Below are 57,671 nucleotides of genomic sequence, written 5' to 3' on the forward strand. Positions count from 1 at the left end.
TAGCCGCCTCAAGCAGTTTCGCCGCGTGGCCACGCGCTATGACAAGTTGGATGCCCATTTTCTGGCCTTTGTTCATCTTGCCGCAACCGTACTCTGGCTGCGTGACTGTTAACACTTCCTAGTGCTACTACTCATAATCGTTCTGCTGACATTGGAAGCGGAAGTGGAAAAGCAGATTATCGGGTTTCAGCGAGGAACCGGGGCTACACTACTGGCAAGTCTGATAAATGCATCCTTGTTGGGTATTTTTGGCAACAGCCTGTACCTCTGGCACGCCGAGCGGAAGATGAGAAAACTAATCGCGCTTGACCTTCCGCGGGAAGTACTACTTGAGCGTCTGCGCCGGGCTGGCGGCACCAGTTGGCGGGCCATATTGGTAGTGTTATGCTTAGTGGCGCTTATGCTATGGGCCTATGCGTGGCTAAGTCAGCGCCCGGAACTGGCCGGCAGTAAATAATGGATAGAGCCTATATAGCGTAAAACCCTACTTTTACTCGCGTTCCACTACCTCCACGACCACCAGCTATGAACAGCATGATTCAGTTCGTCGCCAACCATGACGACCTCAGCACCGACAAAGGCTTCCAGTTCAAATTCTACTGCGACAAATGCCGCAACGGCCACATGTCGCGCTTTCTGCCCAACAAAATCGGTATTGCCGGGGAGCTGATGCGGGCGGCCGGCAGCCTGTTCGGCGGGCACTTTTACGATGCCGGTACGGCCGCCTACCACGTGCAGCGCGCCATTGGCGGCAAGGCCCACGATGACGCCCTGGAGACGGCCGTGCAGGAAGGCAAAACCTACTTCAAGCAGTGTACCCGCTGCGGCCACTGGGTGTGCCCCGATGTGTGCTGGAACCACACGGCCGGCCTCTGCGAAGACTGCGCCCCCGACGAGCACGAGGAGCTGGCCGCCCAGCAGCGCCAGGCCGCCCGCGAGCAAATCCAGACCAAAACCCGCGCCCAGGACTACACCCAGAACCTCGACTTTCTGGGCACCGCCACCATCACGCAATGCGGCAGCTGCCAGGCCAAACTAAACGCCGGCGAAAAATTCTGCCCCGAATGCGGTAAGCCCAGTGCCGCCGCCCAGCCCCGGGGCAAGTTCTGCGGCGACTGTGGCGCGGCCGTGAAGCCCGAGCAACGCTTCTGCGCCGAGTGCGGTGGCAAACAGTAGGCGAGCCTTATGTAAGAACGTCATGCAGAGGCCGGAGGCCGAAGCATCTCGCGTGCTGACGTTGAGTGACTAATTCCAACATCAGCACGCGAGATGCTTCGGCCTCCGGCCTCTGCATGACGTATGGTGTTCCTGCGGTCCTGGCTACTTCGTGCTGTAAGTTACCCCGATGGTGACGTTGGTATTGTCGCGGGGCTTGCCTTCGGGGATGCGGTTTTCGAAGGTGTAGGCGTAGGTGCCGGTAATGGCGAAGCGCGGGATGAAGCGCAGGGCCAGGGTGGAGAGCTGGCTGACGCGGTAATCCGAAAAATCCCGGAGGTTGGGCTGGTAGAAGGTGGTGGCGCTGAGCGTGAACACGCGGTAGGAGTAGGCCACTTTCAGGCGGGTAGAGTTGCGCGACACGGTGCGGGAGCTGCCGTCTTGGAAATACGTAGCCTCCCGGATAAGCAAATTGCTCACGGCCACCTCCCGCCCCAGCGAATCCTGGTAAAACGCCCAGCCCGGCCCCGCGCCCAGCTGGTAGCGGCTGTCAATACCGCGCAGGTTGCTCCGCTCGTAGCCCCCGATACCATAAAAGCGGAAGTGGCCCTTCCAGTAATAAGGTGTGGCGTTGAGCAGCCACTCCCGCTCCCGCAGCCGCCGCTCCTGCTTGCCAAACGTGAAGCTGCCCGTCACGGGTGCCCCGAAGTGCAGCCCCCGCAGCAGCGTAACGGAGTGAGAGGTAGCAAACAGCGTCCGGTTGACGCCCCCCGACGTGTACTGCCCCGACAGCTGCCCACCGTAGCGGATGATGGTGGTGTCGGCCTTCTGCGCCCGGGCCGGGCGGGCCGCACCACCAAGCAGCAACAGCAACAAAAAGAGGAAGAATACGCGCATAACTACCCGAACAGCGAAAGGGCCGTTTCGGGGCAAAGGTAGCCCGGCCATTGAAAACAGGCGGGCGCCCCTGCTCATCCTATCCTCACGGGGAGGGCCTACCTTTGACGCGCGGGTCCTTACTGGGCCCGCCGTTCACCCGAGTGTTTACCCCGTTCCCGCCTGCATGCTGCTACCCGATTCGCTCCGCCTCCAACTCAAAGCCTGGTACGATGCCATTGCCAGCCACCACATCAAGCGCGACCTGCTGAACGCGTTGCCGTTTTGGGTAGGCGCGGTGGTCACGGGGCTGGTGGCGGTGCTCTACGCCAAGCTGTTTGGCTGGGCCGAAGCGGGGACCCGCGCCATTTACCACTACTCGCCGTGGGCATTTCTGGCCGTTACGCCGCTGTGCTTTCTGGTGGGCTGGTGGTTGGTGCAGCGGTATGCGCCCTACTCGCGGGGTAGCGGTATTCCGCAGGTCAGCGCCGCTATTGATCTGACCAACCCCCGCCACCGCTACAAGGTAAGTCGGCTGCTGAGTTTGCGCATCATTCTCGTCAAAATCCTGTCGAGCCTGGTGATGGTGGTGGGCGGGGCCGTTATCGGGCGGGAGGGGCCGACCATCCAGATTGCGGCTTCCATCTTCAAGAAAATCAACGACTGGCTGCCCGCGTGGTATCCCAAGGTGTCGCGGCGCAACATGGTGGTGACGGGAGCAGCGGCCGGGTTGGCTTCGGCCTTCAACACGCCGCTGGGCGGTATCGTGTTTGCCATTGAGGAGCTCACCAAAACCCACTTTAACTACTTCAAATCGGCCCTGCTTACGGGCGTTATCATTGCCGGTCTCACGGCGCTCAATCTACTGGGGCCTTACCTGTACCTGGGCTATCCGCCGCTCGACCACCTGCCCATCTGGATAATCTTCGTGGTGATGCTGGTGGCGGTGCTCACCGGGTTTGCTTCCAGCGGGTCGGCCGAGGTGATTCTATGGGTAATGCGCCAGAAGGCCCGGCTCACCGGCCCCGTACAACGAGCTTTGTACCCGGTAGCCTGCGGCCTGCTGATTGCTGGCATGGGCGTGGCTTTTGGGGAACAGGTATTTGGCTCGGGCAAGGAAATCATGGTGCGCACCCTGTTTACGCCCGATAAGCATGTGGCTTGGTATTTGCCGCTGCTGCGCATCATCGGGCCCATTATTTCCTTCACGTCGGGGGCGGCCGGGGGCGTGTTTGCCCCGGCGCTCAGTGCCGGCGCCAGCATCGGAGCGTTGCTGGCCGAGTGGATGTATCTGCCCGACACGGCCACCAACCTGCTGGTGCTCTGTGGTATGACGGGCTTCTTGACGGGCATCACCCGGAGCCCGTTCACCTCGTCCATCCTGGTGATTGAAATGACCAACAGCCACAACATCATCTTCTACCTGATGCTCACGGCACTGCTGGCCAACCTGGTCTCCAACCTCGTCACCCGCCATTCCTTCTACGACCAGCTCAAAGTGCAGTACATCCAGGAAATCCACCGCACGGAGGAGCAGGCGGGGGCTTGAACGATGAATTTTTTTAGCATACCTTGTACATCAAGACCTGTCTTATATAAAGCGCAAAAGATGAGACTGTTTGCAAAATAATAAAGCGTTGATGAAGAAAATAAAAAGTATACTGTTTTTTGTGTGTCTGATATTTTTGATGAGTACTGTCAAAGTATATTCTCAAGATCGAATTGATGTACAGGATTTGATAGATCAACAAATCACATCTCAAATTTTTCAAAAATTTGTTAATGAAATTAATGAGCAGCCAGAAATAGCTAGATTTGATGATGTTTATTATTATATATTTAAATATAAGGGATTAGATTTTCTATTTGATAATTCTGATGCAGTCAAATGTGTATTTTTATACTCCGAATCTGTTGACAATCATAGGCAATTTCAATCTAAACTTCCCCTAGGTCTCACATTTAGTGATACAAGAAAGGATGTGGAGAAAAAGTTAGGACCTCCTGATAGGAATGATGGTAACGGAGTAATTAATTTTTACAGTGTGTGGAATAGGTATGGAATAACTATAACTTACAAAGATGTAAGTCAAGATAATATGATGAATAGAGTAAATCATATCGCTTTGAATAAAAGATGATGAATTTTATTTAAATATAAAATATAAAAAAGCCGCAAATGTTATTTGCGGCTTTTTTATACATAACCAAATTCAAATTATTTCCGACGAGCCATTACTTTCTCCACGGCGGCCACAATGGCGTGCTCGTTGAGGCCGTATTTCTCCATCAGCTGATCGGGGGTGCCGGACTCGCCGAAGGAGTCGTTGACGGCAACCATTTCCAGAGGCAGGGGCTCCTCGCGGGCCAGCAGCTGGGCAATGGAGTCGCCGAGGCCGCCGTGCATCTGGTGCTCCTCGGCCGTTACTACGCAGCGCGTTTTGCGGGCCGATTCCAGAATCAGCTGGGCATCCAGGGGCTTGATGGTGTGGATATTGATGATTTCGGCGTTGATGCCTTTCTCCGCCAGCAGCTTGCCAGCCAGGATGGCCTTCCATACCAAGTGGCCGGTGGCGAAGATACTCACGTCGGCACCCTCGTTCAGCACGATACCCTTGCCTACTTCAAACGGCTGGTCGGCGGGGGTGAAGTTGGGCACCACGGGCCGGCCGAAGCGCAGGTACACGGGCCCCTCGTAATCGGCAATGGCAATGGTGGCGGCTTTGGTCTGGTTGTAGTCGCAGGGGTTGATAACCGTCATGTGGGGCAGCATCTTCATCATGCCGATGTCCTCCAGAATCTGGTGGGTAGCCCCATCTTCGCCCAGGGTGAGGCCGGCGTGGGAGGCGCAGATCTTCACGTTTTTGCCCGAGTAGGCAATGCTCTGGCGTATCTGGTCGTACACGCGGCCGGTGCTGAAGTTGGCGAAGGTGCCCGTGAAGGGAATCTTGCCGCCAATGGTGAGGCCGGCGGCCAGGCCCATCATGTTGGCCTCGGCAATGCCCACCTGAAAAAACCGCTCGGGGTTGTCCTTGATGAAGGCGTCCATCTTGAGCGAGCCGATGAGGTCGGCGCAGAGGGCTACTACGTTGGGGTTGGTGCGGCCCAACTCCTGCAAGCCAGCGCCAAAGCCGCTGCGGGTATCCTTCGATTCGGTGTAGGGAAAGTCTTTCATGAAGTATGGTAGGGAAATGGGTTGCGTTGGGTAAAATATCTCTGTCATCCTGAGCAGAGCGAAGGACCTTCCTCCATTCTACTCACAGGCTGAGGCAAAGCTCAAAGTTCCGCATAGTTGAGTGTTAACCATTGCGAATTACGGGTGGCAATCAGCGTGTTCTTCTTAGCCCGCGTCCAGCCTTTGATTTCCTTCTCGCGGGCAATGGCATCGTCCACGTGCTCGAAGAATTCATAGTAGACGAGGTTGTAACAAAAGTAGCGCCCGGCGAATGTGTTGGGGTTACCCCGGTTTTCAAAGTGTTCCTCAATTCTGCGCCGCACGTCATTGGTCACGCCCGTGTACACCGTTGATTTGGCCGGGTTAGTAACGATATACACGTAGTAGCAGTGGGTTGCCATGGATAGTTAGCGCATTGACTTAGGGCTTTGAGTGTATAAACGGAAGGTCCTTCATTCCGCTACGCTGCATTCAGGATGACAAATTACCTCCCGTCGCTCCCGCCAATGCAAGCCCGCCGGCAGCTCCGCCGCGCTGAACTCCAGGTGAATCACGCGACGGGGCTGGTTGCTGGTGCTGCGGTTGGAGGCGTGCAGGGTAAGCGGCTGCATGAGCATCAAGCCACCGGCCGGTACGGCGTAGGTAACGGCATGGGGAGTAAAAACCGGGTGCTGGTCATTGGGAATAACCCCGTGGCGGTGGGAGCCGGGCACCACGCGCAGGGCCCCATTCGTGGCGTCACAGTCGTCGAGGTGCAGTCGTAGAGTGATGATGCTTTCCAGGATTTCGCGGGGCGGCAGCACCGTGGTTTCTCCCGCTTTGGTGGTCCAGGGGCCGTAGCCGGGCAGGTCGAGGCGCGTATCCACGGCCACCATCACATCCTGGTGCCAGGCCACCAGCCAGTTGGAGCCAGCCGGTTTGTCGAAGTAAATAGCCTTCACCAAGTGCGGCGTCTGCCCCGGAAACAGCTCCGCCAGTACCGCCCGCAGCTGGGGCGTGAGCAACTGGGGCCACAGTTGCGGCACTTCGCCCAGCAGATTCCGAATGGCAAACACATCCTGACTGCGCCGGAAATTAGCCGAGCCAGCCTCTACCGATTCAATAGTGCGCAACAGCCCATCCGTTTCCTCCGGGGAAAAAATATTGGGCAGGATGGCGTAGCCGCCGGTGCGGAGTTGGGCGGCTGCAGTTTTGGTCACAGACGACGTTGACAGGTGCGGCATCACTAAAATTTGACTCTGTCTCGTTTACAGTAACCCCGGCCGCCCTGATTGATGCAGCCATCATACAACTTGCGCCCAATAATGGGCGAGTAAGTTGTGTCACCATTCGCCACAATCATGCGAACTTGCGGAGAGATAGTGTTTACTATTTCCACCGTCTTATCCGCTTTGCGGCACTTTGGGCAGACATAGTGGCCAAATGCATTCTTCTGAAGCGTAAGTGGGAAGTGTAGTTGGACAATCGTATCCGTTGCGGCTACTGAACCAATGTATAGTGTGTCGCGGCCAAGGCCTGATTCCAAAAATAAATCTGCAGGGGCTGCTGAGATGGGAAAGACGTAGCCTGGTCGGGTGCGGGTATTGCCTTTATACCGTTGTCCAGTAGTAGTTACCGCCCACACGTCACCAGTTGAACCCCAAGGGGAAGGGGCAAAAGTTACCCTTACCGTAATATCAGGATAGGTCTTGGGGACTGAGCCAGTCAGCAACAGCAGGAGAGGCAGGTGTTTTCTTTTCATCGGCCAAAAATGCTCACCGACGAGGTTTGACCCGGCCGGATGGTGAAGGTGCGCACGTCGGTGAACTGGCTGCCGGTGGCTGTTTTGGTGCGGAACACGAGGCGGTAGGCCCCGGGCTGCATCGGCAGGTTTACTTTGCTGCTGGTTTCGGGTAGGTTGTGCACCCACGTCTGCTGCTCGTCCTGGCCGAGATGGTAGATGCTGCCGTAGCCCTTCAAATCCGACACGATGTTGAGGATGCCAGGAGCCTCGTAGGTAATAATGGTTTCCTGGCCCTGCTTCACCGTGATGCGCCGCAACTGCCGGGGCAACGTCAGCAGCTCCACCTCATAGTTGCCGGCCAGCAGCTTCTGCCGCGCCCCGAAGGGCAGGGCCACCACCGTAGCCGGGTTGCCCTGGGCCCGCACCACCGCCTGCACCGTGCCGTAGGGGTTGGGCGAGGAAGCGGGGTTCTGCAGCCAAAGGGTACCTTGAGGCGTTTTGTACGTGAGTACGTTGGCCCGGCCCGGCCGGATGGGCAGGTTGGTCTGCCGCACCGGAGGCACTGTGTTAATCACCAGGTCGTAGCTCTGCAGCGCGTCGATGTCGAGCACGTCGGGTTTGCCTTGGGCGTCGCGGAAGTGCACATAGTTGTATTCCGGCAGGTCCGTCACGTTGTTCACGAACGTCAGGTTCACATTCGATTCCACGGGGCGGCCCTGCTCGTCGGTGAGGTTTACGCTGACGGTGGTTTTGGCTAGCGTCTGGGCCACTACATCGTTGAGGATGGTGCGAAAGGTCTTCACATCAGCCGCGTTGTAGTACTGGCCCAGGCATTCCAGCTGCTTACCAAACTCCCGCTCGGCCCCGATGCCAATCACAAACGGTTTCAGAAACACCCGCTTCCGTTGCAGGGCTACGGCCGTAGCGCACGGGTCGCCCTTACAGGATTCCAGCCCGTCGGTAATCAGTATGAGCACGTTACGGGCCGTTTTGTCCATCGGAAAATCTCCGGCCGACTGCAGCAGCGAGTAGGTGATGGGCGTATTTCCCTTGGGCTCAATCGTTTTGAGCCGGGCTTTGATGGCCGCCGCGTTTTTGGGCGCGAAGGCCACTTCCAGCCGCGAATCCTCGCAGTTATTCTCCTTGTTTTCGTGCTGGTGCCCGTAGGCCCGCAGCGCCAGCTCCAAGTTGGGGTAGGCGTTGAGCGAGTCCACCATTTTCGACAGCAGCCGCTTGGCCACGTCCCAGCGCTGCTCGCCTTCCCAGGGCGCCCGCATCGAGCCGGATGCATCCAGCACGAACAGAATGCGCGTGGTTTTGGGCTGGGCCGGTGCTGCGTTCTGGGCACGACTTACCCTGGAGGCCAGCAGCCCCGCAAGCAAGCACATAACCAGAATCAGATGACGCATGAGGTGAACCTCACCCCCCGGCCCCCTCTCCTCGGGGAGAGGGGGAGCCAAGCGGGCTTTTATTGAGTTTACTGACGTTGCCGTTTCAGACTGGACGTAAACGGCTTTCAACCGATCAGCGAAATCAATCTGTAATCAGCGAGAATCTGTGATTTAGTAGTCGCCGGCTTTTTCTACGGCCAGCTGCTGGAGGGCAATTTCCAGCTGCTCGTCGTTGGGGGCCACGCCGTGCCACTTGTGCGAGCCCATCATAAAGTCCACGCCGAAGCCCATTTGGGTATCCATCAGCACCATCACGGGGCGGCCGTTGCGGAGCAGGCCCTGCGCTTCCTCAATGGAGGCCAGCAGCTTCTCAATATCGTTGCCGTCGGTTTCCAGCACCTGCCAGTTGAAGGCTTCAAACTTGGCGCACAGGTCGCCGAGGCCGCCGATTTTCTCGGTGGGGCCGTCAATCTGCTGGCCGTTGCGGTCCACGAAGGCAATGAGGTTGTTGACTTTATGGTGGGGGGCATACAGGGCTGCTTCCCACACCTGGCCTTCCTGCAGCTCACCGTCGCCCATCAGCACGTACACCGTGCGGTCATCGTTGTTGAGCTTTTTGGCCTGGGCGGCACCGGTGGCCACGCTCAGGCCCTGGCCCAGGGAGCCCGAGGCCACCCGGATGCCGGGCAGGTGCTCATGGGTGGCGGGGTGGCCCTGGAGGCGGGAGTTCAGCTTGCGGAACGTGGCCAGCTCGCTTACCGGGAAGTAGCCCGAGCGGGCCAGCACCGAGTAGAATACCGGGGAAATATGACCGTTGGAGAGAAAGAACAAATCCTGGCCGATGCCGTCCATATCGAAGGACTCGGGCGTGTGCTTCATCACCTTGAAGTACAGGGCAACCAGCAAATCGGTGCAGCCGAGGGAGCCGCCGGGGTGACCCGAATTCACGGCGTGCACCATGCGCACGATGTCGCGCCGCACCTGAGCGGCAATCTGTTTCAGCTCGGCTACCGATTTGGTAGCTGCGGGCGCGTGGGTTTCGGATGAGGCGGCGAATGACGTGTCCTGCGACATGGGTTCGGGTTGAGAATGGATTAGGTGAGGCAAAGGTAATTACCCCACCCCAACCCCTCCCCATAAGGGAGGGGCTCTGGCTCTAAAAACTAGCGGTTAGAAAAGCTGCTAGAACTAGAGTTCCTCCCTTATGGGGAGGGGTTGGGGGTGGGGTACAAAAAAGCCCCGCCGGAGGGGCGAGGCTTTCAGAAGAAAACTACAACAGCTGAGCCGCGTGGTTTTTGGTATCGACTTTGGTAATGACTTTCTCGATCAGGCCCTGTTCATTGATGAGGAAGGTGTAGCGCATGGTGCCCATGTACTTGCGGCCGTACATCGATTTTTCCTGCCACACCCCGTAGTCCTGCACGATTTTTTTGTCCTCATCTACCAGCAGGGGAAAGGGCAGTTCGTGCTTGGTGGCAAACTTCTGGTGCGACTTCTCCGAGTCGATGCTCACGCCCAGCACCTGCACGCCAGCGGCCTGGAGCTGCGCGTAGTTGTCACGGAGGTTGCAGGCCTGAGCCGTGCAGCCGCTGGTGTCGTCCTTGGGGTAGAAGTAGAGGGCCACTTTGCGGCCCGCGTAGTCCTGGAGGCGGTGGAGGGTGCCGTTCTGGTCTTTGGCTTCGAAGGCCGGGGCCTGCTCGCCTGCTTGAGGTACTGCCATGGCGCGAAGATAGGAGGGTTTTTCGGTGTCGGCAGGGGTAAAACTCGATTTATCTGTCATCCTGAGCGGAGCGAAGGATCTTGTCACGCACGAACTATTGGCGTAGGGGGGCTGCATACGGAATAGGGTCCTTCGCTCCGCTCAGGATGACAGACAGTTCACTTCTGCACTACTTATGGCTTGCCGGCCACGGGTTGGGGCGTAAAGATCAAGTCATCCACTGGAAAACCCAGTTCCCGGCCCTTGGCTACCAGCTTATCACGCAGGTTGCGCTCCATATGGGGCTTGCGGCTCAGCAGCCACAGCTTTTCCCTACCTGGTTCGCCCACCAGCGCGTATTGGTAGTCAGACTGATCCAGGTCAAGAATCCAGTAGTCCCCCTCAAAAGGCCAGAAAAACTGCACCTTGAGTTTCGCGTTGGTAGCGTCCACGGCCCGGGCTACGGCGGTGGCAGCTTCGGCGGGGCCATTGAGGCTTTCCTTGTGGCAGGTGTTGCGGACGCTCACCTTACCATCGGGACGCAGCTTGTATTCGGCCGTTACGTGCTGACAGCCTTTCTCAAAACGGGTGGGCAGGCGGGCTACCTCGTACCACAAGCCGGCGTAGCGGTGTAAGTCAACGTGCGGTATGGTTGGTAGCTCGGGGTGAGTTTTGCGGCGCGTGTAGGCATAAGCCGCCATACCGGTGGCCAGTACGGCGGCAGCGGCACCAAGCAACACAGGCTGGCGGCGTTTGAGCAGATTTTTAGGCATAGTGTTGAGGTTGGAAGTAGCCGCTGTATACGCAAACCATGTCGGTTCAGCCATTCATTTAAACTGTCATTCCGAGTACCGCGAGGAATGTGAGTTACTCCAATAGATGGAAAACCCAGATTACTCGCGGTGCTCGGAATGACAATGTAAGCGCCGTTACAGCTGGGTACGGGTTACCAATTTTTGGAGGGTTTTCTCCCCACAGTCGGGCTATTTGGATGGGGTATTACATACGCTTCTGTTGTGGAAGCGAGGTGGATCAACCAGATTACCCAGTGGCTTACCCTACTGCATGTTACGAACCAAGTGCTACCCGACACGCCGGCTACACTCCCGCAGAATAAAAAGATTATGGCCAGTTAAAGTGGAACTACTCTACTACCAGTGTAATACCTTATCTGGCTGAAACGCATCGAAACTCAGCATAAGCACGTCTTCGCAGGAGTTCACGAAACTTGTGTCTCCACACGTTTTCTAAACCCAATCTGGATGGTAACGCGCAGGTAACGGGGGCAGCCAGTTCACCGCGGTAACGGTTCAGGAAAAGAATGAATAAGCAGGCCTTCCCCTTGTTGAGACCTGCTCCTCGAGCGCGCTCCGCTACGACTGCACGAGCACTTCCGTGTGCAGCAACGTGGCCAATGTGGTAGCAATCCGCAAGGCGTTTTCCTGTTTCGTATTGCAGCGACAATGCCCACCGACGACTTTTCCACCCGCAACAATACCTGCCACACTCGTTCTGTAGCAACTAAGCCAACCCCCACAGGCTCTTGATCTAAGGGTAGTGAGTGCCTCTTTGCCACGTACCGAACTTTGACCTGAACAATGCGTGGCAACGGTTGCCAAGGCCCGAAACGCAAGCCGGCGACCCATGTATACCGCCGGTAGCGCCGGGCCGACAAATCCAGGGTAAATCCTTCGTATTGCGTCAAAACTGACGACAACACCGCAATGCTAAGCAAAGTAGCAACTACCATAGCACCCGAAACCGCCTCGGGAAAAACATACAGAATTCCTAGACAGCAGAGGGGCCAGCATAAGAGCGTTGCCACAATGCCTTTATGCCAATGCTCCGCTAGAAAAGGCCGTTGTAGTAAACCGTCATAGTCGGTGCTATTCATAGTGAATCAATATGCAAAAGGGGGGATTATTCCGCGAATTGGTCATATTAGTCACGAAAATAAGTATTTACACACCCCTCAAAAACCTGCTCTACAGCACCAGATTAATCACCTTCTCATTCCCGGCCTGGTCCGTCAGGCGCAGGGTGGCGGGGCCGCGCAGGGGTGGGCCTAGTGTGTCGTTGCGCTCCGAGTAAATAGTGGCGTTCTTGTGCTCAAAGCGCAGCAGGCGGAACTGTCCGTTTACTTCCAACTTGTAGCTGGCCAGGCCCGAAAGGTCGTCGCCGACCTTGAACACCACGCCGCCGGGGCCGCGGCTGATGAGGCGGGCCGAGGGCGGGATGGTATCGGTGAGGAGCTTGAACTGGCCGAAGGTTTTGATGGGCGCCGTGATGCTGCTCCCGTCGGGGCTCCACTTGCCGCCCACGTAGGCCCGGCCGCCCTTGGCCGTTACGCTGTAAATGGCCGTGCGGCGCGGGTCGAGGGCTGGGGTTGCGGGCTTGAGCGTGAGGGCCAGGGTTTCGTAGAGAGGGGTGCGAGGCAGGTGCACCGTCCAGAGGCCCTGCTTGTAGCTGGTTTGTATGTACAGGGTGTCAAACAGCGTCTTCGGGCCGAAACCCAGCGCTAGGTTGGCCGTGCTGAACCCGTATTCCTTGCCTGAGGGAATGAGGGCTTGGCGGTCAAACCGTTTGGTAATGCGCCCGAACTGCAAGGAGTCGGGGCGGCCGGCGCGCAGGTCGTAGAGGTACACGTTCTGGCTCTGCTCGGTGTAGCTGGGCCGGAGCGTGAGGCGGCGAGTGCCTTTGAACAGTGTGAGGTTGCCGCCCACGGCTGCCGTATCAGGGTCGGCGGCGGTGGCCACCAGCAGGTTGCGACTTATATCGTAGCGCAGGGCCTGAGTTTTAACGGCTGCCGAGCGGGTTTTGTGGTAGGTGTCGGCTACGCCGCGCAGCACAAAGCGTAGGGGTGTGAGGTTGCCGTAGGAGTCGCTCAGGCGCACTTCTACACTGTACACTTGGCCCGGCTCCACGCGCAGCTTGCCCTTGCCGGGCCCGGTGGTGTACATGCTCAGGTCGTTGCCATCATCCACGAACAGCTTCTCCAGCTGCCGGCCCTGGATGGCGCGCCACTCATAATCCAGGTGGCGGTTGATTTGCCGGGAGCCTTCCGGAAATGGAATGTCATCAATTACGTGCTGATAGTGCGGCTTGTCGTTCACCAGCACCTCCACTTTCTGAATTCCATTCTTGTTCCACACCTGGTCGAACCTATCGAAGCCCTGCATCAGCAGACCCACGCTGCCGTTGGCCGCAATGGTATCGGCCCACACGTACCCGCCGCCGTTGGGCAGGGCTGGGGCTTTCGGGATGAAGATAGCCTTGCCGAACTTGCCCTGCACCCGGGCGTCAATGCTCAGGGCCTCCACGCCAAACGCCAGCAGCGTAGGCGCTACGTGATCCTGAATTTCGGGGAAGCCGCCCCACTGCAACGGGTTTAGCTGCGCGTCCTGGGCGGTGCGTACCTCCCAGTGCAGGTGGGGGCCCGCTGAGCCGCCGGTATTGCCCGAAAGTGCGACTACCTCGCCGCGCTTTACCGGAAACTGGTCGGGCTTAAAAAACAGCTCCAGGTCGTAGGTCTGCTTCTCGTACTGGCGGCGGCGCAACTCCTCCGCCACGGGCCCCTTAAAGCTGTTGAGGTGGCCGTATACGGTGGTGAGGCCGTTGGGGTGGGTGATGTAAAGCACGTTGCCGTAGCCGTAGCTGCTCTGCTTCATGCGGGAAATGTAGCCGTCGGCGGAGGCGTGTACGGGCAAATCCACGCGCCCATCGGTTTTGATATCGAGGCCGCCGTGGAAGTGGTTGGGCCGCAGCTCGCCCATGCTGCCGGCCAGGAAGTTCTGCTGGCCGGGCTTAATCGGGAACAGAAAGTAACCCTGGGGCACGGTTGGGCGGGCCGGTGAGGCCGGAGCCGAATTGGGCTGGGGCTGTTGGGCCGAGTCGGGCTCCTGGCCTCCGCAGGCGGCGGGCTGCAGCCCCAGCAGCACTAGCGGCAGCGCCACCCCTAGCAGGTGGCGCTGCCGGGTAAACAAGAAATCAGGCATGCTAAGGAAAGGAATTCAGCAGCGGAGAAAAAGAAAGGAATGCCGCAGCAACGCCCGGGCCAGGTATTAGCGTACCCCGGGCGGGAAAAAGCTCCGGCAAATAGCGGAGCAAGCAAGAAAGGGGCCGGGACTTACTTCACGCTCAAATCAAACATCTTGTCTTCCCCGATAAAGCCCACCAGCTGGTCGTTGAGCTGCACGGGTCCCACGCCGCTGGGCGTACCGGTAAAAATTAGGTCGCCCATTTTCAGGGTGATGAACTGGGAGATGTAGCTGATGATTTTCGAGAAGTCGTGCAGCATGAGGCTGGAGTTGCCCTGCTGGCGTACCTCCCCGTTCACTTCCAGCCGAAAGTCAATGTTTTTCAGGTCCGGAAAATCGGCTACTGGTTTGAACTCCTGGGAAATTGGGGCCGAGCCGTCGAAGCCTTTGGCCAGCTCCCAGGGCAGGCCCTTGCTCTTGAGTTGGCTTTGCAGGTCGCGGGCCGTAAAGTCGATGCCCAGGCCAATGGCATCGAAATACGTGGGGGCAAACTTCTCTTCGATGTTCTTACCATTCTTGCAGATGCGCAGCACCAGCTCCACCTCGTAGTGAATATCCTGGGAAAAATCGGGGAGGAAGAAAGGCTGGTTGCGCTGCAGCAGGGCCGTGTCGGGCTTGGCGAAAATGACGGGCGCGGTAGGAGTTTCGTTCTGAAGTTCGGCAATATGGTCGGCGTAATTACGGCCGATGCAGAGGATTTTCATGCTCAGGGAGTTGAAGGCGTAATGGCGGCCCGGAGAGGGCCAAAAAAGCGCACGGCCGGCACTAAAGGCGGGCAGCCGGTCAAAAATAGCGTTTAATTCGTGGGCCGGAAACCTTCACGGAGTTCCTTTTTGCGGCCGCAAGCTGCTGCGCAAACATTTTGCCCACCGCCGCACGTATAGTAACCCGGATAGCCCCGAACTCACCAGCTGTCCGGCTGCCCTACTGCTTTTCTTTCTCTCAACTGCCTACTCTCATGCTCAAGAAAATAGCCCTTGCCAGCTGCCTGTTTGTGGCCGCTGGCTGCGCCACGGTTCCCATCACTGGTCGTCGGCAGCTCAGCCTGGTTTCCGATACGGAAATGAACGCAATGGCCGCCACCGAGTACCAGAAGGTGCTGTCCAGCAGCCGGGTAGTGAACAGTGGTGAGCAGGCAGCCATGGTTAAGCGCGTGGGTCTGCGCATTCAGCAGGCCGTGGAGCAGTATTTCAGCCAGCGCGGCCAGCAGGCGCAGCTGGAGGGCTACCAGTGGGAGTTCAACCTGCTTGATGATAAGCAGGAAAACGCCTGGTGTATGCCCGGCGGCAAGGTGGCTGTGTACACCGGCATCTTACCCATTACGGAAGACGAAACCGGCCTGGCTGTAGTAATGGGCCACGAAATTGCCCACGCCGTAGCCCGCCATAGCTCCGAGCGCATGAGCCAGCAGATGGCGGCTCAAGGCTTGGGTAGCGTTGCTTCGGCAGCGGTAGGGCAAACCCCCACGGTTACCCAAAACGTGTTTCTGCAGGCCGTGGGCGTGGGCTCCTCGCTGGGTTTGCTGAAATACGGCCGCAGCCAGGAGTCGGAAGCCGACCACCTGGGCTTGATTTTCATGGCCATGGCTGGCTACAACCCCGACACGGCCATGCAGTTCTGGCAGCGCATGGATGCCCGCGAGAATTCCGCTTCGCCACCCGAGTTTCTTTCCACTCACCCCTCCAACGGAACCCGCATTGCGGGGATACAGAAGGAGTTGCCGGAAGCCCGTACCTATTATAAGCCTCGCTAAGCCAGGCTGGCTGAACCTATTCAAATGAATCGTATCCTGCGTTTTGCTCTTTCCCCGCTACCACTTGCCTTGCTGGTGCTGGGGGGTATGAGTGCCTGTGAAACTACCAAAAGAGGCTTCCCCGAAGTGAGCACACCTACTACCGATACCGACGAAATGCGTCGCAAGCGGGAGGTAGTCAGCAAGCAGGTGGCCGAAGTAGCTGAGGGTAAAATCCGGTACATTGTACCCCGGGAGCAGCTTTCAGCCGCCTTCACGCGGGAGTTTGGTGATGGCACAGCCATTGATAAGACCGTCATTCGCAAGGTGCAGGAAACGCCCAAGGATAAGGCCGTGTACTACATTGTAGGAATGGGCCTACGCAACGGCATGTACCGGGCCATGGCCCTGCCCCTACAAACTTCCTCTGATAACAGCCTGTACCTGCCCTCCAACTCGGCCCGCTACATTATTACCGGGGTAGGCTGCACCTTCTGCTTTTTCAACTTCGAGAAAAACGAAATTGTGGGTACTACCTGCGAGGAAAATACCGGTGGTAGCCGCTGCGACCTGCGCGTGGAGTCCAACAACACTTTCTTTGTGCGCAAATAGCCATGCTCAGTCGTAAATGGGTACTGCGCCTTTCGCTCACGGCCCTGGCTTTGCTGGTAACAACCGACCGGAAACGGCCGAAACCTACCGCTAGCAAGTCAGAGGAAGAAGAGAAGTAGGAAAGTTAGTTCGGCGCGTTGGGGCTGTTTGCCGTATGCTATAGGCTAACACTTTTACCTGTAGCACCATGTACAACGACCCCACCGCCAACAGCACCCAACTGGTACGCTACCACCTACACTTGTCTCCCGCTCTGGAAGAAGCCCAGCTCATTGCCGCGCGTACCCTGCTCACCGAGCAGGGCTTCGTCGTGGATCAACTCACTTCCGATGAGGCGGTAGTGGCCTCCGCACAAGGAGCAGACCCCGATTGGGGACCGGTGCGGGAAGGGTTCCGCCAATTCGGCGGCACCATTGCCCACATTAGTACAGCCGAATAAAGCTGTGCTGGCCCAAAGCCAAACAGGCCCCGCCACAGTGGCGGGGCCTGTTTGGCTTTGGGCTGTAGGCCGGCTACGCCAAGCCTTCCTGTACCAGCTCCACGAACCGTGCGATGCGGTTTACCAGGAGGTCAGGGTTCACTTTTTCCAGGGGGTGCGGAGTATTCATGATAATTTCGAAAGTGCCCCGGGGCAGATGGTCGGCGAAGGAACGGGAGGCATCTACGCCGGCGGTTTTGTCCAGCTCGCCCACTAGCACCTGCACGGGTACTTCCAGCTCGGATAAGTTGCGCGCGTGCAACAGGGGAGCGTCGCCGAGGCTGCGGAGCAGGGTAGCAGTGGCAGTCAGCAATTCCGGCAGCGGGGTAGGAGCGTGCAGGTGCTCTAGCTGCGCGGCAAACTGTGGCACCTTCTCCCGCATCTTCTCGGCGTCCAGCAAGCGGGTTTCCAACGCGGCCGTGCCCGGGCTCCAGTCAAACTTAGTGCCCAGGGTGGTAATGCTGGCAAATAGCTCCGGCTGGGCTACTGCTGCCGTAAGCGCCGCATATCCGCCCATGCTGTACCCGAATACGTGCACCGGCGGCAGGCTGTGGTCGAGAATAAACTGCTGGATTTCTCCCGCAAATTCCTTCATGGAAAAGCCTGACGCCCCCAACGGGCGCCCCCCGTGGCCGCCAAAGGAAAACGACAGCACATCATAGAACGGCGGTAATTCCCGCTTGAGGAATTTTAGCTGCGCTTCAGCACCCAGCGCGCCGTGTAAAAGCAAAACAGTATGTTTCATAGCAAAGCCCGCCAGCAACGGCTTCGGCGGCTCAGGCGCCCAAACCGTTGCTGACCTGGAGTTAGTGGGTTACTTCAGCGGCCAGTTGAGCTAGGTCTAATCCGTCGAATGTTCCCGAGGTCATCATCAGCAGGTTAGCGTTCTGCCAGTTTTGAGCGTGCAGGAAAGCCGACAGCTCCCGGCTGTCGGTAAATACGCGTAGGTCGGGACGCTGGAAGGCCTGTTGCACGGCCTCCGGGGGCAACGCAGGCAGGCGCTTGTGGGCCAGCACCTGCGGGTTGAAGTACACCACGGCTACATCAGGCGCATCGAAGGTATGGGCGTACTGGGGCAGGAAGGCCGGGTTAAGGGAGCTGAACGTGTGCAGCTCCAGGCAGGCTACCAGCTTGCGCTGCGGGTACTGCTTTTTGAAAGCCGTAGCCGTGGCTTTCAGCTTGCTGGGCGCGTGGGCGAAATCCTTATACACCACCGAGTCTGCCCCTTCTTTCACCAACTCCAGCCGCCGCGCGGCACCCTTAAACGTACCCAGCGCCTCGTAAAACTCCTTGCCCTTGATGCCCAACTGCTTGCACACCTCCTTGGCCGCCGAAATATTGCGCAGGTTATGCTCGCCGAACACCTGCACGGGCACTTCTTCCTCCTTCTTGTTGAGCAGAAAGGTTTTACCGTTCCGGATGACGTGCTCGTGGGGGCCGTAGCCAATATACTTCACGTCAGGTGAGCTGGGAACCGTTACCAGCTGCACCTGCTCGTCGTTCTGGTCGTAGATGAGCACGCCGGCTTTGGGCGTCATCTCCGCAAAAATGCGGAACTGCTCCCGGTACACCTCCTCGGTCGGGAACACGTTGATGTGGTCCCAGCTGATACCGGAAATTACCCCGATGTGGTGCTGGTATAAATGGAACTTGGGCCGCCGGTCGATAGGGGAGGAGAGGTACTCGTCGCCCTCAATAATGATGATGGGGGCGTCGTCAGTCAGCTGCACCATCAACTCGAAGCCTTCCAGCTGCGCGCCCACCGCGTAATCGAACTTGCGGCCGTGGTAGCGCAGCACGTGCAGAATAAGGGAGGTAATGCTGGTTTTGCCGTGGGAGCCCCCAATAACGATGCGCTGCTTATCACGGGAGGCCTCGTAAATGAACTCTGGAAAGGAATACACCCGCAGGCCCAGCTCCTGGGCCCGCAGCAGTTCGGGGTTGTCGGGGCGGGCGTGCATACCCACAATCACCGCGTCGAGGTCAGCCGTAACCTTTTCCGGAAACCAGCCTTCCTGGGCCGGCAGTAGGCCCGCTTTAGCCAAGCGGCTTTTGGCAGGCTCAAATATTTCGTCGTCGGAGCCGGTTACCTGGGCGCCGCGCTGGTGCAGGGCCAGGGCTAGGTTGTGCATGATGCTGCCCCCGGTTGCAATCAGGTGCAGGCGTTGGAGCGAAGAAGGAGTAGCGGCCATTGGGGTAGCAGAAAGGAAATAGGACGACAAAGGTAAGGCGTGTTTTGTTGGGGAGTCGGCAGCCTCGTGCCGGCCCTTCATACGCCCGGTGTGCCCCGTTCTGTCTCTACAAAAAAGAAACCTTTTCTGCCACTCCCGGATTGTAGAACCCAGCCGTTAGCTTTGTACCCCTTTGAGCAAAAAGCGGAGGGCGCCGGAAGAAATTCCAGCCGAAACCGGCTCAACCTGCTTACCTTGTAGTGCCTACCTAAGTGATGAATGACCGGATGGATGACCGCCTAAAACAAGCTGGAACTCGTGCCAAAGCTGCTTGGAACAGCCGCCCGGCGCAGTTGCCTATGGGGGGCGCCGCGGGCAAGTTACCGCCGCAGGCTCTGGAGCTGGAAGCCGCCGTGCTGGGGGCCCTCATGCTGGAAAAAGATGCCCTGACCACGGTAATCGACATCCTTAAGCCCCAAAGCTTTTACAAGGAAGGCCACATTCGCATCTTCAAAGCCATCCTGAACCTGTTTGACAAGTCGGAGCCAATTGACATTCTGACGGTTACGCACGAGCTACGGGAAATGGGTGAGCTGGAAGCGGCGGGCGGCGCACATTATGTGGCCAACCTTACCTTCAAGGTGAACTCGGCGGCCAACATTGAGTACCACGCCCGCATCATCACCGAAAACGCCATCAAGCGGGAGTTGATTCGCATCGCCTCCGACATTCAGCGCGACGCTTTTGAGGATACCACCGACGTATTCAACCTGCTCGATACCACGGAGCAGTCGTTGTTTGAAGTGTCGGAATCCAACATCCGCAAGAACTTCGACGATATGCGCAGCCTGATGGGTAAGGCTATCAAGGAGCTGGAAGAAAAGAAGGACCAAAAGGACGGCCTCACCGGCGTGCCCAGCGGCTTTTCGGCCCTGGACCGCGTAACCTCCGGCTGGCAACCCTCTGACCTCGTGATTATTGCGGCACGACCCGGGATGGGCAAAACCGCCTTCGTGGTGTCGGCGATGCGCAACGCGGCGGTGGAGTTTAAGAAGCCGGTGGCCATCTTCTCTTTAGAAATGTCTTCGCTGCAGCTCGTGAATCGTCTGATTTCGGCCGAAGCAGAACTGGATTCGGAGAAAATCAAGAAGGGCAACCTGGCCGATTACGAGTGGGCCCAACTCAACCATAAGATTTCCGGCTTGTCGTCGGCCCCCATTTACATCGACGATACGCCCGGCCTCAGCATCCGGGAGCTGCGCACCAAATGTCGCCGCCTCAAGGCCCACCACGACATCCAGATGATCATCATCGACTACCTGCAGTTGATGACGGGTAACACCGATGGCAAGGGCGGCGGGGGCAACCGGGAACAGGAAATTGCCTCCATTTCCCGGGCCCTAAAGGGTATTGCCAAGGAGCTAAACGTGCCCGTGCTGGCGCTGTCCCAGCTTTCCCGCTCAGTGGAAACCCGGGGTGGCGACAAGAAGCCACAGCTTAGTGACCTGCGGGAATCCGGCTCTATTGAGCAGGACGCCGACATGGTAATATTCCTCTACCGTCCGGAGTATTATAAAATCACGGAAGATGAAATGGGTAACCCGACCCAGGGTACCGGCGAGGTAATTATTGCCAAGCACCGGAACGGCTCCCTGGAAACTGTGCAGCTGAAGTTCATTGGCAAGTTCACCAAGTTTGCTGACCTCGACGGGGCCGGAGGGGGCTTCGGCGACGCGGGCTTCAATCCCGGCGCCTTCCCCACCAGTACCTTCGACGACGACCAGTCCGGTTTCGCCCCGAATACTATCCGATTGGGCTCCCGCATCAACAACGATGGTCCGCCACCCGCGCAGGCCTTCCCCCGCAGCAACTTCGATGATGGCCCTCCGCCATTTTAGCCTTGCCGCTTCGTATACCGAAAAGCGCCCCGGACTGATGTCTGGGGCGCTTTTCGGTATACGAAGCGGTACAGGGCTCAATACATTCGGCTACACACCGCTGCCAAAATCAGCATCGGTGCCGCGGGCGGAGGGCGCATTGTAGGAGCCGCTGCGGGCCTCATGGCTTTGGGTAGCGTCGTGGTTATTTCCCCAGCCCGGCCCCTGGCCCGTACGGCTGTCGTTGGCTAGGGAGCTGGCGCCGTAGCTTTGGCCATAGGGAGAAGTTTCGGTGGCGGAGCCATAGGAACCGGAAGCCCCGGTATAGCTGCCTTGCCGCTTGCTGGCGTATTTACCCGAGGGGGTGTCGGACGATTTGCCGGAGCGCAGGGCCAGGTAGCCCAACCCAGCCAGGGCTACCGCTCCCGCAATCTTTTGGGTAGTACTGAGCTTGTTGAATTGCTCCACCGAGTTCGGAACAAGGTCGCGCACTCCTTGAGGCAGCTGGTCTACCACTTTCTGCAAACCAGCATACTCAAGCCAGTTTTTGCCATTCGTGGACTTTGGCTGCTCACCCGTGGGTTGCGACGTATCAGCAGTTGAGGGAGTATCTGGGGCTGTTGCTGCCGGCTCCTGGTATTGGTTTACGGGCTGCTGAATATCCTGGGCCTCGGCTCCGGGTGTGGAAGGGCTGTTTTGTTGCGAAGATGCAGAAGTGGAGGCTGATTGATTCGGATCCATACCTATTGCTGATTTAGGTGGGCGTGATAGGCAGCCAATTTGGCTGTCAGACTCCTATCCGCAGAAAAACGCAATTAGGTTGCGGCTGAGGTTAATAAATTACGATGCAAAGTGCTGAGTACGTGCGCTAATTATCCAAACATGCCCACCGCGTCCTTGCTGGGCAGGGCGGTTTTACCCATCAGGAACAGGTCTACCTGGCGGGCGGTTTCGCGGCCTTCGGAAATGGCCCACACCACCAACGACTGGCCCCGGCGCATGTCGCCGGCCACGAATACGCTGGGTTGGGAGGTCAGGAAGTCGGTGTCGGAAGCGGTGCGCACGTTGCCCCGGTCGTCGAGGGCCACGCCGAGCTGCTCTAGCAGCCCTTCGTAGCGCGGGGAGGCGAAGCCCAGGGCCAGCAGGGCCAGTTGGCAAGGGATTTCGCGCTCTGAACCTTCAATTTCGGTGAAGGCCAAGCGGCGGCCTAGCACGTCGGTTTCCCAGGTTACGTCGGTGACCAGCAGGGCCCGCAGGCGGCCTTGGTCGTCGCTGAGGAAGGCTTTGGTGTTGATGCCCCAGTAGCGCTGGCAGCCTTCCTCATGAGAAGAACTGGTGCGGAACACGGCCGTGGGGTAGTGGGGCCAGGGCTCGAAGCGGGGCCGCTCGGGGGCGGGCTGGTGCATGAGGGCAAACTGCGTGACGGAGCGGGCCTGCTGGCGGTTGGCCGTGCCCACGCAGTCGGAGCCCGTGTCGCCGCTGCCGATGACTACCACATCGAGGCCGGTGGCCTGAATTTCGGTTTCCGACAGCGGCAGCCCGCTCACGCGGCGGTTGTGCTGGGTGAGGTATTCCATGGCGAAGTGGATGCCGGGCAGCTCGCGGCCGGGCAGGGGCAGTTCTTTGGGTACCAGCGCCCCACCGGCCAGCACTACGGCATCAAATTGCGCCGCCAGTTCCCGGGCCGGCAGGTCGCGGCCCACTTCGGTGTTGCAGCGGAATTGCACGCCGTCTTCTTCCAGCACCCGGATGCGGCGGTCAATCACCCACTTATCCAGCTTGAAATCGGGGATGCCGTAGCGCAGCAGGCCGCCAGGCCGGTCGTCGCGCTCAAATACCGTCACGGCGTGGCCGGCCCGCACCAGCTGGGCCGCCGCCGCCAGTCCCGCCGGCCCTGAGCCCACCACGGCCACCGATTTGCCGGTTTTGAGCACCGGCGCGGTGGGCCGCACGTAGCCCCGGGCAAAGGCCGTTTCGATGATGTGCCGCTCGATTTCCTCAATGGCCACCGGCGCGGCGTGGATGCCCAATACGCAGGCCGACTCGCAGGGAGCGGGGCAGATGCGGCCGGTAAATTCGGGGAAGTTATTGGTGGCGCTCAGAATCTGGTAGGCCTGCTCCCAGTCCTGGCGGTACACGGCATCGTTGAACTCGGGGATGATGTTGCCCAATGGGCAGCCCGCGTGGCAGAACGGAATGCCGCACTCCATGCACCGTCCCGACTGCTGCCGGAGCTGCGCGTCGGCGTACTGGCCCACAAACTCACGGTTGTGCGCCACGCGCTCCTGCGGGGCGGCCTTGGCGGGCAACTCCCGCTGAAATTCCTTGAAACCAGTGCTATTGCCCATGTGCGTGGTGCCTCACCCCCCGGCCCTCTCTCCAGGGGGAGAGGAGGAGCCTGACGACGTTGGCGGTTGTAGAGACGCAACATCTTGCGTCTCGTCGTTGCTGATATTGTTTTTGCTGCGTGGTGTTGGTTGTGTCGGCGGGGAGTTGTTGTGGTGGCTCGTTCTGACGGGAGACGCAAAATATTGCGTCTCTACAGCGTGCCGTTGGCTCCCCCTCTCCCTCTGGAGAGGGGGCTGGGGGAAGGGGTTACCCCACGGCCACCCGGGCCTTTTGCAGCACCTTTTTGTATTCGCTGGGGAATACCTTCACGAACTTGCCGGCTTCCTCGGGCCAGTTGCTGAGCAGGAAGGCCGCGAGCTGGCTGCCGGTGAGTTCGTGGTGCTGGCGGAGCAGGTGCTGGATGTGAGTTTCGTCGTCGGCGTCGAGCGGGTCCAGTTCCACCATTTCGGGGTTGCAGTTTTGGGGGAAGGAGCCATCGGCGTCGTACACCCAGGCAATGCCCCCGCTCATGCCGGCGGCGAAGTTGCGGCCGGTGGGGCCCAGGATGAGGGCCCGTCCTCCCGTCATGTACTCGCAGCCATGGTCGCCCACGCCCTCCACCACGGCCGTGGCCCCGGAGTTGCGCACCGCAAACCGCTCCCCGGCCTGCCCGCGCACGAACAGCTCGCCGGAAGTAGCCCCATACAGGGCCACGTTACCGATGATGATGTTCTGCTCGGGCGCAAACCGGGCGTCGGGGGCGGGGTGGATGATGAGGCGGGCCCCGCTCAGGCCCTTGCCCACGTAGTCGTTGGCCTCGCCCTCGAGCCGGAAGCTCAGCCCCCGCACGCTGAAGGCCCCGAAGCTCTGCCCCGCCGACCCGCAGAAGGTGTACTCGATGGTGCCCTCGGGCAGCCCGGCGGCGTGGTAGCGCTTGGTGATTTCGTTGGAGAGCAGCGTGCCGATGGTGCGGTTGGTGTTGCCCACGGCAAACTCGGCCCGCACGGGCTGCTGGAAGTCCAGGGCCGGACGGGCGTGCTCCAGCAGCTGCCAGTCGAGGATGTGCTGGAGGCCGTGGTCCTGCGCTTCGCTCTGATGCAGGGTGCTACCGGGGGCGGGCGAGGTCAGGTAGAGCAGGTCGCGCAGGTCGAGGTGGCGGGCTTTCCAGTGCGTGATGTCGGAGCGGGGCTTCAGGAACTGGGCCCGGCCCACCATTTCGTTCACGGTGCGGAAGCCCAGTTCGGCCATGATTTCGCGCAGCTCTTCGGCCAGAAAGCGGAACAGGTTCACGATGTGCTCAGGCTGCCCGCTGAACAGGCGGCGCAGCTCGGGGTCCTGGGTAGCCACGCCCACAGGGCAGGTGTTGAGGTGGCATTTGCGCATCATCACGCAGCCGCCGGCCACCAGCGCGGCGGTGGCCACGCCCCATTCCTCGGCCCCCAGCAGGGTGGCAATGGCCAGGTCGCGGCCGGTTTTCAACTGGCCGTCGGCCTGCAGTACCACCCGGCTGCGGAGCTGGTTGCGCACCAGCGTCTGGTGGGCTTCGGCCAGGCCCAGCTCCCAGGGCAGACCGGCGTGGCGGATGCTGCTCAGTGGTGAAGCGCCGGTGCCGCCATCAAAGCCCGCAATCAGAATCACGTCGGCGTGGGCCTTAGCGACGCCGGCCGCAATGGTGCCCACGCCGGCCTTGCTCACCAGCTTCACGTTGATGCGGGCGTGGCGGTTGGCGTTCTTGAGGTCAAAGATGAGCTGGGCCAGGTCTTCAATGGAGTAGATGTCGTGGTGGGGCGGGGGCGAGATGAGGCCCACGCCGGGCGTGGCGTGACGCACCCGGGCAATCCACTCATCTACCTTGTGGCCGGGCAGCTGGCCGCCCTCGCCGGGCTTGGCACCCTGGGCCATCTTGATTTGCAACTCGTCGGCGTTGGTGAGGTAGTGGGCCGTCACGCCGAAGCGGGCCGAGGCTACCTGCTTGATGGCCGAACGCATAGAGTCGCCGTTTTTCATCACCTCGTAGCGCATGGGGTCCTCGCCGCCCTCGCCGGTGTTGCTCTTGCCCCCGATGCGGTTCATGGCAATGGCTAGGGTGCTGTGCGCCTCGTGCGAGATGGAGCCAAACGACATGGCCCCGGTGGCAAAGCGCCGCATGATGCTCTCGGCGGGCTCCACCTCCGCCAGCGGCACGGCCGGGCGGTGATGGGCAAAGTCCAGCAGCCCGCGCAGGGTGAACGCGCCCTTGTCGGGCTCGTTCACCAGCCGGGCGTAGCGCTGATAAGTTTCGTAGGAGTTGGTACGGGTGGCGTGCTGGAGCAGGTGTACCGTTTCGGGGTTGAACTGGTGGGCCTCGCCCCGCCGCCGCCACTGGTACACGCCGCCCTCGGGCAGTAGCAGCTGCTCTTCCAGCGTGCTGCTCCGAAAGCCCTGGAAGTGTTTGAACAGGGTTTCGCGGGCAATTTCATCGAGCCCCAGCCCGCCAATGCGCGTTACGGCCCCGGTAAAGTACTGATCCACCACCGCGCGGTTCAGGCCCAGAATTTCGAACACCTGCGCGCCGTGGTAGCTCTGCAGGGTGCTGATGCCCATTTTGGAGAAGATTTTCAGCAGCCCGTCGCACACGGCCTTCTGGTAGTTGGCCTCCAGCTTGGGCACGCTCAGAGTAGTGCCCAGCCGCCCCTCGTAGTGCAGTGTACGAATGGTGCTGAGGGCCAGGTAGGGGTTGATGGCCGTGGCCCCAAACGCCAGCAGACAGGCAAAATGATGCACTTCCCAGGCGTCGCCGGCTTCCACCACCAGCCCCACTGAGCCCCGGTAGCCCTTCCGAATCAGGTGGTGGTGCACCGCCGACACCGCCAGCAGCGACGGAATGGCGGCGTGCTCCGAATCCAGGGCCCGGTCGGAGAGAATCAGCACCTCAAACCCGTCGTCCACCGCATCCTCGGCGTAGCGGCAGAGCCGGGCCAGGCCGGCGGCCAGTGCCCCCGGCTTGCCATCGGCCCGGAAGTAGGTGTTGATAGTTTTGGCGTTGAACAGGCCCGTATCGATGCTACGCAGCTTTTCCAGCTCGTGGTTGGTGAGGATGGGCTGACGCAGGGCTACGCAGTGGCAGTGCATCTTGTCCTCGTCGAGGATGTTGCCGTTGTTGCCGATGAAGGTGGCCAGGCTCATCACCAGCCGCTCCCGGATGGGGTCGATGGGCGGGTTAGTGACTTGGGCGAAGAACTGCTTGAAGTAGCTGCTCAGGTGCTGGGGCTGGTCGGAGAGCACCGCCAGGGGCGAATCGACGCCCATGGAGCCGATGGGTTCCTTGCCTTCCACGGCCATCGGCGTCAGAATGGTATCAATATCCTCCCGGGTGTAGCCGAATACCTGGTGGTACTTGAACACCGACTCGGCCGACAAATCGGTGAACACCAGCCGGGGCTCGGGCAGCTCCTCCAGCCGAATCTGGTACTCGCTCAGCCACTGGCCGTAGGGCTGACGCGTGGCGGCCTGGGTTTTCAGCTCCTCGTCGGTGATAATCTGGCCCGCCACGGTGTCGATGAGCAGCATTTTGCCCGGTTGTAGACGGCCTTTGCGCACCACCCGGGCCTCGGGCAGACCCGCGCCCAGCACCCCGGCCTCGGAGGCCACCAGCACCCGGCCGTCGTCGGTAACGGCGTAGCGCAACGGGCGCAGGCCGTTGCGGTCCAGCATGGCCCCCACCATGCGGCCGTCGGTGAACAGCAGAGCCGCGGGGCCGTCCCAGGGAGCCATAAAGGTGGCGTGGAACTCGTAGAAGGCCTTTTTGAGCGGGTCCATCTGCTCGTTGCCGTCCCAGGCCTCGGGCACCAGCATCATCATCACCTGGGGCAGACTCCGGCCACAGTGCAGCAGCAGCTCCACAATGTTGTCGAGGCAGGCCGAATCCGACTGGCCGGAGTCGATGACGGGCAGCAGAATCTCCATTTCCTCAGCCGAGAAGTAGGGCGAGAGGTAGGAGGGCAGGCCGGCGTAAAACCAGTTGAGGTTGCCGCGCAGGGTGTTGATTTCTCCGTTGTGGGCCAGCAGCCGGAAGGGCTGGGCCAGCCGCCAGCTGGGGAAGGTGTTGGTGGAAAACCGGCTGTGCACCAGCCCCAGCCCCGACGTTACGCGCGCATCCGACAGCTCGGGGAAGTAGCCGCGCACCTGGTAGGTGGTCAGCTGGCCCTTGTAGATGATAACCCGACAGGAAAACGACGTGAAGTAGACTTCCTCCTGGGGCATTTGGGTGGCGGTTTCGTGGCTGATGAGGCGGCGCAGCACGTAGAGCTTGCGCTCAAACTCCTCGGGCGTGTGCACGCCGGCGGGGCGGCCCACAAACACCTGTTCCACGGCCGGCTCGGCGGCCAGGGCCGTGGGGCCGATGCCGGCGGGGTTCACCGGCACCGGCCGGTAGCCCAGCACCGGAAAGCCCAGCCGGGCGGCGGCCTGGTTAATAAGGTCGCGGCTGATGTGGCGCAGGGCTTCGTTTTTGGGCAGGAAGGCCATGCCCACGCCGTACTCGCCGGGCTCGGGCAGGCGGATGCCCAGCGTGGTGCACTCTTCCAGCAGAAACCAGTGGGGCAGCTGCAGCAGCAGGCCGGCCCCGTCGCCGGAGTCGGCGTCGCAGCCGCAGGCGCCGCGGTGCTCCATGTTTTCCAGAATCGTCAGCGCATCGGCCACAATCTGGTGTGAGCGGCGGCCATCCACGTAGGCAATAAAGCCCGTGCCGCAGGCATCGTGCTCAAATTCGGGGCGATATAGTCCTTGCGGGACGGTTTGCTCCATTGGAAAGGGTTGGTTGATCAGGCAGAAGAAAATGACCCTAGCGGCAGGTCAAAAGCCCAGTATACCGCCGCCGTGCGGGGCCGGCCGAGTGGCCCACGCGCGTTTTCCGGTTTCAAACCCCGGCGGGTTTTGGTGGTTGCAAGAAGGTAAACGGGGCTGTGGGGCGCGGCAGCGGCCGTTTTCGGCAGTAGCTCCGGCCCCGGCCGCTACGATTTCCAACCCCCGCCCAAACCCCGATATTTACCCGTATGAAAGACCTGCTGCGCCCCGACCTGACTTTCCGCCTCACCGGCCGCCTTTGGGTGGAATCCGCGGACGACCGGTTTATGGGCATCGGGCGGCTGGAATTGCTGCGCCAGATTCAGCAGCACGGTTCCATCTCAAAGGCGGCGCAGGAAATGGGCATGTCGTACAAGCGGGCTTGGGATTTGGTGTCGTCGCTGAATGCCCAGAGCGCCCGGCCGCTGGTGCTCACCCAAACCGGCGGCAAGCGCGGCGGCGGCACGGTGGTAACGCCCGAGGGCGAGGCCCTTATTGCGGAGTTTGAGGCTTTACAGGCCCGGTTCCAGGCGTTTCTGGCGGCTGAGGCGGCGCGGCTGTTCTGACGTCGATTTCTCGCAGAGGTCCGCAGAGGGATGCGCAGAGGGTAGCAGAGGAACGACCTTCCTTTACCTCTGCGCATCCCTCTGCGGGCCTCTGCGAGAAAACCCCGTAAGCTCAATAATCGTTATGTTTGAAAAAATATAACGCATGAAACACGTTACGCCCGTTCTGTTGCTGCTTCCGATACTGGCCCAGGCCCAGGCCCCCGATACCACGCGGCTGGGGGAGGTGGTGGTGACGGCCTCGAAGGTGGAGGAAAGCATTTTGCAGTCGCCCGTAACGGTGGAGAAGCTCAACGCCCGGCAGCTGCGGCTCACGCCCGCGGCTTCGTTTTTCGATGCCATTGAGCACCTGAAGGGCGTGCAGATGATAACCCCCAGCCTGGGGTTTCGGGTGCTGAACGCCCGGGGCTTCACCAACACCACCAACGTGCGCTTCGCCCAGCTCGTGGACGGCATCGACAACCAAGCCCCGCACATTGGCGGGCCCATCGGGAACGTGTTGGGGCCGAGCGACCTGGATATTCAGGCCGTGGAGCTGGTGCCGGGCACGGCCGCCGCGCTGTACGGGCTCAACGCCATCAACGGGCTGGCCAACTTCAGCACCCGCAACCCGTTCCGCAGCCCCGGCCTGAGCGTGCAGCAAAAAACCGGCGTCAATCACCTCAACGACCCGGCCACCGGCGCGCACATCTTCTCCGAAACCAGTGTGCGCTACGCCCGGGTGCTGGGCCCGAAGTGGGCGGTGAAGGTGAACGGCACCTACCTGCGCGGCTACGACTGGATTGCCCGCGACCAGACCGACATCAACCCCAACGGCAATGCTACTACCGGCTTGTTTGGGGCCGAAAACCCAGCCCGCGACCCGGTGAGCAGCTACGGCAATGAGTCATCGGACCGCTCGAACCTAACCCTGGGCGGTAAAACGTATCAGGTTGCCCGCACCGGCTACCGGGAGCAGGATGTGGTAGATTATCATCTGCAAACCCTGAAGTACGACGCGGCCCTGCACTACAAGCTCTCGGGCAAAACGGAGCTGGCCTACACCTACCGCGGGGCCAACTTCGACAACGTGTACCAGCGCAGCAACCGGTTTCAGCTGGATAATTACCATCTGCAGCAGCACGCCTTGCAGTTGAGCGGCCCCGTGGTGCAGGCGCGGACCTACTTCACCCAGGAGAATACGGGCCAGAGCTACAACCTGCGCAGTATGGGCGAAAACCTGGACCGAAGCTTTAAGCCTGATGCTCGCTGGAACCAGGATTATGCTGCCGCCTGGAATGCGGCTACCCAAGCCGGCCAGTCGGTAGCCCAGGCCCACGCCACGGCCCGCACCGCCGCCGATGCCGGCCGCCTGCAGCCCGGCTCGCCGGAGTTTCAGCAGCGCCGGCGCGAGCTGGCCGACATCAACAACTGGGACCAGGGCGCGGCCCTCCGCGTGCGGGCCCGTCTGCTCCATGCCGAAGGACAAGTAAACGTGGCGGAAGCCCTACGGCGGAGCGGCAAGGGCCTGCCCGCGTGGGCGGATGCTTTGGTGGGCCTCGACCACCGCACCTACTTCATCCGGCCCGATGGCAACTACTTCATCAATCCCGCGGCGGGGGAGGACCCGTACAGTACGGTCACGTATGGCAAAACCGGTGGGTTCGTGCAGGCCGGGGCGCGGCTGTGGCAGGAGAAAATCCGTCTGACGGCCACGCTGCGGGCCGATAAGAACGACTATTTCAGCACCCGCTTCAACCCACGCTTCACGGCGGTATATTCGCCTACTCAGCGCCACAATTTCCGGGTGAGCTATCAGAGCGGCTACCGGTTTCCGAGCCTGTTTGAGGGGTTTTCCAACGTAAACAGCGGGCAGGTGAAGCGTATTGGGGGGCTGCGGGTAATGTCGGACGGTGTGTTTGAGAACAGCTACCTGCGCAGCTCTATAGATGCGTTTAATGCAGCCGTAACCCGGGACCGGAACACCAACGGCCAAACCCTGGCCCAGGCCATTGCGGGCAACCAAAACCGGCTGGTGAAAAACCCCTACACCTATCTGCGGCCTGAACACATCAAATCAGTAGAAATGGGCTACAAAGCGGCTCTGCTGCCCGGTGGCTGGCTGCTGGCCGATGTGGACTTCTACTACAATACTTACCGCAACTTTATTGCCCAGGTGGAAGCCTACGTGCCCCTGGACGCCACCGGCCAACCGCTTAACACTGGCGCCGACCTCAACACTGTGGCCACGGCTCTGAATGCCCGCGCCGGTCAGGCCCGCTACCGCCTCTGGACCAACTCCCAAAGCCAGGTGTACAACTACGGCGGCTCCCTGGGCCTGCACTACGAGGTAGCCGGCGGCTACCTGGCCGGGGCCAGCACCACCTACACCCGCCTCGACCGCACGGAGTCGGGCGACGGGCTGGAGGACGGGTTCAATACCCCGCGTTGGACCTACAACCTCAACCTGGGCAACGAAAACGTAGGCAAGAACATCGGGTTTGGGCTGAATTTCCGCTGGCAGCAGCGCTACTACTCCCAAACTTTCCTGGTGAGCGGCTCCGTGCCAGCCTACCATACCCTGGACGCCCAACTGAGCTACCGCCTGCCCGAGCCCAACCTGCGCCTGAAGCTGGGTGCCAGCAACGTACTCAACCACTACTACGTGAGCTACCTCGGCGGCCCCAGCGTGGGCGGGCTCTACTACCTGCAGATGACGTATGGCCTGTAGAGACGCAATATTTTGCGTCTCGTCGTTGCTGATGCTGTTGATGCTGGGAAAGCCGACGCAAAAGGCACGTCATGCTGAGCTTGCCGAAGCATCTCTACCGCTTTGTTGTAAGGCGCTTGATTAGTCAGAGGTAGAGATGCTTCGACAAGCTCAGCATGACGTCCATTTCTCAACTGTTCAACGACGAGACGCAAGATATTGCGTCTCTACCTTCGTTCTACCCATGCTCGACGCCCTGCGCACCTACTTCCACGAAAAGCTCCCGCTCACCGAACCTCAGTTCAAGGAGCTGGCCGGCCTGCTGACCCCGCGCCACCTGGCAAAAGGGGAGGTGCTGGGGAGGCAGGGAGAAACGGCCCGTTATGGGGCCTTTGTGGTGCGCGGTTGCCTGCGCAGCTACGTCACGGATGAGCGGCAGAAAGAGCATATCCTGCAGTTTGCGCCCGAAAACTGGTGGATTGCCGACCAGCACAGCCTGCGCCGCCACGAGCCCGCCCTGTTTGCCATTGATGCCCTCGAAGAATCAGAAGTGCTGCTGTTTGGAGCTGCCTTTTTTGTGCAGCTCCAATCCTTTGGGCCAGGGTTTCAGGTGTTCTTCTACGAGCTGTTGCAGCGCAGCCTGGTGGCTATGCAGCGCCGTTTAATTGGCGTGTTGAGTGCGCCGGCCGAGGCGCGGTACCAGGAGTTTCTACGGCTCTACCCCACGCTGGCCCAACGGTTGCCGCAGCGCCACATAGCGGCCTACCTGGGAATTAGGCCGGAGTCGTTGAGCCGCATCCGGCGGGAAGGGGCGCGGGGGTAAGCCTGCGGGGCCGGACGGTTGCGGTGCTGCTCCTCAAACTTCCCTGATGGGGCTGGCGGAAAAGGGTTGTATAGGCTGAAATAGAACGCAAGCCGGAAGATGGGCTGGCTATGAGCTTGTTGGTCGGTAAGTAATATTTAGAACAAGTATACATAAGTTGCTAACTGCTTGATGATTAAGCAGAAAATGTGGAGGTTGCTGCTATATATAACTATTACAACGCAAAATAGAAGCTTCAGCATAACGCAGGGCTTGACACTGCGTAAGCAAAAGGGCAGACGAGGCTTCCGCCTCCTGTTCTGCCTGCCACTTCTTCTCTCATCTATATTCTTTCTATGACTCAGCAACCGACCAATTCACCGGCCAACGCCGGTGGGGTGGCCGCACCGCCTTCTACCGGTCCGGTTCATCTCACCATCAACGGCCAGCAGCATACACTCCAGATTGCTCCCTGGACCACCCTGCTCGATGCCCTGCGCGAGTACCTGCACCTGACCGGCACCAAAAAAGGCTGCGACCATGGCCAGTGCGGGGCCTGCACCGTGTTGGTTGATGGCAAGCGCATCAACAGCTGCCTCTCCCTGGCCGTGATGCACGAAGGCGAGGAAATCACCACCATCGAAGGCTTAGGCACCCAGGAAAACCTGCACCCGCTGCAGCAGGCCTTCGTCGACCACGATGCCTTCCAGTGCGGCTACTGCACGCCCGGCCAGATCTGTTCGGCTCAAGGCCTTATCAATGAAGGCCGCGCCCATACCGAAGCTGAAATCAAGGAGCACATGAGTGGCAACGTGTGCCGTTGCGGGGCCTACGTGGGCATTCTGAACGCCGTGAAGGAAGTAGTGGACGCTAAATCTGCCCGGAAGTAATGAACAGTTTCACCTACCACCGCGCCACGGCCGTCCAGGACGCCGTGCAGGATAAAGCCGGGCACAGCGGCTCCGCCTACCTCGGGGGCGGCACCAACCTTCTCGATTTGATGAAGGAAAACGTGGAGCGCCCCACCCACTTAGTGAGCGTAGGCAAGCTGCCTCTCTCCGACATCGAAAACCTGCCCGACGGCGGGTTGCGCCTGGGCGCCACGGCCACCAACGCCGACACGGCCTGGCACGAGGACGTTAAAAGCCGCTACCCGCTGCTCAACCAGGCCATTTTGGCCGGGGCCTCACCGCAGCTGCGCAACATGGCCACCAACGGCGGCAACCTCATGCAGCGCACCCGCTGCTACTATTTCTACGACTTGGCCACACCCTGCAACAAGCGGGAGCCGGGCTCGGGCTGCTCGGCCATTGGCGGCTACAACCGCGTGTGCGGCATCCTGGGCACCAGTGACGCCTGCATTGCCACCCACCCCTCGGATATGTGCGTGGCCCTGGCGGCGCTGGCTCCCACAGTGCGCGTGAGCGGACCCAACGGGGAGCGGAGTATTGCCTTCGACGACTTCCACCGCCTGCCCGGCAACCAGCCCGAAAAGGACAACACTCTGGAGCCCGGCGAGCTAATCGTCAGCCTGGATTTGCCGGCCAAGGGCTTCGAGAAGAACTTCAGCTACCTCAAGCTACGTGACCGGAGCAGCTACGCTTTTGCCTTGATATCGGTGGCGGCGGCGCTGGAGCTGGACGGCAACACCATCACGGATGCCCGCCTGGCGCTGGGCGGCGTGGCCCACAAGCCCTGGCGCGACCAGGAGGCCGAAAACCTGCTGAAAGGCCAGCCGGCTACCGCCGAAACCTTTGCCCGCGTGGCGGCCAAAGTGCTGGAAACTGCCCAAGGGCAGGGCTCCAATGACTTCAAGGTGGAACTGGCCCGCCGCGCCATTGTGCGCGCCCTCAAGCAGGCCGCCGAAGGCACGCAAACCGCATCCGACGTCTTTCTAAACTCGAATCCATGAGCACGACCAACCATATAGGCAAGCCCACCAGTCGCGTAGATGGTCCGGCGAAAGTAACCGGCGCGGCCACGTACGCGGCCGAGTACGCCGTGCCCAACCTCGCCTACGGCTGGGTGATCAGCAGCCCCATTGCCAAGGGTAAAATTACCAAAATCCACGCCGACGAGGTGCTGGCCATTCCCGGCGTCCTCCAGATTTTCTCCCACGAAAACGTGCCGTCGTTGGCTTGGTTCGATAGGAGCTATAAAGACCAAGTGGCTCCCGGCGGCTCGCCCTTCCGGCCCCTGCACGACAACGAAGTAAAGTTCAGCCAGCAGCCTGTGGCCCTGCTAGTGGCTGATAACTTCGAGGTGGCCCGCTACGCGGCTTCTTTGCTGCGCATCGAATACGAGGAAGAAAAGCACGAAACCAACCTCGAAACCAAGCGGGAGGATGGGTTTGAGCCCGGCCGGGGCAAAACCGGCTACATGCCGCCGCCGCCGCCCCGCGGCAACCCTGACAAAGCCTGGGAGGAAGCGCCCCACCGCATGGAGGCCGAGTACGTGCACGGCGCCCAGCACCACAACCCCATGGAGCTGTTCTCGACCACCGTGGAGTGGCGCGGCGACGGCAAAATCACGGCCTACGACAAAACCCAGGGCGTGTATAACGTGCAGGCCTACCTCACCAAAATCTTCGGCCTGAAAAAGGACGACTGCCGGGTGGTGAATGAGTACATGGGCGGGGGCTTTGGCTCCGGGCTGCGGCCCCAGTACTCGGTATTCCTGGCCGTACTGGCGTCGCTGGAGCTGAAACGCTCGGTGCGGCTCACGCTCACCCGCCAGCAGATGTTCAGCTTCGGCCACCGGCCCCACACGCTGCAATACCTCAAGCTGGCCACCAACGCCGATGGTACCCTGGCCGCCCTGCAGCACCACGCCCTCCACGAAACCTCGCAGTTTGAGGACTACACCGAAAACGTGGTGAACTGGAGCGGGATGCTCTACCAGTGCGACAACGTGAAGCTGGGCTACCAGCTGGCTAAGCTCGACGTATTCACGCCCCTGGACATGCGTGCCCCCGGAGCCGCCACCGGCTCCATCGGGCTGGAAGTGGCCATGGACGAAATGGCCTACGAGGCTGGCCTCGACCCGCTGGAATTCCGCCTGCGTAACTACGCCGAGCGGGACCAGAACCTGGATAAGCCTTTCAGCAGCAAAAAGCTGCGCGACTGTTACCACCAGGGCGCGGCCAAGTTCGGCTGGGACAAGCGCACCCAGGCACCCCGCTCTATGCGCGACAAAGATGGCAAGCTGGTGGGCTGGGGCATCGGCGGCGGTGTCTGGGATGCCACCCAGCAGAAGTCGGCCGCCAAAGCCACCATCACCGCCGACGGGCACCTGACGGTACTCAGCGGGGCCGGCGAAAATGGCACCGGCACCTACACCATCATGACGCAGATTGCGGCCGAAACGCTGGGCTTGCCTATCGAGGCCGTCACGTTCAAGCTCGGCGACACCGACCTGCCCGAAGCCCCGCTGCAGGGCGGCTCCTGGACGGCCGCCTCCGTGGGCACCGCTGTGAAAAACACCTGCGAGGCCCTGGGCGAAAAACTGCTCAAGCTGGCCCAGAAAATGGACGACTCGCCTCTGAAAGGCGCCAAGCTGGAAGACGTGGAGTTTGTGAGCGGCCAAATCCGGCTGCGCACCGACGCCAGCCAGTCGGTGGTGCTGCGCGACGTGCTGCAGGCCAGCGGTGAAACCAAGGTGGAAGCCGACAGCTCGGCCATGCCCAACATGGTGAAGCAGAACGGCTACTCCATGCACTCCCACAACATCGTGTTTGCGGAGGTGAAGGTGGACGAGGAGCTGGGCACCGTACACGTAACGCGGGTGGTGAATGCCGTGGCCGCCGGCCGCATCCTCAACCTCAAAACCGCCCGCTCCCAGGTGCTGGGCTCGGTGGTGTGGGGCATCAGCATGGCCCTGATGGAGGAAACGGTGATGGACCACAAGTTTGGCCGCTACATGAACCACAACTTCGCCGAGTACCATGTGCCCGTCAACGCCGATATCCACGACATCGACGTGCTGTTTGTGGAGGAGGAAGACGACATCGTGAACCCGCTGGGCGTGAAAGGCATCGGCGAGGTAGGCATGCTGGGCGTGGCCGCCGCCATCACCAACGCCGTGTTCCACGCCACCGGCAAGCGCGTCCGCGACTTACCCGTGATGATTGACAAGCTGCTGTAACCGCCGCCGCTTGCCGTAACGCAAACCGCCCCGTAACCGTGAGGTTGCGGGGCGGTTTTGTATGTGTTCAAAACAGTTCAGTTTGAGTAATGTCTTTTTTCTTAGATCTTCTGTAAGATTTACCTTGCTTAGTTTCAATAGGTTTAGAGTCATCAAAGATGTCTAGTACTACAAGGACTTTAGAGTTTTTAATTTGTATCGTACCAGAATCGTCTATTTTTCTGCTTTGGGATAACACGCATCGTATTGTAGTTCTATTGGTGAATTCTATTTTTTTGGAAAAAACTGAATTTTTAAACTTGTTATCGTTCATATCAAAATTGAATATTTCTCCTTTGTATATTCCTCTCCATTTGTATCTTCCTTCAATTAGGATAGGGGCAACTATTTCTATTATAGCTTCCTCATCTAATGAATCTGATAATATATCTTCGTGAATTATAAACTTGTCAAAGTCATTTCTTTCTATTGATTTATCATCAGTAACTGGCTTTTCATCCTTGAATAATTTTGTTGATACAAAAATTACTTTAGGATAATTATTTAACTTTGTATAAAAGTTTGATTTATGTATATTTATCTTTAAATCATTTGAAATTTTATCTGCCGCAATTTGAATTTTGTTTTGCTCTATTTTTTTTGATTTTATACTGTCTTGCATTGTTTTTAAAACCTCCTTCCTCTTGATGGCATTGTCTAGTTTAAGATTTTCAATCTGTAGATTTGTTAGAACCTGATTTTCTACAGGTATTCTTGATATGATTAGAATAAGTATAGAGAGAAAAAATGTTATCTGATTATTGTTTTTGCCTAAAGCTTTCCAAGTATCTATAAGGCTGCCTTGTCTTAAAGCTTCGCTCTCTATTTCTAATTGTATATTTAATATGGTAATCAATTCCTTGCAGATAAGTAGAAATTCCTTCTCGCATTCGTTATGAACAAAAGCATTCATCGAGTGGCTTTGATCATCAAAATGGTATTGAATTTCAATCTTATTTACTTGTGTAATCATCTCTGGTTTGTCTATGTGGTTTAGCTTTCTGTTCTACCTGCCGTACTGTTATTTTGCTATGTTCGTTCGTGTTGTAAGCTATGGTGTTGGATATAGTCAAGTGAAAGGTGAAATCATGGTTGCATTATACTGAAATATAACTGTACTACGTCGCTACCCGACTTCCCCGCCACAACGCCCACAGCCCCAGCGCCGGGCCGAAGGCCAGGGGCAGCAGCAGCAGCGGAGGCGGCAGGCGCGGGGCCAGCCAGCCGGTGAGCTGCACGCTGCCGATGGTGAGGGCAAACCCCAGGCAGTTGACGATGGTCAGGGCCGCGCCGCGCGATTCGGCGGGGGCGTGCCGGGCCACCAGAGTGGAGAACATCGGCGAGTCGGCCACCACCACCAGCCCCCAGAACGCCAGAAACGCCACCAGTCCCACCGCCGAGCCGCCGCCCAGCACCAGCCCCGAAGCCAGGCAGCACGCCCCCGAAAGCGCCAGCGCGGTAGTGGCTACCCGCGCCGGGCCTAGTCGGCGGGCCAGCAGCCCCGCGCCTACACAGGCCAGGCTGCCCCCACCAATGATGCCGAACGAGAGCAGCGGCACCGGCAGCGCCGCCAGCGGGTGCCGCTGTTGAAACGCCGCCAGTACCACCGGCACAAACGCCCAGAACGCGTACAACTCCCACATATGCCCGAAGTAGCCCAACGCCGCCGCCCGAAACTCCGGCTGCCGGAACCCCGCCAGAAACGCCGTGAGCCGGGGCCGTTGCCCGGGCCGGCGGTAGGGCCCATCGGGCACCAGCAGCAGCATGGCCACGCCGCCCAGCACCGCCAGCCCGGAGGTAGCGCCCGTCACGTAGTACCACGGCAGCTGCCTCGTGAGGCTGCGCAGCAAATGCGGAAACGCCGTGCCCAGCACCAGTGCCCCCACCAGCCACCCCAAGGAGCGGCCCAGGCCCTCTTGGTAGTAGTCGGCCGCTATTTTCATGCCCACCGGGTAGATGCCGGCCAGGAAAAAGCCCGTCAGGAAGCGGCAGGCCAGCAGCCTCTCGGCCCCGAGGCCGCTCAGGTGCACGCCCAGGTTGGCCGCCGCCGCCGCCAGCGCACTCACAAAAAACACCCGCGAGGGCGAAAATCTATCAGCCAAAGCCAGCAGCGCAAACAGCAGCGTGCCGCTGATGAAGCCTAGCTGCACGGCGCTGGTGAGCGAGGCCACAAAGCCGGACGGCAGCTGAAACCGCGCCGCCAGCTCGGGCGCTATGGCATTGCCGGCAAACCACAGCGAGGTGCAGCAAAACTGCGCCCCCACAATGGTGGGGAGAATTCGGGACATGAGAGCGGGAGGGAGAGGCAGGCGGGAGAGAGAGGTGCGAAAGTATCAATTCTGCCCCGTTTGCCGTGCCCCGGTCGGGTCTCTGTTGAGCGGTGTAGAGATGCAATACTTTGCGTCTCGTCGTTGCTGAGGTTGTTCGCCTTGCGTGTGTCTTTGGAAAAGTACCCAAACACACCCGACCGTCATGCAGAGCGCAGCGAAGCATCTCGCGTGCTGACGTTGGAATGCTAACTCGAGTTAGTCGAACGTCATGCAGAGGCGTCGCCAAAGCATCTCGCGTGCTGACGCCAAGAATAGTTCCTCAACATCAGCACGCGAGATGCTTCGGCGGCGCCTCTGCATAACAGTTGGTTTGGCAACGAATCGGCAAAGATGCTTCGGCCTCCGGCCTCTGCATGACGTTTCTATAATGGAACCCTACCAGAACCGATTGGTGCAGACTACCTGGGTCTTTTTCTTAAGGCGAAGGCCTACTAGCACCTCGTGGCTGCCGCCGTGGTAGCCGGCCAGCTCCGAAAGGCCGGCATCATAGGAATAGCCGAAAGTGAACTGCTCGTAGTTTAGGCCCACCAAGGCCACAAACGAATCGAAAGCCCGCCATGATACCCCGCCCCAAAGCAAATCCTGGTACTTGAGCTTGGCATTAATATCGAGGGAAACGGGGGCCGGCTGCACGGCCTTCACCAGCACCGAGGGCACCAATGACCAGTCGTCGGAGAGAGGCACCCGCACCCCGGCCGTGGCGAAGTAGTGCCGCTTCAGGGAGTTGCCCGCGCCTTCGGCCAGGTTGGTAGGCCCATAGGAGAAGTTAAGTTTGTTGGCCAGCAGCTGCGCCCCCGATACGCCCACGTAAAAATCGGAGCTATACACCCACAGGCCAATGGCGGCATCTGGCACTCGGGCGGCGTCGCTGGGGGCTACGGTGGTGGGGTCGAAAAACCGCAGCTGGGTGCCATCCACGGCAAACTGCTGCATGCCCGCCGCCACGCCCAGGGCCGCCCGCAGGTTGGGTCGCAGCACCAGGTTGTAGGCGTAGGAGAGGTAGGCACCCTTGCGGCTGGTGGGCCCGGTCTGGTCGTTATACACCAGCCCCCCAATGGCGTGGAAGGGCCGCCGCCGGTCGTTGAGGGTGCGCTTATTGGTGGTGCGCCACTTGCCCAGGGAGGAACTGGCGCTGAGGTAGTAAGTTTTGGGCGCGCCCTCCAGCCCCGTCCACTGAGTGCGGTAGCTGGCTTTCACGTCGATGTAATCCTCCACGCCTGTAGCGCCGGGGTTAAGGATGTAGTTATTGTTCATGTACTGGCTGTACTGGGCCTGCTGTTGGGCCAGGGCCGGCGCAACAGCCAGCAGCAGCAGCGGAAGCAGCAGAGGTAAGGCTCGTTTCATACCCGTCATGTGGTGGTGCTGTCGATAGGAGAAGGATGGCGGACTGGCCACGCGGGGTGCGCGGTCGGCCCGCTCAGTTAATACAGAATCGTAATCGACCCGCTGTAGGACCTACCCAAAGGTCCTTTCGTGACGACGACGTAGTAGTAAGTGCCCACCGGGGCGGGTTGGCCGTTGATGTCGCCGCGCCACTCATTGGCCCGGCCGTAGTTGTTGGCGGAGAAAATCTTGGTGCCCCAGCGGTTGAACACCGTCACGGTGTTGTCGGGGAACTGCTCGATGAACTCAATCTGCCAGGTATCGTCGCGGCCGTCACCATTAGGCGTGAAGGCGTTCGGAATTCGGATGGGCGGGCGCACCACCACCGTTACCTCGTCAGAATCAGCGCACCCCCCGCTCCCGGCCGAGAGAGTATAGGTAGTAGTAACGGTGGGCGAGGCTATGGGCTTCAGTGAGTCACCGGAGAAGCGCAGCGTCTGGGAGGGGGTCCAGCGTACGGAGTAGCGACCATCGGCGCGGCCTTCCAGCGTCACGGAATTGCCGGCCAGAACTTCCTTGTCGGGACCAGCATCCACGTTAACGGGCGGCTGAATGCGCACGGCAATGGCATTGGAAATGGCCGTGACGGGCTGGGCACAGGTGTTAGTGGTGCGCAGGCGGAGCGTTACCAACTGCCCTTCGCGCAGGGTAGTGCTGGTAAACACCGGACCCGTGGCCCCTACCACATCAGCGCCATTCACTTGCCACTGATACTGGGGCGCGGGGCCGGCCCCGGTTATGCTGGCAATACTGAACGTGAGCGGAGCCCCTAGGCACACGGGGTCACCCGGCTGCACCGCAATGCTTAGGGTGGGTGCAGGAGTAGGTGTACGCGTGACGGTAACCGTGGCCACGGCCGGGCCCGTGCTGCACAGGCCCGGTGAGGGCGTTACTTCCACCCGTACTTGGTCGCCGGTAACGAGGGTGCTGCTGGTGAAAGTAGGGCCGCTGGCTACGGCCACGTTGTTTACAAACCACTGAAAAGCAGGCGTGGGGCCCGCGTTGGCGGCCACGGCCGTAAAGGTGAGCGGAGTACCGGGGCACTCCACGGGCGGGGAAGCCAGCGTTACGGTGGGCGTCACGCGGGGCTGCACCCGTACCGTTACTACGTTGGAAATGGCCGTAGCGCAGGTGCCCGTGCCCGAGGTTACGCGGCGGCGGAAGTAGGTGGTAGCAGTCAGGGGTCCGGGCGCGTAGGTTGCGTCGTTGGCCCCACTAACAGCCGCCCAGGTACTGTTATCCAGGGATGACTCCCATTGATAGCCATAGGTGCCCGTGCCCCCAGTAGCCCCGCCGCCGGTAAGCGGGGTAGGAGAAGTACCGGCGCAAATATCCTGGTCGGCGGTAATGGTGCCCGCTGTGAGGGCAGGCAGCACCGTCAGGGTTACCACGTTGGAGTACTCCGGTCCGCAGCTGCCGGAAATTACCCGACGGCGGACATAGGTAGTAGCCGTGAGGGACCCCGGAGCGTACGTGGCCCCATTAGCTCCCGAAATGGTGGTCCAGGTGGTGTTATCCGGGGAAGATTCCCACTGATAGGTGTAGCTGCCCGTGCCGCCGGTAGCACTGGTGGTGCTGGCAAGTGGAACCGGAGCCGCACCTGGGCACACGGTTTGGTCTTGTCCGATGCTGCCGGCTACCACGGCTGGCGTTACCGTTAGGGTCACCACGTTCGAGTACACCGGCCCACAGGCCCCGGCCGTGGCTCGGCGGCGGAAGTAGGTGGTAGCGTTAAGTGGACCCGGAGCGTAGGTTGCATCCGTTGCTCCCGAAACAGGTGTCCAGGAACTGTTGTCAGCCGAGGATTCCCATTGATATGTTACCGAAACAATTCCCCCCGTGGCCGCCCCGCCACTTGATAGAGGCGCTGGTGTTGCGCCGGAGCACAGTGTCTGGTTGGTACCAATGCTACCTGCCGTCAGGGCCGGGGCTACGGTGATAACCACCGAGGCCGTGTACTCCGGTCCGCAACCGCCCGAGGCTACGCGGCGGCGGAAGTAGGTAGTGCGGGTCAGCGGGCCGGGAGTATACGTGTCGCTCGTTGCCCCGCCAATAGCCGTCCAACTCACGTTATCCGAGGATGATTCCCACTGATAAGCGAAGGTGCCCGTGCCCCCGCCAGCTCCTGCGCTGCTAGTCAGTGGGGCGGGTGTAGCTCCGTTACAAATGGTCTGGTCGGCGGCAATACTGCCGGCCGTGAGAGTGGGCAGTGCGGTCAACTTTACTACGTTGGAATACACCGGTCCGCAGTTTCCGGTTGTTGCGCTACGGCGGAAATAAGTAGTAGCCGTCAGGGGCCCCGGAGTATACGTTGCACTAGTTGCACCTGGCAAGGTGGCCCAGGTAGTGTTATCGACCGACGATTCCCACTGATACGTTACTGCTCCCGCGCCCCCGGCTGCATCGGTGGAACTGGTAAGCGGGGCTGGTATAGCGCCTGAGCATAGCGTCTGGTCGGCGGCAATACTGCCAGCTGTGAGTACCGGAGCCACTGTCAGCGTAACTACATTCGAGTAAACCGGCCCGCAAGCCCCCGAAATGGCCCGGCGGCGGAAGTAGGTCGTAGCCGTCAACGGACCGGGTGTATAATCGGCGTTGGCAGCCCCCGAAATGGCCGTCCAGGTTGAATTGTCAACCGAGGACTCCCATTGGTACGCCACCGGCCCCGGCCCGCCCAAAGCTGGTGTGATGCTGGTGAGCGGGTTGGGCGCAGCTCCGTTGCACACGGCCTGGTTGGCGGCAATAGTGCCGGCAGCCAGGGCGGGGGCCACGGTGATGATTGCAGTGTTCGATATGGCCGTGCAGGGCCCGGAGCTGACCAAGCGACGGAACAGGGTAGTGGCCGTCAGCGTGCCCGGCGCGTATGTTTCTCCAGTCGCTCCGCCAATAGTGCTCCAGGTACTGTTATCCGTTGATGATTGCCACTGGTAGGCAAAGGTGCCGTTGCCGCCGGTAGCGGAGGCACTGCTGGTAAGGGGAGCGGCCGTACTACCGGCGCATACTGTCTGGTCGGCGGCAATACTGCCCGCCACCAGGGCCAGCGTAACCGTAAGCCGTACGGAGGCGGTAAACGTCGGGTCACAGTACGGATTTCCGTTGGAAAGCAGCAGTTGCACGCGCCGCCGGAAATAGTAGGTGCCCGCTGGTAGGGAGTTACCGGGCTGGTACGTCGACCCGGTGGCCCCCGCAACGTCCGCCCAGGTAGCATTATCCGTTGACGATTCCCACTGGTACCTGATCTGCAGAATAGGGTCGCCGATGGCTGGGGCAGTACTGGCGAACGGGGCTGGCGTAGTGCCCGCGCACACGGCCTGGTCGGCGGCAATACTGCCTGGTTCCGGCAGTCCCGGCACCCTGAACAGCCCTTGACTTTCGCGGCAGAAGCAGTCGGTGGTGATGCGCAGCTTTACGGTGTAGTCACCGGGCTGAGCGTAGGTGTGTACCGGGTTGGCGTCGGTGGAGGTGGTGCCGTCGCCGAAGGTCCATTCGTAAGATTCGATATCAAAATCAATGGGCGGGGCCTGAAACTTCACCGTTCGGCAAGCCGTCAGCTCCGCCTGAAAGCCTACCCGCAGCAAGGAGCTTTGGTTGAAGTTGGGCAGCCCCAGCCCACTCCGCCGCCCATTCAGCAGCAGGCTATCCTCCACAAAATCCACCGCAAACCCCACCGAGTCGGGGAAGGTATCGGGCTTGGGGATGAAGCCCAGGGCTGGTTGGTTTTCGCGGGCTACGTAAATCTTGCCATCGGGAGCGGCCTGCATGGAGCCCAGGTTAGCAGGTGGCATTTGCTTGAGTGGAACGCTGATTTTGCTAGCCGGAACGTTCGTCGTCCGCAAATCAAACTGCAGCAGCTTGGCCGGGTTCAGCACAGTGGCAAACAGCCGGCTTTGGCTGGGCGAAAATTCCACACCGTAGTAGCTACCTTCCTTGCTGTCCACGATAAAAGGCGTCTGAGCACTGGCCGAAACCTCGCCCGTGTTGGTATCGAAACTGAATAATTCCACCGTGCTGGAGCTGTCCCCGGCCACTTCACTGAAGCGGGCTAGAGCTAGTTGCCGGCCGTCGGGCGTCACTTTCATCTGGCCCCGGTAGCCTTGCCTGGCTACGTTGGGCGCGTGCAAGGAGCCGACAGAAGAAATTACTGGATTAGGGTTTCCGTTAACTACTGGCAGTACTCCATTAATTGTTATTCGGTAGGCTAGAAAGGCGTCGCCCCGGTTGTTATTGCCGGTTTTGGCGCTGCCCCAGCCGTGGGCGATAATCCAGATGTCGCAGCCGTTCTTGTGGAATACGCCCGTCAGCTTGTGGGCCGTGCCGCGGGCCAGCAGGTTGTTGCGGCTGATGATGGTGCCCGCGCCTCCGCCGGCGGGAATTTCAATTTCTGAGTAGCACAGGCCAATCGTGTCGTTGAGGGCGAATACGTAGTAGCGCGTGGGGGCAGTTTGGGAAATAAAGCTGCCAGGCTTCTTCACGGCCAGGGCTCCATCGGTGGAGCGGGGCGTGCCGCCTAGGCCCGTGCCCATAATGGAGTGGTCCCGGTTCCAGATGGTGTCGCCGTTGGTGTAAAACAGCAGCCGGCCGTTACCATCCGACATCACCCCGGAGCCAAAGGGAGCCGTCATCCGGCCATCGGTGAGTACTGTGGGCGGGATGGAATCAGTGGCTTGGTTGAAATCAAGGCCCGCTTTGTGCCCGAAGTACCAAGTATTGGCAAACTTCTCGTCCTGGCTGCACTCTGGGGGCGGGGTACCCTGGCCCAGGGCGGAAACAACCGTCAGTAGCAGCAGTAGCAGCGGCAGGAGCCACCCGGCTGTCGGGCGGGCCCGCCAGCGGCAGGTTTGGCCGGGTGGGGCAGTGTTCGGCAGAAATACGGGAGCAGGCGGTGGTAGCTCTGTGGGCATAGAGGCGCGGGTCAGGGGGCAGATAGATAAGCAATTGGCAACAGGAAAGGTGCCGGCTATCCTGTTTATTCAACGAAGCCGAAGGGCTGTGTATTGCCAAAAAATGCACTGGCCATAGGTTTCTCTAAAGCTACATACCACCTGTTAATTTTGTGCAAAAAAATGCATGAATAGTGCATAATAAACTAGCGGTTAACAATGAACAAAGGGTGAGGATAAGCCAATGGCTACTTCGGGGGCTGCGTACTTTTCTTATCCCACATCAAGGAAGCGTGATGCGCCGCCCGCTAGTTTTGCTGTTGAGAATGAGTAAGAGTAAGAACGTCATGCAGAGTTGAAAGCAAAGCATGATGATTCAGCTGCTTCACACTTCACTCAATAACCCCATGCAGCGCCGTCATTTTCTTCAACTACTTGGCACGCTGCCCATTGCTACCGCTATGAACTCTCTGCAAGACCTCCACAAAACTGCCAGCAGCTTCCAGACCACCGTCAAAATGCCCGTGCTGTTTGTCGGGCACGGCTCCCCGATGAACGCGCTGGCCGATAACGCCTTCACCCAAACGCTGCACCGGCTGGGCCTGGACATTCGCGACCGGCAGCCGCCGCGGGCGGTGCTGGTGGTGTCGGCGCACTGGCTCACGCGTGGCACCTTCGTGGCCGTAAACGAGCGGCCCGAAACCATCCACGACTTCGGCGGCTTTCCACAGGAGCTGTTTGCCATGCAGTACCCCGCGCCCGGCGCCCCCGACGTGGCCCGCGAGGTACTGCAGGCCCTGCCCGATGCTCATCCTACCGACGAGTGGGGCCTCGACCACGGCACCTGGACGGTGCTGCACCACGTTTTCCCCGAGGCCGACATTCCGGTGTTCCAGCTCAGCATCAGCTACCACCAGCCGCTGACGTACCACGCCGAGCTGGCCCGGCAGCTGCAGTTTCTGCGGCGCCGGGGCGTCCTGATTCTGGGTAGCGGCAACATTGTGCACAACCTGCGCCAGAGCATGCCCAAGCTCATGGCCGATGACCCCACGCCCTACGCCTGGGCCTCGGAGTTTGACGAGTGGGCCAAAGCCAAAATCAACCAGCGCGACCTGCACGCGCTGGCCCACTACCAGCAGGCCGGCGCCAGCGGCCCGCTGGCCGTGCCCACCCCCGACCACTACATTCCGCTGCTCTATAGCCTGGCCCTCGCCGAACCCGACGACGACATCCGCCACGCCTACGAAGCCGTAGAGTACGGCGGCCTGAGCATGCGCACGTTTGTGGTAGGGTAGGGGGCTTGCTGATTTCGGACACTACAGAACGTCATGCTGAGCAAAGCTGGAGGCGTAGTCGAAGCATCTCTACTGCTTCATTGCAGTAGTCGATTAGCCAGATACAGAGATACTTCGGCAAGCTCAGCATGACGTTCTGTGATTTACGTTCTGCCGTACCCCAGGCAACGCTCGGCAATCAGGCTGCATCTGTCGGAGCGCAAGTTTTCTACCTTGCGTCCTCTATGCGCCATATCCTTCTGCTGACTATTAGCCTGACTGCGGCCACCACGGCTGCCACCGCCCAAACTGCCGCTACCACCTACCGCGCCACGGAGCGCAAAGTCAACGACTTGGTGCATACCCGGCTGGACCTGCGTTTCGACTATGCCAAGCGCTACGCCTACGGCAAGGAATGGGTAACGCTCAAGCCCCACAGCTACGCCACCGACTCCCTACGGCTGGATGCCAAGGGTATGGATATCAAGGCAGTGAACCTGGTGCAGAACAATGAAACGAAGCCGCTCAAATACGCCTACAACCAGCGCAAGCTCCTGATTCAGCTGGGGCGCCTGGTGCCGGCAGGCGAGGCGTACACGGTTTATATCGAGTACACGGCCAAGCCCGACGAGCTGGACATTAAAGGCAGCGCCGCCATTGGCGGGGCCAAGGGACTGTACTTCATCAACCCCGACAGCGCTGTGGCCGGTAAGCCGGTGCAAATCTGGACCCAGGGCGAAACGGAGTCCAATTCGGCCTGGTTTCCCACCATCGACAAGCCCAACCAGAAAACCACTTCCGAAATCAGCCTGACGGTACCCGCTAAGTACGTCACGCTTAGCAACGGCGCCCTGGTAAGTCAGACGCCCGCCGGCCCCGGCCTGCGCACCGATACCTGGAAGATGGACCAACCCCACGCGCCCTACCTGTTTATGCTGGCCGTGGGCAGTTTTCGCAAAACCACCGAAACCTGGCGCGGCAAGGAAGTAAGCTACTACCTGGAGCCCCAGTACGCGGGCCAGACTCAGGCCATTTTCGGTAAGACGCCGCGCATGCTGGAGTTCTTTTCTGCGCGGTTGGGGGTAGTGTATCCGTGGAATAAGTACGCTCAGGTGGTGGTGCGCGACTACGTGAGCGGGGCCATGGAGAATACCACGGCCTCCTTGTTCGGGCCCCATGCCCAGGGCTCGGCCCGGGAGGTGGCCGACTGGGACTACACGCTGGTGGAGCGGGAAGTGGCCCACGAGCTGTTTCACCACTGGTTTGGCGACTACGTGACGGCCGAAAGCTGGAGCAACCTGACCGTGAACGAGAGTTTCGCCAACTTCTCGGAGGTGCTCTGGGCCGAGCACGAATACGGCCCCGATGCCGGCGCGGCCCAGGCCTACCGCAGTCTGCGCAACTACCTCGGCAACCCCGCCAACCACTCGCAGCAGTTGGCCCGCTACCAGTACGCCGACAAGGAGGACCTGTTTGACGCCGTGAGCTACCAGAAGGGCGGCAGCATTCTGAACATGCTGCGCACCTACTTGGGCGAGGAGGTATTCTTCAGCGGCCTGAAAACCTACCTGACGCAAAACGCCTTCGGGACCGGGGAGCCGCCCCAGCTGCGGCTGGCCCTGGAGCAGGCCTCAGGCCAGGATCTGAACTGGTTTTTCAACCAGTGGTACTACCGTGCCGGCCACCCCGTCGTCAGCATCGACTACGCCTACGACGCCGGCCGGCAGGAGCAGACCGTGACCATTAAACAGACCCAGCCCGGTACGCCCTTCCAACTGCCCATTGCCGTGGATGTGTACGTGAGCGGTAAGCCTCAGCGCCACCAGATAATGATGCGCCAAGCCACCGAAACCTTCCGCTTTCCGGCCGCCAGCAAGCCGGAGCTGGTAAACGTGGATGCCGACAAGGTGCTGCTGTGGCAGAAAACCGACAACAAGCCCCTCACCGAGTACGCCGCCCAGCTGCGCCTCGCCCCCCGCTACCTCGACCGGCGTGAAGCCTTGGCTGCCGCTCAGAGCCAGTTGAAAACGCCATCCTCGGAGCCCGTAGCCCGGCAGCTGCTGACGGCCGGCCTCACCGATGCTTCTCCGGTGCTGCGCCAGTTTGCTATTGAGGCCCTCGACCTCCAAAATGCTGCTTTGCGCAAGGCCGCCGCGCCGGTTCTGGCCCGGTTGGCCGCCACCGATGCCTCGGCGCAAGTGCGGGCGGCAGCCCTCCTGGCCCTGGGCTCGGTGCAGGATAAGCAGTATGCACCTCTGTTCACGAAAGCCCTGGCCCATTCTTCGTATCGGGTGCAGGGGGCCGCGCTGCGCGGGCTGCTGCCGCTGCAACCCGCGCAGGCGCTGGCCCGCGCCAAAGCCTTCGAGGCCGATAATAAAGGCGGGCTGACGGTGGCGCTGGTGCAAGTGTATGGGAAAGCCGGCAGCGCCGCCGAGTGGCCCCTGATGCGAAGCAAGTACGACGCTGCCGAGCCCAACAGCCAGTTCGACATGCTGGCCGGCCTCGGCGACATGATGGGCCGCCTCGACGACCCCACGGTCCTGACCGAAGGCATCACCCGCATCAAAGACCTGACGGTGCGCTACAAGCCCTACATTGATGCCTCCCGCCTCATCGGCCTGCTCCGCCAGATTGAGCAGCAGCAGGCCAAGCGCCCCCACTCCACCCTGGTAGCCCGGCAGGTAACCGCTGCCGTAGCCGAAATCGAAGCCGCCAAGTAGGCAGCACGATGCAGAGACGCGTATTCGCGTCTCCTCGTTGCTGAGGTTGAAACCGTTTAGAAAGATGAAAACATCTGTCATCCTGAGCTGGCGAAGGACCTTGTCGCGCCTGAACTAGCTGTTGCAACGTCATAAGGTCCTTCGCCAGCTCAGAATGACAGGAGAAAGGTGGGGGTTGTGTAACGGGGGGCTACGGAGTTGTGGGTCGCTACACCGTGTGCATCACCGATTCTTATGGTCGGGATTTGACTGTTTTCGGGCTGAATCCGCTGCCTGCAGGCAAACCCACAACCGGTCGGGCCAACTCTGTGCGCCCAAGCGCGTACCTTTGGGCTGGGATAATTCCCCCTAATGGTATGACGCAGGAACAAGTACGCTTAGCTCAGCACCAAACCGGTGAGGCTCGTTGGAAGAAATTTGGCCCCTACCTCACGGAGCGCCAGTGGGGTACGGTGCGCGAGGATTACAGCCCCGATGGCAACGCCTGGAACTTCCTGCCCCACGATTTGGCCCGCAGCGTGGCCTACCGCTGGGGCGAGGAGGGGCTGGGCGGCATCTCCGACGACCAGCAGCACCTGTGCCTGAGCGTGGCTCTCTGGAACGGGCAGGATGAGATGCTGAAGGAGCGGCTGTTCGGCCTCACCAATGGGCAGGGCAACCACGGCGAGGACGTGAAAGAGCTGTACTATTACCTCGACAGCACGCCCTCCCACTCCTACATGAAGATGCTGTACAAGTATCCGCAGCAGGAGTTTCCGTATGAGGAACTGCGCCGGGAAAATGCCGCCCGCACCCGCCTGGAGCCCGAGTTTGAGCTGCTTGACACGGGCATCTTCGCTGAGAGCCGCTATTTCGATGTATTCATTGAATACGCTAAAGCTGGCCCTGATGATATTTTACTGCAGATAACGGCGCATAACCGGGGCCCCGAGGCGGCGCCCTTGCACATTCTGCCCACCTTGTGGTTTCGGAATACCTGGGCCTGGGGGCATGCGGCCAGCGACGCGGCACCTATGCTGCGGGCCACCGGCCCCGCTGCCGCCACCGCCGACCACGCTGCCCTGGGCCGCTACCACGTGTACTGCGACGAGCCCGCCGCTCTACTTTTCTGCGACAACAATACCAACTACCACCGCACCGGCGACCCATTTGGGCCCACCGGCACGGGCCGCTATTACAAGGACGGCATCAATGATTACGTGGTGGAAGGCGACGTGACGGCCGTTAACCCGAACCGGGGCGGTACCAAGATGGCCGCCCACCACCCCCTGGAAATTGCCCCCGGTGAGGCCCGGGTGGTGCGCCTGCGCCTTAGCCAACAGGAGCTGGCCGAGCCCTTTGCCGATTTCGGGCAGGTGATGGCGGCCCGCGTGCAGGAGGCCGACGGGTTCTACGAGTGTATGCAGCAGGAGCTGCCACCCTCAGCCGATGTGTGCAACGTGCAGCGCCAGGCCTTTGCCGGCATGCTCTGGAGCAAGCAGTTTTACTACTATGATGTAACCCAGTGGCTGGACGGTGACCCCGCGCTGCCTCGCCTGCCGGGCCGCCGCCGCAAGGGCCGCAACAGCAACTGGCGCCACCTGCACAACCAGGACATTATTTCCATGCCCGATAAGTGGGAGTACCCCTGGTACGCGGCCTGGGACTTGGCCTTCCACTGTATTCCGCTGGCCATGGTAGACGCCGATTTTGCCAAGGATCAGCTGCGCCTGCTCTGCCGCGACTGGTACATGCACCCCAGCGGGCAGCTGCCGGCCTATGAGTGGAACCTGAACGACGTGAACCCGCCCGTGCACGCCTGGGCCACCTGGCGCGTGTACCAGATGGATAAGAAACTGCGCGATAACCAGGGTGATACGGCCTTCTTGGAGGCGGTCTTCCATAAGCTTAGTCTGAACTTCACCTGGTGGGTAAACCGCAAGGACAAGAGTGAGCGGAACATCTTCGAGGGCGGCTTTTTGGGGCTGGATAATATTGGCGTGTTTGACAGGAGTGCCCCGCTGCCCACCGGCGGCCATATTGAGCAGAGCGACGGCACCAGCTGGATGGCCATGTTTGCCCTGAACATGATGCGCATGGCCATGGAGCTGGCCAGCCATAACCCTGTGTACCAGGAAATGGCCGGCAAGTTCTTCGAGCACTTCCTCTACATTGCCGATGCCATGACCCGGGGCGGCGACGGACAGTTTAACCTCTGGGATGAGGAAGACCAGTTCTATTACGACGTGCTGCACACCCCCGACGACGCCCGCACCAAGCTGCGCGTGCGCTCCATCGTGGGCCTGATTCCACTATTTGCCGTGGAGGTCATTGATGAGGAGTTGCTCAACTCCTTACCCGAGTTTACGGAGCGGGCCCGCTGGCTGCTCGAAAACCGTCCGCATCTGGCCCAGCTGGTAGCTCGCTGGCAGGAGCAGGGTAAAGGTGCCCGCCACTTGCTGAGTCTGCTGCGCCGTAGCCGCCTGCGCCACCTGCTCAAGCGCATGCTGGATGAGCAGGAGTTTCTATCTGATTTCGGCATCCGGGCTATGTCGCGCTACCACCTGGAAAACCCCTACGTGTATAGTACCGTCGATACCGACTTTACCGTGCAGTACGTGCCTGGCGAGGCCGAGAGCAGCATGTTTGGGGGCAACAGCAACTGGCGCGGCCCCATTTGGTTTCCTATCAACTACCTCATCATTGAGTCCTTGCAGCGCTTTCATAGCTACTACGGCGACTCCTTCCGGGTAGAGTACCCCACGGGCTCCGGGCAGCGCCTCACGCTCCAGGAAATTGCCGATGCGTTGTCGGGCCGGCTAACCAAGCTGTTCCTCAAGGACTCAGCCGGCCGCCGCCCCGCCTTCGCCAACGATGAGCTGCTGCAGACTGACCCCCACTTCCGCGACTATCTGCTGTTTCATGAGTACTTCCACGGCGACACGGGCCGGGGCCTGGGGGCCAGCCACCAAACCGGCTGGACGGGCCTCATTGTGCGTCTGCTGCGCCACCAACTATCCAAAAACCAGGCTGCTAGTTTGATAGCGGGAGCAGCCACGGCAAGCTAAGTGCCTGCTCCACTGGCCCTTGAAACACCAGGCGGCTGTTGCGCAAGGTGCCGGCATATACCTCTACTTCACTTGTGCCGGCCGGAATAAAAATGCGTACCGTTTCGGTGCGGCGGGGCCGCACGTAGGTGCTGCCAGCTTGCTGGGGCTCAACTGGCCCGGATATTTCAAAGAAACCGGCGCTAGTCAGTTGTAAGTCAAGCATGTAGTTGTGTAGATATGTTTCGGCAGCACAAAGCCTAAAGCCCTGGCACTTAGTTCCCCACCGAAATAGTACCGCGCAGAAAATGCCGTGCGGCGGGCCTCTTCGCGCGGCCATTGAATAGTATTATATATATATAACCATGTGGTAACCTTTTAGCGCAGCGTCCGCTAATGGTCTTAAACGCAGCAGGCCCGGTGGTTTTACCGGGCCTGCTGCGCGCGTGCAGAGTACAAAATCTATTGTCTGCTCTGAATCAGCTTGACTACGTCGGCGTTGCCGCCTTCCTTGGCGTTGGTCAGCACGTCTTTGCCGTCTTTGTCCTTAGCTTTGGGGTTGGCGCCGCTGGTTAGCAGGACCTGCACTATTGCCAGGTTGCCTTTGGCCGCCGCGGCCATTAAGGGCGTCATGCCAAAGGAGTCCGCTTTATCTATTTGGGCTTTGTGCTTGAGCAGCGTTTTGACCACCTCCAAATGGCCATTTTCAGCAGCCAAGAACAGAAAAGTGGTTGGAAAGCCGGGCATCATTTCAACCGTGGTATTGGCATCAGCCCCGGCCGCCAGTAGGGTTTCAAGCGCCACCGCCTGGTTTTTCATAACGGCCGCATACACTCTCTGAGTAGGTGTTTGCGCCTGCATAGAAACGGCAGTGGTAAAAAATAGAGCGAAACCGAGAAGAAGTTTTTTCATGCCGGGAAATACACGCGGGAAGAGGGATGCAAATTCAAAGATAAACCAGTCATACCGGAATACCTCAATTTGTGCAACCCCAGCCGCTACCTGCACCCGCTCGGCCTTGGGCCTGATAGCGCCCTACTCAAGGGCGTAGAAGAAGCAGAACCCGGCATAGCTGAATTAGGATTTTGCCTCTGCCTGACGGCCCATGTGTTGGGCCATCATACTGGCCAGAATAATTTGCAGGGCGTGGTAGAGCATCAACGGCAAGAGTAGCAAACCCGTAGCGGCCATACCTGGAAACAACAGGCTCGCCATTACGCTGCCGTGCACCAACGATTTTTTGGAGCCGCAGAATAAGGCTGTAATCCGGTCTTCCCGTGAGAAACCCAGCACATTGCTGATGCCCCATACCACCCCAAAAATGGCCATGTACAGACCCACCATGCCCAGGCCCAGCAAGGCCACATCGGTGGGGGCGTAGCTGCGGAAAATGCCCTCCGCAAACGACTCACAGAAAGCTGTAAACACAATCAGCAAAATCACAATCTGGTCGGAGATGCGCAGGCTGCCTTTGTGCTGCTCAGCAAACGCCCCGAAGCGGCGGCTGAGCAGCACCCCGGCTACAACTGGCAATATCACCTGCCAGGTGAGGCTGAGCGCCAGGCCCCAGAGGTGGCCACTGTCGGCGGAGGTGTGCAGAAACAAGCTTGTCCAGAGCGGGGTGAGCACAATGCCGAGCAGGCTGCTGATGCTGGCATTGAAAATAGCGGCCGGCAGATTGCCGCGCGCCATACTCACCATTACCACCGAGGAGGAAACCGTGCTGGGCAGAGCACACAGGAAGAAAATGCTTTGCCAGAGTAACTCGCCCTTATCACCAGCAAACAAGGGCCGCACCGCCAGGGCCAGTACCGGAAACGCCACAAACGTAATCAGCTGGACTATGATGTGAAGCTTCCAATTGCGCAAGCCAGCCCGGAGCTTATCCAGGCTCAGGCGCAGACCGTAGAAAAAGAAAATAAGCGCCACGCCGGCCGTGGTAATGGTTTTCCAGGGAATGGGGCTGGTTTTGCTGCCCGCTTCCGGAAACCAGTAGGCCAGTACCACCGCGCCCACCAGCCCCAGCAGAAACCAATCGAGCAGGCCCGCCCGCCGGAGCAGGGCCACCAGGCGGTTCTCGGTGGGTGGCAAGGGCGCGGAAGTGAGAGGAGAGGAAACGGGCTGTGGCATAGGAGGCAAAATAAAAGCGTCGGGCTAAAAGTAGCCCGACGCCTCAGAAACGTACGGCAGCAGCAGCCGGAAGGTTAAATACCGCGCGGGATTAGGCCACCGCTACGCGCCGCAGTTTCTTACGCTCCTTTTTCAGGCGGTTCAGCCACATGATAACGCCGGTGATGGGGAAGGTGAAGCCCAGCACGCATACCACTAGGCTGATAATTTTGGAAGGCCAGCCGAAGATAGAACCTGTGTGCACAGGCTTGAACAGCCCCCGCACCCGCTGGCCCAGGTTGCGCTGCTCGTAGGTTTGCTCCCGTAGCACCTGGCCCGAGTACTGGTCGAGGAATACTTCGTCGGTTGCGTTTTCGTACACGGCATTGGGCCGCAGCGTAGCTACCCGAATGCTGCCGGTGGAGTCTTTGGGTAGCTGCAGGGCGTAGGAAATGGCTTGGGGAGCCAACTGCCGGGCGCGGGTCAGGGCGGCATCGGTAGTAAGGGCGCCGGCCGGGGCGGCCGTTGCTACGGCTGTAGCCGCGGGCACCACCGAAACCGGGGGCTCGGGGCGCTCCATGGGCGAATTGGTAACCGCAAAGATGCCCTTGTTGAACCACTCAAACGACCAGGCCAGGCCGGTAAACGCAAACACGAACAGGAACAGCGCCGCGTAAAAGCCCAGCACAATGTGCAAATCGTGGTTGAGGCGCTTCCAGCCGCTGTTCCACTTTACCTTGAGCCGTTGCTTCACGGCCTTGCGCGTGGCGGGCCACCACAGTACAAGGCCAGTGCCAATGATGAACAGGAACAGGAGCGTGCTCACGCCCACGATGAGCTTGCCCACGGGGCCACCCAGCATGCCCCGGTGCAGGGCCATCATGGTGAAGAAGAACGTTTCACGGTAATTCAGCTCACCGGTTACGGCGGCGGTGTAAGGGTTCACGAATACGACCGGGCCCCGGCCGCCTTCACCACCCTTGCCGCCTTTGCCACCCTTACCCTCCGGGCCTTTTTCCCCCTTGTCTGCACCGTTGCGTGCCTCCTGGCCCCCCTCCGGGCGGGAGCCGCGAGCTTGCTCGGTGCGAAGACCTTTGGCTTCGCCGGCTTCCGGCTTTTTGCCGCCCTCGGGGCCGCCGGCCAGGCTGAACTCCACGGTACGAGTGGGGTCGGCGTATACTTTAACGCCCGTAATTTTGGCGTCGGCTTTATAGGCTAGTACGGCTTGCTGAAGACGGGCCAGGGGCAGGGCGGCCGTAGGGGAGGCCTGCACAAAGTACCGCTCGGGGTGCCAGGCCTGTTCCAAGTCCTTCTCAAATACCAGTACGGCCCCGGTCAGGCACACTACGGCAATAATCAGCCCCGAAACCAGGCTGAGGTAGAGGTGGATGTTGCGGAAAAAGACTTTCATAACTCAGAAAAACACGGTTCGGAAACTTGGCGGAAAACCCGGGAGCTTCTGGTTGCAGCCAGTTGCTTCCGGGTTTCCTCACTCACTAAGGTACTATTTCACTCACTTCCTCACTTACAGGCGGTAGCCCACGGTAGCCGCAAACTGGCGCGGAGCAATGGGGTTCACGCTGTTATCGTCGTGCACGTTGTAGCTGAGCTTGTTGAGCACGTTCGAGAGCTTCAGACGCAGGCTCAGCCGGTCATAGGTGTAGCCCATGGAGGCGTCGAGCTGGGTGTAGGACGGCAGCGGAATCAGGCGGTAATTGTCGTTTACCACGTTGCCCCGGGTGCTGCGGCCAGCCTGCCGTTCTCCGATGTAGAGGGTAGTTACGCCCAGGTTCAGGCCGTGTAGCAGGCCGTTCTCGAAGGTGTAGAACACGCTGGCGTTGGCCGTGTGGTTGGGGTTGTAGCGCAGCAGGCTGCCGATTGTGTAGATGTTGCTTTCGGTGTAGGCAGTGCGGTTGTAGCTGTAGCCCCCGATGAGCGACCAGCCCTGCATAGGCTTGCTCTGCACGTCCAGCTCCACGCCCTTGCTGGTAACCTCCCCGGCCAGCTCCTGAGCCGCGGGCATGTTGATGTTGTAATTGGGCGCATCCACCAGAATCGTTTGGGCCAGGTTGCTGTTCACGATGCGGTAGCCCGTGAGGTTAGCTGAGAGCAGACCATTGAACAGCTCGTTTTTCACGCCCACCTCGTACTGGTCGATGATGGATGGGGGCAGGGCCGCGCCGGTGTTATCCGCGCCGCCATTGGTGTTGAAGGAGTTGGCGTAGGAGGCGAAAACCGACATGGTTTTCAGCGGCTGATACACTAGGCCCAGCCGGGGCGAGAAGGCGTCATCGTAGCGTTTGGTTCGGCTGTAAGACTCTGGTGTTCTCGTTGTGGCGTGGGTGAAGCGGTACGTGCCGGTTTCCTGGTAGCTGTAGCGCACCCCAGCCAGTAACTTCAGCTTTTCGGTAATTTCGATGAGGTCCTGCACGTACACCCCCACGCGCCGGATGGGCGAGTAGGTGCGGGTGTTGCGGGTGAAGTTCGGGACGGTGTTGTTTTCAACGTAGCGCTCTGGCTCAAACACGTTGATGGAGTCGTAGCGGCCAATGGCGTTGTAGGCAATGGCGCGGGTGTTGTACTTATCGGCATCCATGCCTACCAGCACAGTATGCTTCAGGAAGCCGGTTTGCACCTTGCCCGTCACGTCCAGCTGGCCCAGGAAGTAATCCTCCTTGGTTTCACTGGCCTGCAGGCTGCGCACCTGGTTGCCATACAGCGCGGGGCTGCCGGTGAGGATTTTGATGGGTTTGCCATTCTTGTCCACCCCGCTGAACACGTCCACCGAGTCGCGCACGTTGCTAGGGCGGGAGGCTGAGCGCAAATCGTTACTGAAGCCCTGGTAGGCTGCCACGCCGCGCACCTGCCAGGTGTCGTTGAGGTGGTGGGTGAGGGTGGCGGTAGTGGATTTCTGCTCCGTACCAATATTGGCCCAGCTGGTGTTCAGGAAACGGCCGCGCGGCACATCCGGAATGCGGTAGTTGATGGCCCCAATTCCGAAGTCAGGGGTGCGGTTATCTTTCAGGTAGTCGCCTTCCAGCAGAAAATCAGTCTTGCTGCCAATTTTGAAGAGCAAGGATGGGTTCACGTAAAACCGCTCCCCCTTTACCTCGTTGCGGAAGCTGCGGCTGTTCTCGTAGGTGGTATTTACCCGGAAGGCTACATGCTCACTGCCATTTACGGCCCCATACAAATCCAGCGTGGGCTTGTAGAAGTCGTAGCTGCCTATGCGCATCCCCACGGAGCCACCCTGCTCAAAGCGGGGCTTCTTGGTTACCAGGTTGAGCACGCCGCCGGCGGCCACGTTGCCGTAGAGGATAGCGTTGCTGCCCTTCAGCACTTCAAACCGCTCCAACGAGCTGGTTTCGGGCAGAATGCTGTTGTTGTAGCGCACCCCATTTTTAAAGGTGTTGCTGCTGCCAAAGGCAAAGCCCCGGCCCGAAATTTCTTCCTGGTAGCCGCCCGTGTTGCCGCTCACGTACACCCCGCTCACGTTGGCCAGCACGTCGCTCACGCGCAGTACCTGCTGCTGCTCCAGCGTCTGGCGCTCCACAGTGAAGGTGCTCTGGGGCAAATCAAGCGGGGCAATGGGCAGCTTGCCGATGGCCACGGGCCGCTCGTTGAGGCTGCGG

General features: G+C 60.0%; 40 protein-coding genes and 1 pseudogene (1 of these 41 running past the window's edge). 17 read left to right on the forward strand and 24 right to left on the reverse strand.

Annotated features, from left to right (window positions below; translation table 11 throughout):
• Both ROI90_RS19645 and ROI90_RS19650 read left to right on the forward strand, forming a co-directional pair.
• Positions 1-112 (forward strand): annotated as a pseudogene (locus ROI90_RS19645) (IS5/IS1182 family transposase); the annotation flags it as partial.
• 413 nt (positions 113-525) lie between these two features.
• Positions 526-1,176: a zinc ribbon domain-containing protein gene (locus ROI90_RS19650; protein WP_315999990.1), complete on the forward strand. Its 651-nt coding sequence runs from the start codon at positions 526-528 to the stop codon at positions 1,174-1,176.
• Positions 1,177-1,320: 144 nt separating this feature from the next.
• Here ROI90_RS19650 and ROI90_RS19655 read toward each other — a convergent pair whose 3' ends face one another.
• A complete protein-coding gene (locus tag ROI90_RS19655; protein ID WP_315999991.1) occupies positions 1,321-2,052 on the reverse strand; it encodes a DUF481 domain-containing protein in 732 nt (243 codons plus the stop codon).
• A 166-nt stretch (positions 2,053-2,218) separates the two neighbouring features.
• Between ROI90_RS19655 and ROI90_RS19660 the strand changes: the two genes are divergently transcribed.
• The gene (locus ROI90_RS19660; protein WP_315999992.1) at positions 2,219-3,580 is read left to right on the forward strand and encodes a chloride channel protein; all 1,362 of its coding nucleotides are present in this window, start codon (positions 2,219-2,221) and stop codon (positions 3,578-3,580) included.
• 139 nt (positions 3,581-3,719) lie between these two features.
• Positions 3,720-4,172 (forward strand): hypothetical protein, encoded by a 453-nt coding sequence (locus tag ROI90_RS19665; protein WP_315999993.1) that lies wholly within the window; start codon positions 3,720-3,722, stop codon positions 4,170-4,172.
• A gap of 77 nt (positions 4,173-4,249) precedes the next feature.
• Here ROI90_RS19665 and ROI90_RS19670 read toward each other — a convergent pair whose 3' ends face one another.
• The 9 genes from ROI90_RS19670 to ROI90_RS19710 form a co-directional block, all read right to left on the reverse strand.
• Positions 4,250-5,206 carry a transketolase family protein gene (locus ROI90_RS19670; protein WP_315999994.1) on the reverse strand — a complete coding sequence of 319 codons (957 nt, stop codon included), beginning with the start codon at positions 5,204-5,206 and terminating at the stop codon, positions 4,250-4,252.
• A gap of 101 nt (positions 5,207-5,307) precedes the next feature.
• Positions 5,308-5,607 carry a GIY-YIG nuclease family protein gene (locus ROI90_RS19675; protein ID WP_315999995.1) on the reverse strand — a complete coding sequence of 100 codons (300 nt, stop codon included), beginning with the start codon at positions 5,605-5,607 and terminating at the stop codon, positions 5,308-5,310.
• 51 nt (positions 5,608-5,658) lie between these two features.
• Positions 5,659-6,405 carry a phytanoyl-CoA dioxygenase family protein gene (locus ROI90_RS19680; protein WP_315999996.1) on the reverse strand — a complete coding sequence of 249 codons (747 nt, stop codon included), beginning with the start codon at positions 6,403-6,405 and terminating at the stop codon, positions 5,659-5,661.
• Between the two features lie 538 nt (positions 6,406-6,943).
• Positions 6,944-8,338: a vWA domain-containing protein gene (locus ROI90_RS19685; protein WP_315999997.1), complete on the reverse strand. Its 1,395-nt coding sequence runs from the start codon at positions 8,336-8,338 to the stop codon at positions 6,944-6,946.
• A 153-nt stretch (positions 8,339-8,491) separates the two neighbouring features.
• Positions 8,492-9,394, reverse strand: a complete 903-nt coding sequence (locus ROI90_RS19690) for a transketolase (RefSeq protein WP_315999998.1) — start codon at positions 9,392-9,394, stop codon at positions 8,492-8,494.
• A 196-nt stretch (positions 9,395-9,590) separates the two neighbouring features.
• Positions 9,591-10,040 (reverse strand): thioredoxin-dependent thiol peroxidase, encoded by a 450-nt coding sequence (gene bcp, locus ROI90_RS19695; RefSeq protein ID WP_125422461.1) that lies wholly within the window; start codon positions 10,038-10,040, stop codon positions 9,591-9,593.
• Positions 10,041-10,213: 173 nt separating this feature from the next.
• The gene (locus ROI90_RS19700) at positions 10,214-10,792 is read right to left on the reverse strand and encodes a lipocalin family protein (RefSeq protein WP_315999999.1); all 579 of its coding nucleotides are present in this window, start codon (positions 10,790-10,792) and stop codon (positions 10,214-10,216) included.
• 1,212 nt (positions 10,793-12,004) lie between these two features.
• Positions 12,005-14,014 (reverse strand): M23 family metallopeptidase, encoded by a 2,010-nt coding sequence (locus tag ROI90_RS19705; protein WP_316000000.1) that lies wholly within the window; start codon positions 14,012-14,014, stop codon positions 12,005-12,007.
• 131 nt (positions 14,015-14,145) lie between these two features.
• Complete coding sequence (locus ROI90_RS19710; protein WP_316000001.1) at positions 14,146-14,760, reverse strand: fumarylacetoacetate hydrolase family protein; 615 nt, start codon at positions 14,758-14,760, stop codon at positions 14,146-14,148.
• Positions 14,761-15,014: 254 nt separating this feature from the next.
• Here ROI90_RS19710 and ROI90_RS19715 point away from each other — a divergent pair, with 254 nt between their 5' ends.
• From ROI90_RS19715 to ROI90_RS19725, 3 genes are all read left to right on the forward strand, one after another.
• Positions 15,015-15,809: a M48 family metallopeptidase gene (locus ROI90_RS19715; RefSeq protein ID WP_316000002.1), complete on the forward strand. Its 795-nt coding sequence runs from the start codon at positions 15,015-15,017 to the stop codon at positions 15,807-15,809.
• 24 nt (positions 15,810-15,833) lie between these two features.
• Complete coding sequence (locus ROI90_RS19720; protein ID WP_316000003.1) at positions 15,834-16,400, forward strand: hypothetical protein; 567 nt, start codon at positions 15,834-15,836, stop codon at positions 16,398-16,400.
• Between the two features lie 187 nt (positions 16,401-16,587).
• Positions 16,588-16,839, forward strand: coding sequence for a hypothetical protein (locus tag ROI90_RS19725; protein ID WP_316000004.1), 252 nt, complete (start codon positions 16,588-16,590; stop codon positions 16,837-16,839).
• Between the two features lie 73 nt (positions 16,840-16,912).
• Here ROI90_RS19725 and ROI90_RS19730 read toward each other — a convergent pair whose 3' ends face one another.
• Positions 16,913-17,623 carry an alpha/beta fold hydrolase gene (locus tag ROI90_RS19730; protein ID WP_316000005.1) on the reverse strand — a complete coding sequence of 237 codons (711 nt, stop codon included), beginning with the start codon at positions 17,621-17,623 and terminating at the stop codon, positions 16,913-16,915.
• A 61-nt stretch (positions 17,624-17,684) separates the two neighbouring features.
• Complete coding sequence (locus ROI90_RS19735) at positions 17,685-19,070, reverse strand: UDP-N-acetylmuramate--L-alanine ligase (protein WP_316000006.1); 1,386 nt, start codon at positions 19,068-19,070, stop codon at positions 17,685-17,687.
• A gap of 338 nt (positions 19,071-19,408) precedes the next feature.
• On the opposite strand from ROI90_RS19735, the gene dnaB reads away from it, so the two are divergent.
• On the forward strand, positions 19,409-20,947 hold the full coding sequence (gene dnaB, locus ROI90_RS19740; RefSeq protein ID WP_316000058.1) for a replicative DNA helicase: 1,539 nt from the start codon (positions 19,409-19,411) through the stop codon (positions 20,945-20,947).
• Between the two features lie 90 nt (positions 20,948-21,037).
• Here the strand turns inward: dnaB and ROI90_RS19745 are convergent, their stop codons facing one another.
• From ROI90_RS19745 to gltB, 3 genes are all read right to left on the reverse strand, one after another.
• Complete coding sequence (locus tag ROI90_RS19745; protein WP_316000007.1) at positions 21,038-21,667, reverse strand: hypothetical protein; 630 nt, start codon at positions 21,665-21,667, stop codon at positions 21,038-21,040.
• 131 nt (positions 21,668-21,798) lie between these two features.
• A complete protein-coding gene (locus ROI90_RS19750; RefSeq protein ID WP_316000008.1) occupies positions 21,799-23,274 on the reverse strand; it encodes a glutamate synthase subunit beta in 1,476 nt (491 codons plus the stop codon).
• Positions 23,275-23,521: 247 nt separating this feature from the next.
• Positions 23,522-28,039: a glutamate synthase large subunit gene (gene gltB / locus ROI90_RS19755; RefSeq protein WP_316000009.1), complete on the reverse strand. Its 4,518-nt coding sequence runs from the start codon at positions 28,037-28,039 to the stop codon at positions 23,522-23,524.
• 248 nt (positions 28,040-28,287) lie between these two features.
• Here gltB and ROI90_RS19760 point away from each other — a divergent pair, with 248 nt between their 5' ends.
• The 6 genes from ROI90_RS19760 (at position 28,288) to ROI90_RS19785 (ending at position 36,278) form a co-directional block, all read left to right on the forward strand.
• On the forward strand, positions 28,288-28,644 hold the full coding sequence (locus tag ROI90_RS19760; protein ID WP_316000010.1) for a winged helix-turn-helix domain-containing protein: 357 nt from the start codon (positions 28,288-28,290) through the stop codon (positions 28,642-28,644).
• Positions 28,645-28,789: 145 nt separating this feature from the next.
• Positions 28,790-31,354 (forward strand): TonB-dependent receptor, encoded by a 2,565-nt coding sequence (locus ROI90_RS19765; RefSeq protein WP_316000011.1) that lies wholly within the window; start codon positions 28,790-28,792, stop codon positions 31,352-31,354.
• 223 nt (positions 31,355-31,577) lie between these two features.
• Positions 31,578-32,156, forward strand: a complete 579-nt coding sequence (locus ROI90_RS19770; RefSeq protein WP_316000012.1) for a Crp/Fnr family transcriptional regulator — start codon at positions 31,578-31,580, stop codon at positions 32,154-32,156.
• 335 nt (positions 32,157-32,491) lie between these two features.
• Positions 32,492-33,025, forward strand: a complete 534-nt coding sequence (locus ROI90_RS19775; protein WP_316000013.1) for a (2Fe-2S)-binding protein — start codon at positions 32,492-32,494, stop codon at positions 33,023-33,025.
• Positions 33,025-34,047 carry an FAD binding domain-containing protein gene (locus ROI90_RS19780; protein WP_316000014.1) on the forward strand — a complete coding sequence of 341 codons (1,023 nt, stop codon included), beginning with the start codon at positions 33,025-33,027 and terminating at the stop codon, positions 34,045-34,047. The genes ROI90_RS19775 and ROI90_RS19780 overlap by 1 nt, the downstream gene beginning before the upstream one ends.
• Positions 34,044-36,278 (forward strand): xanthine dehydrogenase family protein molybdopterin-binding subunit, encoded by a 2,235-nt coding sequence (locus ROI90_RS19785; protein ID WP_316000015.1) that lies wholly within the window; start codon positions 34,044-34,046, stop codon positions 36,276-36,278. Before ROI90_RS19780 ends, ROI90_RS19785 begins: the two co-directional genes overlap by 4 nt.
• A 67-nt stretch (positions 36,279-36,345) precedes the next feature.
• On the opposite strand, the gene ROI90_RS19790 is transcribed toward ROI90_RS19785, so the two are convergent.
• The 4 genes from ROI90_RS19790 to ROI90_RS19805 form a co-directional block, all read right to left on the reverse strand.
• Positions 36,346-37,290, reverse strand: coding sequence for a hypothetical protein (locus ROI90_RS19790; RefSeq protein ID WP_316000016.1), 945 nt, complete (start codon positions 37,288-37,290; stop codon positions 36,346-36,348).
• A gap of 145 nt (positions 37,291-37,435) precedes the next feature.
• Positions 37,436-38,605, reverse strand: coding sequence for an MFS transporter (locus ROI90_RS19795; RefSeq protein ID WP_316000017.1), 1,170 nt, complete (start codon positions 38,603-38,605; stop codon positions 37,436-37,438).
• A gap of 417 nt (positions 38,606-39,022) precedes the next feature.
• Positions 39,023-39,991 carry a PorP/SprF family type IX secretion system membrane protein gene (locus tag ROI90_RS19800; protein ID WP_316000018.1) on the reverse strand — a complete coding sequence of 323 codons (969 nt, stop codon included), beginning with the start codon at positions 39,989-39,991 and terminating at the stop codon, positions 39,023-39,025.
• Positions 39,992-40,068: 77 nt separating this feature from the next.
• On the reverse strand, positions 40,069-44,931 hold the full coding sequence (locus tag ROI90_RS19805) for a T9SS type B sorting domain-containing protein (protein WP_316000019.1): 4,863 nt from the start codon (positions 44,929-44,931) through the stop codon (positions 40,069-40,071).
• A 440-nt stretch (positions 44,932-45,371) separates the two neighbouring features.
• On the opposite strand from ROI90_RS19805, the gene ygiD reads away from it, so the two are divergent.
• The 3 genes from ygiD (at position 45,372) to ROI90_RS19820 (ending at position 51,951) form a co-directional block, all read left to right on the forward strand.
• Positions 45,372-46,205 carry a 4,5-DOPA-extradiol-dioxygenase gene (ygiD, locus tag ROI90_RS19810; RefSeq protein ID WP_316000020.1) on the forward strand — a complete coding sequence of 278 codons (834 nt, stop codon included), beginning with the start codon at positions 45,372-45,374 and terminating at the stop codon, positions 46,203-46,205.
• A 224-nt stretch (positions 46,206-46,429) separates the two neighbouring features.
• Positions 46,430-48,904 carry a M1 family aminopeptidase gene (locus ROI90_RS19815; RefSeq protein ID WP_316000021.1) on the forward strand — a complete coding sequence of 825 codons (2,475 nt, stop codon included), beginning with the start codon at positions 46,430-46,432 and terminating at the stop codon, positions 48,902-48,904.
• A gap of 356 nt (positions 48,905-49,260) precedes the next feature.
• Positions 49,261-51,951, forward strand: a complete 2,691-nt coding sequence (locus ROI90_RS19820) for an MGH1-like glycoside hydrolase domain-containing protein (protein WP_316000022.1) — start codon at positions 49,261-49,263, stop codon at positions 51,949-51,951.
• On the opposite strand, the gene ROI90_RS19825 is transcribed toward ROI90_RS19820, so the two are convergent.
• The 5 genes from ROI90_RS19825 to ROI90_RS19845 form a co-directional block, all read right to left on the reverse strand.
• Positions 51,917-52,156 carry a hypothetical protein gene (locus tag ROI90_RS19825; RefSeq protein ID WP_316000023.1) on the reverse strand — a complete coding sequence of 80 codons (240 nt, stop codon included), beginning with the start codon at positions 52,154-52,156 and terminating at the stop codon, positions 51,917-51,919. The two genes, ROI90_RS19820 and ROI90_RS19825, sit on opposite strands and share 35 nt — an antisense overlap.
• 236 nt (positions 52,157-52,392) lie before the next feature.
• Positions 52,393-52,938 (reverse strand): ankyrin repeat domain-containing protein, encoded by a 546-nt coding sequence (locus ROI90_RS19830; protein ID WP_316000024.1) that lies wholly within the window; start codon positions 52,936-52,938, stop codon positions 52,393-52,395.
• Positions 52,939-53,007: 69 nt separating this feature from the next.
• Positions 53,008-54,060, reverse strand: coding sequence for a bile acid:sodium symporter family protein (locus tag ROI90_RS19835; protein ID WP_316000025.1), 1,053 nt, complete (start codon positions 54,058-54,060; stop codon positions 53,008-53,010).
• Between the two features lie 91 nt (positions 54,061-54,151).
• The gene (locus ROI90_RS19840) at positions 54,152-55,450 is read right to left on the reverse strand and encodes a PepSY-associated TM helix domain-containing protein (protein ID WP_316000026.1); all 1,299 of its coding nucleotides are present in this window, start codon (positions 55,448-55,450) and stop codon (positions 54,152-54,154) included.
• 114 nt (positions 55,451-55,564) lie between these two features.
• Positions 55,565-57,671, reverse strand: partial view of a TonB-dependent receptor gene (locus tag ROI90_RS19845; protein ID WP_316000027.1) — the 3' portion only. Its footprint extends 389 nt past the window's final position; 2,107 of the gene's 2,496 nt are visible here — the last part of the coding sequence; its start codon lies beyond the right edge, outside the window — the gene reads right to left on this strand; it ends in the stop codon at positions 55,565-55,567.

The sequence above is a fragment of the Hymenobacter endophyticus genome, from assembly GCF_032464715.1.
Taxonomy (GTDB): domain Bacteria; phylum Bacteroidota; class Bacteroidia; order Cytophagales; family Hymenobacteraceae; genus Hymenobacter; species Hymenobacter endophyticus.

What these genes read in the sequence shown, in the direction of transcription:
- ROI90_RS19825 (WP_316000023.1), bottom strand. Translation starts at nt 52,156, where the DNA reads ATGCTTGACTTACAACTGACTAGCGCCGGTTTCTTTGAAATATCCGGG.
- ROI90_RS19665 (WP_315999993.1), top strand. Translation starts at nt 3,720, where the DNA reads ATGAGTACTGTCAAAGTATATTCTCAAGATCGAATTGATGTACAGGAT.
- ROI90_RS19785 (WP_316000015.1), top strand. Translation starts at nt 34,044, where the DNA reads ATGAGCACGACCAACCATATAGGCAAGCCCACCAGTCGCGTAGATGGT.
- gltB (WP_316000009.1), bottom strand. Translation starts at nt 28,039, where the DNA reads ATGGAGCAAACCGTCCCGCAAGGACTATATCGCCCCGAATTTGAGCAC.
- ROI90_RS19705 (WP_316000000.1), bottom strand. Translation starts at nt 14,014, where the DNA reads ATGCCTGATTTCTTGTTTACCCGGCAGCGCCACCTGCTAGGGGTGGCG.
- ROI90_RS19655 (WP_315999991.1), bottom strand. Translation starts at nt 2,052, where the DNA reads ATGCGCGTATTCTTCCTCTTTTTGTTGCTGTTGCTGCTTGGTGGTGCG.
- ROI90_RS19720 (WP_316000003.1), top strand. Translation starts at nt 15,834, where the DNA reads ATGAATCGTATCCTGCGTTTTGCTCTTTCCCCGCTACCACTTGCCTTG.
- ROI90_RS19805 (WP_316000019.1), bottom strand. Translation starts at nt 44,931, where the DNA reads ATGCCCACAGAGCTACCACCGCCTGCTCCCGTATTTCTGCCGAACACT.
- dnaB (WP_316000058.1), top strand. Translation starts at nt 19,409, where the DNA reads ATGGGGGGCGCCGCGGGCAAGTTACCGCCGCAGGCTCTGGAGCTGGAA.
- ROI90_RS19815 (WP_316000021.1), top strand. Translation starts at nt 46,430, where the DNA reads ATGCGCCATATCCTTCTGCTGACTATTAGCCTGACTGCGGCCACCACG.
- ROI90_RS19735 (WP_316000006.1), bottom strand. Translation starts at nt 19,070, where the DNA reads ATGGCCGCTACTCCTTCTTCGCTCCAACGCCTGCACCTGATTGCAACC.
- ROI90_RS19650 (WP_315999990.1), top strand. Translation starts at nt 526, where the DNA reads ATGAACAGCATGATTCAGTTCGTCGCCAACCATGACGACCTCAGCACC.
- ROI90_RS19835 (WP_316000025.1), bottom strand. Translation starts at nt 54,060, where the DNA reads ATGCCACAGCCCGTTTCCTCTCCTCTCACTTCCGCGCCCTTGCCACCC.
- ROI90_RS19820 (WP_316000022.1), top strand. Translation starts at nt 49,261, where the DNA reads ATGACGCAGGAACAAGTACGCTTAGCTCAGCACCAAACCGGTGAGGCT.
- ygiD (WP_316000020.1), top strand. Translation starts at nt 45,372, where the DNA reads ATGAACTCTCTGCAAGACCTCCACAAAACTGCCAGCAGCTTCCAGACC.
- ROI90_RS19790 (WP_316000016.1), bottom strand. Translation starts at nt 37,290, where the DNA reads ATGATTACACAAGTAAATAAGATTGAAATTCAATACCATTTTGATGAT.
- ROI90_RS19775 (WP_316000013.1), top strand. Translation starts at nt 32,492, where the DNA reads ATGACTCAGCAACCGACCAATTCACCGGCCAACGCCGGTGGGGTGGCC.
- bcp (WP_125422461.1), bottom strand. Translation starts at nt 10,040, where the DNA reads ATGGCAGTACCTCAAGCAGGCGAGCAGGCCCCGGCCTTCGAAGCCAAA.
- ROI90_RS19730 (WP_316000005.1), bottom strand. Translation starts at nt 17,623, where the DNA reads ATGAAACATACTGTTTTGCTTTTACACGGCGCGCTGGGTGCTGAAGCG.
- ROI90_RS19690 (WP_315999998.1), bottom strand. Translation starts at nt 9,394, where the DNA reads ATGTCGCAGGACACGTCATTCGCCGCCTCATCCGAAACCCACGCGCCC.
- ROI90_RS19780 (WP_316000014.1), top strand. Translation starts at nt 33,025, where the DNA reads ATGAACAGTTTCACCTACCACCGCGCCACGGCCGTCCAGGACGCCGTG.
- ROI90_RS19715 (WP_316000002.1), top strand. Translation starts at nt 15,015, where the DNA reads ATGCTCAAGAAAATAGCCCTTGCCAGCTGCCTGTTTGTGGCCGCTGGC.
- ROI90_RS19660 (WP_315999992.1), top strand. Translation starts at nt 2,219, where the DNA reads ATGCTGCTACCCGATTCGCTCCGCCTCCAACTCAAAGCCTGGTACGAT.
- ROI90_RS19745 (WP_316000007.1), bottom strand. Translation starts at nt 21,667, where the DNA reads ATGGATCCGAATCAATCAGCCTCCACTTCTGCATCTTCGCAACAAAAC.
- ROI90_RS19700 (WP_315999999.1), bottom strand. Translation starts at nt 10,792, where the DNA reads ATGCCTAAAAATCTGCTCAAACGCCGCCAGCCTGTGTTGCTTGGTGCC.
- ROI90_RS19770 (WP_316000012.1), top strand. Translation starts at nt 31,578, where the DNA reads ATGCTCGACGCCCTGCGCACCTACTTCCACGAAAAGCTCCCGCTCACC.
- ROI90_RS19840 (WP_316000026.1), bottom strand. Translation starts at nt 55,450, where the DNA reads ATGAAAGTCTTTTTCCGCAACATCCACCTCTACCTCAGCCTGGTTTCG.
- ROI90_RS19765 (WP_316000011.1), top strand. Translation starts at nt 28,790, where the DNA reads ATGAAACACGTTACGCCCGTTCTGTTGCTGCTTCCGATACTGGCCCAG.
- ROI90_RS19760 (WP_316000010.1), top strand. Translation starts at nt 28,288, where the DNA reads ATGAAAGACCTGCTGCGCCCCGACCTGACTTTCCGCCTCACCGGCCGC.
- ROI90_RS19685 (WP_315999997.1), bottom strand. Translation starts at nt 8,338, where the DNA reads ATGCGTCATCTGATTCTGGTTATGTGCTTGCTTGCGGGGCTGCTGGCC.
- ROI90_RS19710 (WP_316000001.1), bottom strand. Translation starts at nt 14,760, where the DNA reads ATGAAAATCCTCTGCATCGGCCGTAATTACGCCGACCATATTGCCGAA.
- ROI90_RS19800 (WP_316000018.1), bottom strand. Translation starts at nt 39,991, where the DNA reads ATGAAACGAGCCTTACCTCTGCTGCTTCCGCTGCTGCTGCTGGCTGTT.
- ROI90_RS19670 (WP_315999994.1), bottom strand. Translation starts at nt 5,206, where the DNA reads ATGAAAGACTTTCCCTACACCGAATCGAAGGATACCCGCAGCGGCTTT.
- ROI90_RS19675 (WP_315999995.1), bottom strand. Translation starts at nt 5,607, where the DNA reads ATGGCAACCCACTGCTACTACGTGTATATCGTTACTAACCCGGCCAAA.
- ROI90_RS19795 (WP_316000017.1), bottom strand. Translation starts at nt 38,605, where the DNA reads ATGTCCCGAATTCTCCCCACCATTGTGGGGGCGCAGTTTTGCTGCACC.
- ROI90_RS19725 (WP_316000004.1), top strand. Translation starts at nt 16,588, where the DNA reads ATGTACAACGACCCCACCGCCAACAGCACCCAACTGGTACGCTACCAC.
- ROI90_RS19750 (WP_316000008.1), bottom strand. Translation starts at nt 23,274, where the DNA reads ATGGGCAATAGCACTGGTTTCAAGGAATTTCAGCGGGAGTTGCCCGCC.